This window comes from Streptomyces sp. NBC_01775, assembly GCF_035917675.1.
GTDB lineage: Bacteria > Actinomycetota > Actinomycetes > Streptomycetales > Streptomycetaceae > Streptomyces.
On sequence record NZ_CP109104.1, the window covers coordinates 6,771,900 to 6,829,030 of the forward strand.

Genomic DNA, 57,131 nt, shown 5'->3' on the forward strand with positions numbered 1-57,131 from the left:
GGCGATCAGCCTCATGGAGCGGAGTGAGCTGGTCGCTCAGACATTGGGGGAGCACGTTTTTGACTTCTTCCTCCGGAACAAGAAGCAGGAGTGGGAGGAGTACCGCAGCGAGGTGACGGCTTTCGAGCTGCGCAAGAGCCTTCCCGTGCTGTGATTGCCCCTGCCCTGCCCCGCCCCTTCCCTCTCCCAGCCTCCGGCCGGGAGGTGCCCCCTCAGCTCTTCAACGGTCGCCGGAGGAGGGCTGAATTTCAGCCCTCCTCCGGCGCTTGAGGAGTGGGGGTTCGGGGGCGAAGCCCCCGAAAGAAACGGGAAGGGGAGGGATTGGGGAAAGACAAGGAGTGAGCGTGACACACGGCGGCAGGCGGAACAGCACGTTCGGGCGACTGCTGCGGCACGGGTTCACGGACCCGGACGCCGCCGCACGCCTGCTCGACGCCCCCGAGCTGGACCGCGTCCGCGCGGACACCCTCTTCCTCGACGCCCTCGGCGCCACCGCCGACCCCGACCTCGCACTCCTCGGCCTCCTCCGCCTCGTCGAGTCGCTCGACAAGGACGCCCAGTCCCTCATCGACACCCTCCTGGCGGCCAAGCCCCTGCGCGACCGGCTCCTCGGCGTCCTCGGTGCCTCCACGGCGCTCGCCGACCACCTCGCCCGTCACCCGTACGACTGGCAGGCGCTGGTCACCTACGAGTCCGCCGACCTGCACCCGGGGGTGGAGGAGTTCGAGGCGGCGCTGCGCGGCGTCGACGGGCCGGACGCGCTGCGCGTCGCCTATCGCCGCGCCCTGCTGTCCATCGCGGCCCGCGACGTGTGCGGTACCAGCGACGTCGCCGAGACGGCGGCCGAGCTGGCCGACCTGGCCACCGCCACGCTCCGCGCGGCCCTGGCGCTGGCCGAGGCCGAGGCGCCGGAGGACGCGGCGGTGTGCCGGCTCGCCGTCGTCGGCATGGGCAAGGCCGGCGGCCATGAGCTGAACTACGTCTCCGACGTGGACGTCATCTACGTCGCCGAAGCCACCGACGGCGCGGACGAGGAAACCGCGCTCAAGGCCGCCAACAGGCTGGCCGCGCACCTCATGCGCATCTGCTCCGACACCACCGCCGAGGGCACCATCTGGCCCGTCGACGCCAACCTGCGCCCCGAGGGCCGCAACGGGCCGCTCGTGCGCACCCTCAGCAGCCACCTGGCCTACTACCAGCGCTGGGCCAAGACCTGGGAGTTCCAGGCGCTGCTCAAGGCCCGTCCGATGGCGGGCGACCCGGTGCTGGGCTTCGAGTACGTGGACGCCGTCTCGCCCATGGTGTGGCAGGCCTCCGAGCGGGACAACTTCGTCACCGACGTCCAGCAGATGCGCCGCCGTGTCGTCGCCAGCATCCCCGCGGCGCAGGTCGAGCGGGAGCTGAAGCTGGGGCCCGGCGGACTGCGCGACGTCGAGTTCGCCGTCCAGCTCCTCCAACTGGTGCACGGCCGCAGCGACGTCACGCTGCGCAGCCCCACCACCCTCGAAGCACTCGACGCGCTGGCCGCCGGCGGCTACGTGGGCCGCCAGGACTCGGCGGCGCTGGATGCCGCCTACCGCTTCCTTCGCACCATGGAGCACCGCATCCAGCTCTACAAGATGCGCCGCACCCACCTGATGCCCGATTCCGAGGCCGACCAGCGGCGGCTGGGGCGCTCGCTGGGATACCGCAGCGAGCCCGTCACCGAGCTGCACAAGGCCTGGCGCCGTCACGCAGCCGCCGTACGGCGGCTGCACGAGAAGCTGTTCTACCGACCGCTGCTGGACGCCGTCGCCCAGCTCGACGCGGGTGAGGTCCGGCTCTCCCCCCAGGCCGCCCGCCAGCGGCTGGAGGCCCTCGGCTATGCCGACCCCGCCTCCGCGCTGCGCCACCTGGAGGCCCTGGCCTCCGGGGTCAGCCGCAAGGCCGCCATCCAGCGCACCCTGTTGCCGGTGCTGCTGGGCTGGTTCGCCGACTCAGCTGACCCCGACGCCGGGCTGCTCGCCTTCCGCAAGGTCTCCGACGCGCTCGGCAAGACGCCCTGGTACCTGCGGCTGCTGCGCGACGAGGGCGCGGCGGCCGAGAACCTCGCCCGCGTCCTGTCCGCCGGCCGCTTCGCCCCCGACCTGCTGCTCCGCGCCCCCGAGGCCGTCGCGCTGCTGGGCGACGAGGGCGGGCTGCGGCCCCGCTCGCTCCTGGCCCTCACCCAGGAGACCCTGGCCGCCGTCAGCCGGGCCGTCGACGCCGAAGGGGCCGTCGTCGCCGCTCGCGGGGTGCGCCGCCGGGAGCTGTTCCGTACGGCCGCCGGCGACCTGATCGGCGCGTACGGCACCGAGGGCGTAGCGCCGCAGGACCCGGCCGAATCCCTCGACCGGGTCGGCGACGCGCTCACCGACATCAACGCCGCGGCGCTCGCCGGAGCGCTGCGCGCCGCCGTACGCGCCCAGTGGGGCGACGAGCTGCCCACCCGCTTCGCCGTCATCGGCCTCGGCCGCTTCGGCGGCCACGAGATGAGCTACGGCTCCGACGCCGATGTGCTGTTCGTCCACGAGCCCCGGGACGGCGTGAGCGAGCACGAGGCAGGCAAGGCTGCCTTCGCCGTCGCCACCGAGATGCGCCGGCTCCTCCAGCTGCCCACCGCCGACCCGCCGCTGGTCATAGACGCCGACCTGCGCCCCGAGGGCAAGACGGGGGCGCTGGCCCGCTCGCTGGGCTCCTACGCCGCCTACTACCGCCGCTGGTCGATGGTCTGGGAGAGCCAGGCGCTGCTGCGCGCCGAGTACGTCGCGGGCGACGAGGAACTGGCCGGGCGCTTCATGGAGCTGATCGCGCCGCTGCGCTACCCCGAGGGCGGTCTGGAGGAGGACGCCGTACGCGAGATCCGCCGGCTGAAGGCCCGCATGGAAAGCGAACGCCTGCCGCGCGGCGCCGACTCCACCACCCACACCAAGCTGGGCCGGGGCGGGCTGACGGACGTCGAGTGGACGGTCCAGCTCATGCAGATGCGGCACGCGGCTCAGGTGCCCGGCCTGCGGACGACCCGCACCCGGGTGGCGCTGGCCGCCGCGCTGGAGGCCGGTCTCGTGGACGAGACGGACGCGCACGTCCTGGACGAGGCGTGGGTGCTGGCCTCGCGGGTGCGGAACGCGGCGATGCTGGTGCGGGGGCGGCCCGGCGACACATTTCCCTCGGAATCGAGGGAACTGGGCGCCGTGGGGCGGTACCTGGGCTATGAGCCCGGCCACGTGGGGGAGATGCTCGACGACTACCGCCGGGTGACACGGAGGGCCCGTGGGGTGGTCGACCGCCTCTTCTACGACGCGGAGTGAATCGGCCCCTGCCCGATCAGGCGGGGCTCGTCGCCAGCCTCGGTAGGCGGTAGGAGAGGCGGCCGTACCAGGTGTAGGAGAGGGCGAAGCCGAGGCTCAGGCAGAGCAGGCCGCCGACCGCGTCGAGCCAGAAGTGGTTGGCCGTGCAGACGATGACCGTCAGCGTCGTCACCGGGTACAAGACACCCGCCACCTTCGCCCACACCGGCTTGGCCAGCATCGCGATGGTGATCCCGCACCACACCGACCACCCGATGTGCATCGAGGGCATTGCCGCGTACTGGTTGGACATCTGCGCCAGGTTCCCCGAGGCCATCGAGCCCCAGGTCTGGTGCACCTGCACCGTGTCGATGAAGTACCCGCCGTTCATCAGGCGGGGCGGGGCCAGCGGGAAGAGGTAGTAGCCCAGCAGGGCCGTGCCCGTGGTGGCGAACAGCACCAGACGCGTGGCGGCGTACCGCCCCGGGTGGCTGCGGAAGAGCCACACGAGCACGCCGATGGTCACGATGAAGTGCAGCGTGGCGTAGTAGTAGTTCATCGAGATGATCAGCCACGTCACCCCGCTGACCGCGTGGTTGACCGACTGTTCGACGGCGATGCCCAGGGCCCGCTCCGTGTCCCAGATCCAGTCCGCGTTGCGCAGGGCCTCGGCCCGCTGCTCGGGGACCGCGTTACGGATGAGGGAGTACGTCCAGTAGCTCACCGCGATGAGGGCGATCTCGAACCAGATGCGGGGGCGGCGAGGGGAGCGCAGCCTTTGCAGCGGACTGAGTCTCGTGCGGGTATGAGTGGGTTCCGCCGGGACTTCGGTGACGTCCTGCGTGGTGGCGTCCTGCCGGCTGTCTTCTTCGGTCCTCGTGGTCGGTACCCCCATAAGGCGACAGTCTGCCAGACGGGGGGACCCGACCGATCATCCTGCGGTCGGGTCTTGGGCCGATTGCCTCGTCCCTACGTCTGATCTGCCCCAATACCTAGGTCCCACGCTTGCCGCGGGAGGCGGTGGAGCCCCGTACGACGAGTTCGGGAAGGAAGACGAATTCGCTGTGGGGAGCCGGGGTGCCCCCGATTTCCTCCAGCAGCGCGCGCACGGCCGCCTGGCCCATGGCGGTCACCGGCTGACGGATCGTGGTGAGGGGCGGATCGGTGAAGGCGATGAGCGGGGAGTCGTCGAAGCCGATCACCGACACCTCGCCGGGTACGGTCAGGCCACGTTGCCTGGCTGCGCGGATGGCGCCCAGCGCCATCATGTCGCTGGCGCACACAACGGCCGTGCAGCCCCGCTCCAACAGCGTCAGCGCGGCGGCCTGACCGCCCTCCAAGGTGAAGAGGGAGTGCTCGATCAGCTCGCCGGGGTCGGCGCCCTCGAACTGCTCGCGCATCGTCTGCGTGAAGCCCTCGATCTTGCGCTGTACGGGCACGAACCGTTCGGGGCCCAGCGCCAGGCCGATGCGCTCGTGCCCGAGCGAGACCAGGTGGGTTACCGCCAGTCGCATGGCCGCCCGGTCGTCGGGGGAGACGAAAGGGGCACGCACCCCGGGGGAGAAGCCGTTGATGAGGACGAACGGCACGCCCCGGGCGTGCAGGCGTTCATAGCGTCCGACGTCCGCCGTGGTGTCGGCGTGCAGCCCGGAGACGAAGATGATCCCGGCGACACCCCGGTCCACCAGCATCTCGGTCAGCTCGTCCTCGGTGGAGCCGCCGGGGGTCTGGGTGGCGAGGACCGGGGTGTATCCCTGCCGGGTGAGGCCCTGCGCGATCACCTGCGCGAAGGCGGGGAATATCGGGTTCTCCAACTCCGGGATGATCAGCCCGACCAGGCCCTCACTGCGGCGGCGCAGCTTGACGGGACGCTCGTACCCGAGCACGTCGAGTGCGGCGAGTACGGATTCGCGGGTGGCCGCAGCGACGCCAGGCTTGCCGTTGAGGACCCGGCTGACCGTGGCTTCGCTGACCCCCGCCTGTGCTGCGATGTCAGCTAGCCGTGCGGTCACGGGACTGGACCTTACCGGCAGTGCATCACGCTGCCCACCATGTGCAGGAATTCGCCGGAATCAGCCTGCCGCCGGGCGCCTCCGCCGCATCCGGTGCTGGTGCCGTATTCGGTGCTTCGTCCGGGCTCCCCGGAGCGTCCGGTGCTGCTGCTTCGTCCGTGGCTCCCGGCGTCGAGGACAGCAGCAGCCGGCCGGGCACCGTCATCTCCACCGCGCTGTCACGGGTGTTGACCACGCACATCAGCCCCGGCCTCGACAGCGCCAGCACGCCCTCGGGCGCCGCCAGCCACTCCATCGCACTGTCGCCCAGGCCCGGCAGGCGCCGGCGCAGCCGCAGCGCCGTGCGGTACAGCTCCAGAGTCGAGTCCGGGTCGCCGGTCTGGGCCCGTACGGACAGCCCGCGCCACTCGGCGGGTTGCGGCAGCCAGCTGTCACCCGGTCCGAAGCCCCAGGAGGGGCCCTCGGTGCTCCAGGGGAGCGGCACCCGGCAGCCGTCCCGTAGCCCGTCCTGGCCCGCCTGGTCCCCGGTGGCACGGAAGAACGCGGGGTCCTGGCGCACCTCGTCGGGCAGCGCGGTCACCTCGGGCAGGCCCAGCTCCTCGCCCTGGTAGAGGTAGACGGAGCCGGGCAGGGCGAGCATCAGCAGCGCGGCGGCGCGGGCGCGCGCCAGGCTGCCGAGGCGGGTGCGGTGGCGTACGACGTCGTGGTTGGAGAGCACCCAGGTCGTCGGGGCACCGACGCGGGTGGTCGCGGCCATGGACTCCTCGATCACCTCGCGCAGCTCGCGCGCGTCCCAGCCGGCGCGCAGGAACTGGAAGTTGAACGCCTGGTGCAGCTCGTCGGGGCGTACGTACAGTGCCAGGCGTTCGGAGGTGGGGGCCCACGCCTCGGCGACGCCGATGCGGTCGGGGCCGTAGGACTCCAGCAGCCGGCGCCAGGAGCGGTGGATCTCGTGCACGCCGTCCTGGTCGAAGAACGGCAGCTGCTGTGCGCCGATCATGCGGGCCTGCTCCTTGCGGCCGATGTCGGGCAGCCCGGGTGCCTTGACCATGCCGTGTGCCACGTCGATACGGAAGCCGTCCACGCCCAGGTCGAGCCAGAAGCGGATGACGGCGTCGAACTCCGCGTGGACCTGCGGGTTCTCCCAGTCCAGGTCGGGCTGTTCGGGGGCGAAGAGGTGGAGGTACCACAGCCCTTCGTCTCCAGGCAGGCGGCTCCAGGCGGGTCCGCCGAAGACGGACTCCCAGTCGTTCGGCGGCAGTTGGTGACCCTCGCCCCGGCCGTGCCGGACGTGGTAGCGGGCGCGGGCCTCCTCGTCGCCGGCGAGCGCGGCGCGGAACCAGGCGTGCTGGTCGGAGGTGTGGTTGGGCACGATGTCGACGATGACGCGCAGGCCCAGGTCGTGGGCCTCGGTGATGAAGCCCTCGGCGTCGGACAGGTCGCCGAAGCGGGGGTCGACGGCGCGGTAGTCGGAGACGTCGTAGCCCCCGTCGGCCTGCGGGGAGGCGTAGAACGGCGTGAGCCACACCGCGTCCACGCCGAGCCCCGCCAGGTAGGGCAGCCGCTGCCGGGCGCCGGGCAGGTCGCCGACGCCGTCCCCGTCGCTGTCGGCGAACGAGCGGACGTACACCTGGTAGATGACGGCGTCGCGCCACCAGCCGAGGGACGGCGTGTCCGGGGAGGGCCGGCCGGCGGGTGCGGGTGCGGGCGTGGGCGTGGAGGTCGGCGCGGGCGTGGGGGCGGGCGTGGGAAGAGAGCTGACGGCGTGCTGGGTCATGCGGGTTTCCCTCTCGGGCGGGACCCGGTGCGGGTCGGGGAATCACGGCGGGCACGGTCCAGGGCTCAACGGGGAGCCCGACTCCCGGGTTACTCGGCTTCCGGAAGCCGCCCGCGTATCTTGCAGAAATTTACCGCAAGACCTTTCGGAGATGTGGCAGCGCTGTTACGTTCCTGCGCAGCCGGGCGCCGTTCAGGGCGGTGCGGGCTCTCACCCTGCGGAGGGATCGACATGCGGCGTGGCATAGGCGCCACCGCGCTGGTAGCGGCACTGGCTCTTGCGGCAACGGCTTGCGGTGGCTCGGACGGAGACGACAACGGCTCCAGCGGCAAGATCGAAGGCACCGTCACCTTCTGGGACACCTCGAACGACGGCGAGAAGGCCACGTACCAGAAGATCGCCGAGGACTTCGAGAAGAAGCACCCCAAGGTCGATGTGAAGTACGTGCACGTCAACTTCGGCGACGCCAACCAGAAGTTCAAGAACGCCGCCGGCGGCAACTCCGGTGCCCCCGACGTGATGCGCACCGAGGTCGCCTGGGTCGCGGACTTCGCCCGCCTGGGCTACCTCGCTCCGCTGGATGGCACGCCGGCGCTGGACCAGGAGTCCGACTACCTCAAGACGGCGGCGGGCTCCACCCGCTACAAGGGCAAGACCTACGCGGTGCCGCAGGTCACCGACACCCTCGGCCTCTTCTACAACAAGCGGCTGCTGAAGAAGGCGGGCGTCAAGGTTCCCACGTCCTTCGCGGGGTTGAAGAAGGACGCCAGGAAGATCAAGGACAAGACCGGGGCCACCGCGCTCTACCTGCGCGGTGACGATCCGTACTGGTTCCTTCCTTACCTGTACGGCGAGGGGGGCGACCTGCTCGATGCCAAGGCGAAGAAGGTCACCGTCGACCAGAAGCCGGGCGTCAAGGCGTTCGCCACCATGAAGGACCTTGTCGACTCCAAGGCGGCCGTCACGGATTCCAGTGACGGCCAGGAGAACGGCATCAAGGCATTCCAGGAGGGCAAGGTCGCGATGATCATCGACGGCCCCTGGGACATCGCGCTCGCCCGTGAGGGCGAGGAGTTCAAGGGCGGGAAGAAGGACAATCTCGGCGTCGCGCCTGTGCCTGCCGGCAGTAAGGCGCAGGGGTCTCCGCAGGGTGGCTGGAACCTCTCCGTCTACGCCGGGACCAAGCGGATGCGTGCGGCGCAGGAATTCGCGAAGTACATGAGCAGTGCCTCGGTGCAGGCCCGCACCACGGAGTCGCTTTCGTTGTTGCCCACGCGGAAGTCTGTTTATGAGCGGTCCGCTGTTCGGGACAACGAGATGGTGGAGTTCTTCCGGCCCGCCGTGAAGAAGGCTGTGCAGCGGCCTTGGATTGCCGAGGGCAACTCGTTGTTCGAGCCTATTCGGGTGGGGGTTGACGGGGTGTTGGCCGGGGGTAAGTCGCCTTCTGCGGCGGCGGGCAAGACGGGGGATGAGTTCCGCAAGCTCTTGAAGGGTTACAAGTAAGGGCGGGGCTCCGCCCCTTGGGCCCCGTTCTTGGGGCTTCGCCCCTTGGGTCCTCGCCGTTGTTGGGGGCTTCGCCCAAACCCCCTTGGCCTCGCCGGCCGGGCGGCGGGGCGGCTCCGCCCCCCACCTGCCCCCCGCTACGGGGGCTCCGCCCCTCTAGCGGGGGGCCGTTGGGTGGGGGCCCCGGACGGAGTCTGGGGGAGGAGCCGCCCCAACGCCCGGCCGGCGAGGCCATCGGTCAGAGGGCGAAGCCCTCAAAAGGGGGTCAGGGGGCGAAGCCCTCACGGGAAATGAAAGGCTACATATGAAGCGGATCATCGCCCTGTCGGCGAGACACTGGTACGCGTGGACCATGGTGGCGCCCGTCGCCATAGTCATCGGCCTCATCATCGGATACCCCCTCGGCCGCGGTGTCTATCTGTCGCTGACCGACGCCGACGAGGCCAACGTCGAGCGGACGATCGGCGTCAACCATATTCCGGCGACCTATGAATTCACCGGGATTGACAATTACAAGCGCATCTTGTCCGACAGTGTCTTCTGGGATCGGTTGGGCTGGACCGCGTTGTGGACGGTCGGGTGTGTGAGCCTGACCTTCCTGCTGGGGCTCGCGCTTGCGAACATGCTCAACCGGAAGGTGAAGGGGCGTGCCTTCTATCGGGTTGGGATGATCGTTCCCTGGGGGATTCCCGCCTTTGTGTCGGTCTTCGCCTGGAAGATGCTCTTCAATGAGAAGAACGGGCTGCTCAACAAGGTCCTGGACGGTGGCGGCATCGAAGGGGTGCCGTGGCTGGGGGATCCGGTGTGGGCGAAGGTCGCCGTTGTCGCGGTGAACGTCTGGCTCGGTGTGCCCTTCATGATCGTTGCCATGCTGGGCGCGCTCCAGTCCATACCCGGCGAGCTGTACGAGGCGGCGGAGATGGACGGCGCGGGGCCCTGGCAGCGCTTCCGCAACATCACGCTGCCGGGCGTGCGCACGGTCAGCAGCACCGTGGTGCTGCTCAGCACCATCTGGACGTTCAACATGTTCCCGGTGATCTTCCTGCTCACCAAGGGCGGCCCCGAGGACTCCACGGAGATCCTGGTGACGTACGCGTTCCGGCTCTCCTTCGTCAACAGCCCGCGCGACTTCGCCACTTCGGCGGCCTGGGGCGTGCTGATCTTGCTGCTGCTCTCGCTGTTCACGGTCGTCTACCGGCGGGCGCTGCGCCGTCAGGGAGAGGTGTGGTGACGATGCGCACCCGTAAGCGGACGCCGGCGGCGTCCATCGGACTGCACGCGGGGCTGCTGCTCGGCACGGCCTGCGCGCTGTTTCCGCCGCTGTGGCTGCTGGTGACCTCGTTCAAGCCCACGAGCGAGTCCTTCTCCGCCGCTCTGGTCAAGGACTTCACCCTCGGAAACTATCGGCATGTTGTCGCCGACACGCATTTTCTCAGCTGGTTCGGCAATTCGGTTATTGTTGTGTGCGGCACTACCGTTGTCGGCGTTTTTATTTCCGCGACCACTGGTTATGCGCTCAGCCGGTTTCGCTTTCCCGGGATGCGGTCGCTGATGTGGGTGCTGCTCATCACGCAGATGTTCCCGATGGCCGTGCTGATCGTGCCGCTCTACAACACGATGGCGAAGCTGGGGCTGCTCAATCAGCCCGTGGGTCTGATCGTCACCTATCTGACGGTGGCCGTGCCGTTCTGTGCGTGGATGATGAAGGGCTTCTTCGACACGATTCCCGTCGATATCGACGAGTCCGGGAGGGTGGACGGGCTCAACCCGTTCGGGACGTTCTGGCGGCTCATCCTCCCGCTGGCCAAACCCGGTCTCGCGGTGACCGGCTTCTACACCTTCGTGACCGCGTGGGCGGAGGTCGCCTACGCGACCGCCTTCATGACCGGCGAGGAGAACCTCACCCTGGCGGGCGGCCTCCAGACCTTCGTCAACCGTTACGGGTCCGACTGGGGTTCCATGACTGCCGCTGCCGTCATCATCGCCGTTCCGGCAGCCGTGGTCTTCGGCTTCGCCCAAAGGCATTTGGTGTCGGGGCTGACGGCGGGTGCGACGAAGTCCTGACGTTTTTCCGCTCTTTCTTCTTTCCGTTGCCGGGCCGGGCCAGTGGCGGAACAACGATGAGGATCACATGGACCAGCACAGCAGCGCCCCTGAATCGGCCGAGGCCCGTACCGGGCTGGCTACCACGGTGAATGAGGCCCGCTCAGGCGACTGGTGGCGGGACGCGGTGATCTACCAGATCTATCCGCGCTCGTTCGCCGACGGCAACGGTGATGGCATGGGCGACCTGGAAGGTGCCCGCGCGAGGCTGCCGTATCTCGCGGAGCTGGGTGTGGACGCCGTCTGGCTCAGCCCGTTCTACGCCTCGCCGCAGGCCGACGCGGGGTACGACGTGGCCGACTACCGCGCCATCGACCCGATGTTCGGCACCCTGCACGACGCGGACGCGCTCATCCGTGACGCGCACGCCCTGGGCCTGCGCGTCATCGTGGACGTCGTCCCCAACCACTCCTCCGACCGGCACGAGTGGTTCCGGCGCGCACTGGCGGGGGATCCGGCCGCCCGCGAGCGCTACCACTTCCGGCCGGGGAAGGGGCCCTCGGGCGACGAGCCGCCCAACGACTGGGAGTCGATCTTCGGCGGGCCGGCCTGGACGCGTACCGAGGGCGGGGAGCGGCACTGGTATCTGCACCTGTTCGCGCCCGAGCAGCCCGACTTCAACTGGGAACACCCCGCCGTACAGGACGAGTTCCGCTCCGTGCTGCGCTTCTGGCTGGACATGGGCGTCGACGGCTTCCGGATCGACGTCGCCCACGGGCTGGTCAAGGCCGCCGGGCTGCCCGACATGGGCGACACGGGACAACTGCGGCTGCTGGGCACCGCCACGCTGCCGTTCTTCGACCAGGACGGGGTGCACGAGATCTACCGCTCGTGGCGCCGCGTCCTGGACGAGTACCCCGGACAGCGCATCGGCGTGGCGGAGGCGTGGACGCCCAGCGCGGAGCGCACGGCGCTGTACGTGCGAGACGACGAGCTGCACCAGGCCTTCAACTTCCACTACCTCAACACCGGTTGGGACGCTGCGGCGCTGCGTGCCGCCATCGACGAGTCGCTCGGCTCCCTCGGCGCCGTCGGCGCCCCCGCGACCTGGGTGCTGTCCAACCACGACGTCGTACGCCACCGCACCCGGCTGGGCGGCGGCCACGCCAGGGGCCGCGCCGCCTCGCTGCTGATGCTCGCGCTGCCCGGCTCCGCCTACGTCTACCAGGGCGAGGAGCTGGGCCTGCCCGAGGTGCGGGAGCTGCCCGCCGAGGTGCGTCAGGACCCCGCGTTCTTCCGGACGGCCGATCCGGTGGGCGCGGCGGGACAGGAGGGGTTGCGGGACGGGTGCCGGGTGCCGCTGCCGTGGGAGGAGAGCGGCAGCTCCTACGGCTTCGGCAGCGGCGGGAGCTGGCTGCCGCAGCCGGCGGGGTGGGGCGCGCTGTCCGTCACCGCCCAGACCGGTGACCCGGAATCGACGCTGGAGCTGTACCGCACGGCGCTGCGGCTGCGCCGCGCACGGCCCGAGTTGGGCGACGGCGAGGAGCTGGAGTGGCTTCCGGCGCCCGAGGGCGTGCTGGCCTTCCGGCGCGGCGGCTTCGTGTGCGCGGCCAACACCGGCACCGGGCCCGCCGCCCTCGGCTTCCCCGTCGGCGAACTCCTGCTGGCCAGCGGCCCGTTCGACGGAGGCGCCACGCTGCCGGGGGACACCACCGCCTGGTGGGTGCGCGGATGACGAGCCCCGCTCCGGCGCGGCTGGCCGACCTCGCGGCGCACGCCGAGGTCAGCGAGGCCACCGCCAGCCGCGTCCTCAACGGCAAGCCGGGCGTTGCCCACGCCACCCGACAGCGGGTGCTGGCCGCGCTGGACGTGCTCGGGTACGAGCGCCCCGCGCGCTCCCGGCAGCGCAGCGCGGGCCTGGTGGGGCTGGTCATCCCGGAGCTGACCAACCCCATCTTCCCCGCGTTCGCGCAGGTCATCGAGCAGTCCCTGTCCGGATACGGCTACACGCCCGTGCTCGGGACACAGCTGCCGGGCGGGGCGACCGAGGACGAGCTGGTCGGCCAGTTCGTGGAGCGTGACGTCGCCGGGATCATCTTCTTGTCGGGCCTGCACGCCGACCTGACGGCGGATCCGGGCCGCTACGCGAAACTGGCGGGCCGGGGCGTGCCGTTCGTCCTCGTCAACGGCTACAACGACGACATCAGCGCGCCCTTCGTCTCCCCCGACGACCGGGCGGCGGCCACGATGGCCGTTGCGCACCTGCGTGAACTGGGCCACCGGAGCATCGGGCTGGCCGTGGGGCCCGAGCGCTTCGTGCCCACCCGGCGCAAGGTGGAGGGCTTCACACGGGCGATGGAAGCGGCGGGCGCGACGCCCCGTATCCAGCACACCCTGTTCACCGTCGAGGGCGGGCACGCGGCTGCCGGTGCGCTGCTGGACGCGGGCTGCACCGGACTCGTGTGCGGCAGCGACCTGATGGCGCTGGGCGCCATCCGGGCAGTCCGCCAGCGCGGGCTGGCGGTGCCGCGCGAGGTGTCGGTCGTCGGCTACGACGACTCGGAGCTGAACGCCTTCACCGATCCGCCGCTCACCACCGTCCGCCAGCCGGTGGGCGCCATGGCGAAGGCGGCCGTGCACGCGCTGCTGGAGCCGATGGGCGGCAGCCCGATGGGGGACACGGAGTTCGTCTTCCAGCCGGAACTGGTCGTGCGCGGCTCCACCGCGCACGCCCCCGGCTGACCGGGCCCGGTGGCTGACCGGACGCCGGGGCTCAACCGGTCCTTCCCACCCGGGACTTGGCGGCGAGGGCGCCGCGGGCGAAGCAGAGCCGGTAGGCGTCGCCGGAGTTGAGGGCCGTGCTGTAGTAGACGCACCGCTGGCCCTCGGGGGTGCGCGGCGCCGCGTCCGGGGGGCCGTCGCGGGTGAACATCGGCATCCGGTCCTCCACCTCCGCGCGCGGCGTGCCGGGCCGCAGACCCGCGTAGGCGTCCTCGTCCAGCACCGACAAGGAGGAGCTGACCAGGCTCACCGGCAGCGACAGCAGCAGGATGCCGACGACGACCGCGAGCGGCGCCAGCACCGTCTGGGTGAGGCTGCGCCGCAAGCGCTGCCTGGCCAGCGCCAGTTCGCGGGCCGAGGTGCTCGACCCGGGGCCGGGGCCGAGGCCGGGCGTCGCCTCGTGTACGGCGTGTACGGCGTTCACGGCGCTCACCGGGAAGGCTTCTCCCGGGGGCTCCGGCGCTGCGGACGCCCCCACCGGCGGTTCGGCGACCGGGAGTTCGGCGGTGACCTCGAAGCCGCCCTCGCCGGTCGGGCCCGAGCGCAGCGTGCCGCCCGCCAGCCGTACGCGCTCGTCGAGCCCCACCAGTCCGGCGCCGCCCGAGGCCAGTCCGCGCCCGGTGTCCGGCGCGGCGTCCGACGGCGGGTCGTTGGCGACGGTGACCGTGCACCGGGCGTCCGCGTACGCGAGCGTGACACGTACCTCGGCGCCCGGTGCGTGCTTGGCCGCGTTCGTCAGCGCCTCCTGGACGACCCGGTGCGCGGCGTGCCGGGCCATCGGCGGCAGCCCGTCCGCCGCCTCCCCGCCGGCCAGGGTGACCGTCAGCCCGCTGGCCCGCGCGCCCTGTACGACCTCCCGCACCGTCCCCGCGCGCGGAACGGTCGGCGCCTCCTCGCCGTCCTCGCGCAGCACGCCGATGATGTCGCGCAGCCGCGCCGTCGCCGCCGCTGCCGCCTCCCGCAGCTCGCCCGCCGCCGCCCGTTGGTCCGCGTCGAGGTCCGGGTCGACCTGGAGCGCCCCGGCCCGAACGGCGAGCAGCGTCAGGTCATGGCCCAGCGAGTCGTGCATGTCCCCGGCGATACGGGCCCGTTCGCGCAGCCGCGCCCGGTCGGCAGCCGTGCGCTGCTGCTGCTCCAGCTGTCCGGCCAGCCGCCAGCCGGTGCCCACCAGCTCGGTGTACTGCTTGCGGTGGCGCCCCAGCATCCACGGCAGGCCCGTGGCCAGCAGCAGCGTCAGCAACTGGGTGGGCCACGCCCACAGCTCCCGCTGGACGAACACACACAGCGGCAGCCCCGCCAGGGCGACGGCGGAGAGGAACCACAGCGCCGGGCGGGCCGCCACCCGCTGTCCGGCCAGGTAGCCGAACACCGCCAGCGCGGGCCAGTACTCGGGCGCCAGCAGCTCGGTGCTGGCGGCCAGCCCCATCGCGACCGGCACCGCCACCCCGGCCAGCGGCCACCGCCCGCACACCCGCGCCGCCACCACCAGCAGCGGCACCGCCACCGCCGCCGTCAGGGTGTCCTGGCCGTGCCGTTGGACGGCGGCGGCGAGCGGGGCCGCGCAGACGAGAGCGGCCAGCAGGAGAAAGCGCATGCACCGAGCATCGCCGAACGCGGGGCCCGGTACCTCTGTCGAAAGTGGTGGTCCGGTGCCACGGTCAGCCGTCGTCGGCCCGCTCCGCGCTCCTCACGCCGGTTCGCCCACGTCGTCGGAGTCGCCCGCTTCGTCCGCGTCGGCCGCCCCGTCCACCAGGCCCGCCTCGTAGGCGAGGATCGCCGCCTGGACGCGGTTCTTCATGTCCAGGCGGGCGAGTATCTGACTGACGTACGTCTTCACCGTGCCCTCGACGACGTGCAGGCGTCCCGCGATGTCGGCGTTGGACAGCCCGGCCCCCACCAGCGAGAGGACGTCCCGCTCGCGGGGGGTGAGCCCCGCGATCCGCGAGCGGGCCGTGGCGCGCCGGCCGAGCTGCGCGGTGTCCATGTGGGAGATCACCCTGCGCGCGACGGCGGGGGAGAGGTAGGCGCCGCCCTCGTGCACGGCGCGGATGCCCGCCAGCAGCTCGTGCGGGTCGCCGGACTTGAGGACGAAACCGGCTGCGCCCGAGCCCAGCGCGCTCGCGATGTACTCGTCCTCGGAGAACGTGGTGAGCATCATCACCGCCGTCTCCGGCGAGGCACGGTGCAGTTCGGCGGCGGCGCGCAGTCCGTCCAGCCTCGGCATCCTGATGTCCAGCAGGCACACATCAGGGCGGTGCCGCAGCGTCAGCTCGACCGCCTCGCGCCCGTCGGCCGCCTCGGCGACGACCTCGATGTCCCCCGCCGAGCCGAGGATGGCCCGCACCCCGGCCCTGATCATCGCCTCGTCGTCCGCGAGGAGAACCCGCACGGGTCCGCCCGCCCGGCGCTCCTGCTCTGTCCTGTTCACGGGATCAGCGTAAGAGACGCGGAGAGGCCGGCCCGGGCCGATGACGCGGACCCGGGCCGGTCCCGCAGGGTCACCCGGCGCTGTTGACCCCGACGGTCAGCGAGCCCGCGTAGCCGTCGGACGGGGTGGAGCCCAACGCCTTCAGCGTCAGGAGGCCGGACGTGGCTCCGCCGCCGTCGTAGATGGAGTCCTCGTCCAGGGTGACGCGCTCCGTCTCGTTCGTCGGATACGGGTCGGTCGCGGCCACCTGTTCCGTGGTCTCCTCGGCGAAGAAGAGCTGGCCTGTGTGGATCACTTCGCCGCCGCTGTACGAGCCGTCGTCCGTCAGCTCGACATCCGTGTGCACCTTGAGATGAATGTGCACGCAGCGGCCCCGGTACCACCCGGGGTAGACCGTGGTGAGCTTCGCGACGCCGTTCTCGCCGCTGAGGACGCCGCCGCGCAGGAAGGTGCCGTTGTCCGGCTCCTCGTGGCCGTTCTGGCCGACGAAACCCGAGTATTCGCCGAGCGCGTCGGCGTGCCACAGCTCGACCAGGGCCTTGGGGAGCGGGGCGCAGTCGTTGGCCTCGTCCACGACGGTGAGGGTGAGTTCCAGGGGGATGCCCGTCTTGTCCTCGCGGATGTCCTCGCGTACGAGGGCGCCGTCCAGCCAGTACGGGCCTTCGGTCACCTCTTTGGTGAGGGAGCAGACGGCGGCGCCGGCCGAGCCCGGCGCGGCGGCCGGGGCCGCGCTGGCGGAGGTGGCCGATCTGGCGGTGACGCCCAGTCCGGCGGCCACCGCCGTGGCGCCGCCGGCGATCAGAAGTTTCCGTCGGCCCAGGGGGAAGGACCGTCGCTCTGCGTTCTCTGAGGCTGAAGAGTCTGTCATGTACGCGGAATGTAGGGGGGCTTGCTGTCAGTTTCCTGTGAGAGACGTAAAGCCGAGCTCGCGCAAGCTCTCTTCCGGTCAGGGGGCGCCCGAAGGGGCGCGGGGAACTGCGCGCCCAGACCGAAAGCACCCGCACTCTGCACACCACAGGCAGGGGCAGCCCCTGCTCAGCACCAGGGAAGAGGGCGACAGAAAGGTCAGCCGGAACACGCCGCAGGCACGTCAGCGCAGGGGCGCGACCCGGCTCCCATCCTCCCGCTCGCCCGACAGTTCAGCGCGCGCGCCGGGCCCGGCGGGCACCGCCAGGGTGCCGCTCCCCACGGCGGCGGAGCCACCGGCGCCGGGCCGCAACCCCGTGCCGCGCACCCGCACCCGGGACACCTCGTAGCTGCTCGCGGCGAGCACGTACCAGTGCCCCTCGCTCGACTTCCACAGCACCCCCGTCACCACCGCCCGCCCGCGCGGCCCGCACGCCGGGGTGTTCTCGGCGCGCGATGCCGCGGCCCCCGGCCTGCCGGGGGAGCGCGCGGGGGCCTGGAACTGCGCTATCGCCCTGGCCCCCGTACCCCGCCACGTGCCCGCCCTGGTGCACACCCAGGCAGCCTCGCCGTCGCCCTCCGGCAGCCGCTGGCGCGCGAACTCCCAGGAGTTGACGGACTTCACGCCGCCGGCCAGCACGGCCGGGAAGTGACACGCCGTACGGGCCAGCCGGGTGCGCGCCGCCTCGCTCGTGGCGGGCCCGCGCTTCTTGCCGTCCGTCAGCCGGGCCGGGGGCAGCTCGCCCAGATCCGTGTAGAGCTCGACCTCCGGCGCGATCTCCTCGCTCCCGGTCAGCGCCACCCCCGGCCAGCTCTCGCAGCGGCGCGGGTTGGTCACCGGGGTGCGCATGCGCGCGGTGACCCCGTCCCGGTCCCTGGCCAGTTCGCGGCTCCCCTTGTCCGCCGGGTCCAGCAGATCCACCACGGCCGCCGTCCGCACCCACGGCGCCGTCAGATAGCGCACCTCGCCCTCGGTGCGCGAGATGACCAGCGCCCCGGAGGAGGTCGCTCCGGCACCCGCCGTGCGGGCCAGATCCAGCGCGACGCCCACCTCCTCCGTCTCCCCCCGGTCCAGCGGCTCCGCGTACCGGGCGACCCGCAGCCCGTCGTGCAGCAGCACCACCGCCATGCCCTCCAGCCGCCCCGCGTACAGCAGTTGGGGCGGCCCCGCCGGCGGCCCCGCGGGGGTGCCGCGCACCGCGGAGACCCGTACGTCACCGGCGGGGTGCGCCCAGGTGGCCAGCGCCCGCTCCAGCAGGGCCTCGTCACGGCGCAGCGGACCGCGCGCCGGCCACGCGGAGAAGTCCGCACGCGAGGCACGCCGCCACGCGCCGGGCCGCACCCGCGTCAGCGCGCCCGGATCGAGGGCGCGCTGCGCCTCGGCGTTGCGCGCGTACGGCGGCCTCGCCGCGCTGTCGGGGCCCCACGAGTCACCGGGCGCGCCCAGCAGCCCCAGGCACGCCAGCACCGCGAACCCGGCGGCGAGCGCCGCGCGCTTGTGCTGGCGGCGGCGCAGCAGATCGGTCGGCCGGGCGTGGAGGGCGCACGCGTCGAACTCCCCCGACTCCAGCAGCGAGCCGTCCTTGCTGCCCGCCGGTGTCTCGAGGGCGTTCGCCTCCGCGAGCGCCCCCTCCGGATCCGGCACCCGCAGCTCCCGCAGCAGCCGCCGTATGTCCGGCTCCGCCAGGCCCTCCAGCCCGCGCAGCACGTACGCGGCCCGGCCCGCGGCCGACACCCTGGACAGCGCGTGGTCCAGGGTGAGTTCGTCGGCACCGGCGACGCGGGGGAACAGCCGCAGTCCCAGCACCCACGGCAGCAACCCGGGCAGCAGCGGCAGCGCGCGCAGCCGGCAGGGGCCCAGCCTGCGCGGGCGCTGGGCCGCCAGCGCGGCGCGCAGCACGCACAGCCGCAGCCACACATAGGCCGGATCCGGCCTGACCCAGCCGGGGACTCCCGTACGGGGTCCGGGGATCGGCAGCTGCGAGGTCGAGACGCGCCCGTGGGGCAGCGCCCGCTGGGTCAGCGCGTGCGCCGCCAGCACCCGCCGGTGCCGGCCGAGCCTCGGGGGCAGGACGAGATAGGCGAGGCGCACGAGTCTCGCGTAGTGCTCGACGAGCGCGGCCTCGGCCTGCTCGACGTCCACCGCGCTGGACGGTGTCCACGAAGCCGCCGCTGAAGTCACTTCCCGGGCAGTCACATTGGTCTGAACGACCCATTGTTCCTACGGTCACCACGACCGCTGCCGTGCGCCCCGCCCGCCGGCCTCAGCCCGAGCGCCCGTGGGCCTCAGCCCGAGCGCCCGCCGGCCTCAGCCCGAGCGGTCGGAGGGGACCACCTCGGAGGGACCCAACGGGACAGCCGGGACCTCCAGAGTGACCATGGTGGGGCCGCCCTCCGGGCTGTTGAGCGCGAGGACGCCGTCGAACTGCGCGAGCCGCCGCTGCACCCCCTGCATGCCGGTGCCCTTCTCCAGGGAGGCCCCGCCCTTGCCGTCGTCGGTGACCGTCACCCGGATCATCGGGCCGGACGAGGTCTCCGCGTACAGCACGTCGAGCCACACCCGGGAGGCCGCCGCGTGCTTGGCGGCGTTGGTGAGGATCTCGCTGACGGCGAAGTAGACGGCGGATTCCACCGGTTCCTCGAAGCGCCCCGCCAGCTCGATGTCCTCCGCCACCGGCATCTGCATCCGCAGCGCCAGCGCCCGCAGCGCGTCGGGCAGGCCCCGCTCGGCCAGCACCGGCGGATGGATACCGCGCACCAGGTCGCGCAGCTCGGTCAGTGCCTCCGCCGAGTTCTCCCTGGCCTGCGCGATCATCTGCTTCGCGCGGACCGGATCCCGCTCCACCAGCGCCTCGATGGTGCCCAGGCTCATGCCCATCGCGACCAGCCGCGCCTGGGCGCCGTCGTGCAGATCCCGCTCGATACGGCGCAGTTCGGCGGCCGAGGAGTCCACCGCGTCGTGCCGTGTCTCATACAGCTGCTCGACCCGCCGGGCCAGCAGCATCTCGCGGGTGGGCTCCAGCATCGCCTTGGTGAGCCGGTGGTTGAGCGGGAGCATGGGCGGCAGCAGCGCGGTGGTGAAACCGGCCGTCATATCGGCGGGCAGCCACGCCATGTCCCGCCAGGTCGCCGGGTCCTTCAGCAGCAGCGTGCACCGCTCGACCTGGCCGACGATGCCCTTGCGCAGGTCGAGCGGGAAGGGTCGGTACGGCTCGGGCACCCCCAGCCCGCCCCACCTGTCGACCAGCTTCCGCCTGCGGTTCGCGTAGGCGCGCACCCCGCCCTGGGCGAGCGGGGTGGTGACCACGCCGACCCCCACGGGGATCAGCACGATCGAGACGACCGACAGCACGAACAGCATGATCGACAGGGGGAGGGAGACCAGCGCGAGCGCCGGGCCCCGCACGAGGGCGAGCATCAGCTCGTGTGTCTGCACCGCCGCACGCGGTCTGTCCTCTGCCACGATCCTCTGCCTTCTGCCCTGAACTTCTCGCCGGGAGCCAGGGCCGCCTAGTGCGTCACCCAGCCGTCGAACTCCACCGTCGCACGTGCGCCGCTGCCCCCGTTTGTCGCCGTCATGAACAACCCGGCGTCCAGCTTGGCTGACGCGCCCGGGACGGCGACGGTTGCGACAGTACGCCAGGTCTTGCCGTTGTCGGTCGACAGTTCGCCTTTGAAAGAGCCGCCCGAGCGGGAGAGCCGCAGCAGGACGGGTGCCTTGACGCCGGTCACGCGCCGGTAGGTGTCCAGGGTGCCGTTGCTGTCCGTGTCGTAGGACAGCACCACCCCGTTGCCCGGGGTCACGGCCAGGTTGAGGAAGCCGCCGGACTTGGCGTCCGCCAGGTCGTCGCGGGCGATGATGCCCGCGCGGGCCCAGGGACCCGAGTCCTCCTGCGAGACGACCTTCACCGTCACCGAGGCGCCCTCACCCAGCACACCGGGCCGCCAGACGGCACCGAACTCCGCTGTCGCCTTCCACAGGTCGGCCCCCGCCCCGTTGATCGCGTACCGCCCGTCCACCTGCCCGAACACGGCCGCGTTGGTGGTCACCGTACGCACCCCCGGGGGCAGTGGCCCGGCCAGGAAGAGCCGGCCGCCGCGCCCGGTGGTCACCCGCTCCTGCCCCTCGGGCCCGTACTGCACCTTCACGTCGTACGACAGCGGCTGCAAGGGGTCGGTCAGCGGCCGGTCGGGCGTGGTCACCCGCCAGCGCACCCGCGCCTCGCCACCAGGGCCGACGCCCGGCAGCGAGGTCGGGTCCTGCGGCTGGGCGCCGTCCAGGCCGCTCAGCGAGAGGTCGACGGCGCCGGTCGCGCGCAGCCCGTTCTCGTTGCGGAAGGTGGCGGTCAGCGTGCTGTCGCCGCCCGGCTCGACGGCCTGCGGTTCGGCGGTGACGGTCAGCGAGCCCTGGTACGGCGCCTTCGCGAGCACCTCGTGCACCCGCGAGGCGATGCCGTACGCGTCGCCGACGGGCCGCATCGGATAGTCCTTGGCCTCCCGCGTCCAGGGATCCTCGACCGCGTACCAGTCGAACTTCTTCAGGTCGCGGCCTTGTTCCAGCGCGTCCTGCGCGTCGTCGAGGAACGCCTTCCACTGCGGCAGGTGGAAGTCGCCGAGCAGGCCCTGCCAGTCGCGGTTGGCGTAGTTGGCCAGATGGCCCCCGTCGGCCGTCGGCCGGTCGGCCCAGGTGGTGACCAGTACCCGCGCCGTGCGCTCCAGCTTCGCGCGCTCGTCGGCGGAGGAGGCCGAGCGCCTGGCCGCGTCCAGCCAGGGCCCCAGCAGGAACGCCCGGTGCCCGCCGGACATCTGCTCGCTCAGCTCCATCAGCTTCAGCCACAGCGCGGCCAGCCGCTTGAAGGTCGCCGTCTCGCCCTGCTGATAGGCCGACTGGAGCTGCGGGATGAGCATCCAGGAGCGATTGGCCAGAACCTGCCGCCCGGTGTCGGTGAGGTCGTAGCGGTACGCGTCGTTGCCGCGCAGCTTCTCGGCGACGCCCAGCAGCCCGGCGAAGGCGGCGTCGAAGCCCGGCATGTCGAAGGCCGGGGTGTGGGTGGCGTAGTAGGTGCCCGAGCGGGCGGTCAGCGCGGGACGGGAGACGAAGACGCTGTCGTGCGGGCGCCCGTCCGTGCTGCTGATGCGGTACGCCGTATCGCGCAGTGCCGCCATCGCCTCGCGGGCCCTGGCGTCCTCGCCGCCGTAGCGTGCCCGCGCGTACCCGGCGAACCACTTCTCGCGGTCCACGGCCTCCTCGCACCAGGCCAGCTCGCTGAACAGCTCGGCCGCCGCCGGGTCGCGGTGGGTGGCCTCCGGCATGTAGCAGGTGCCGGCCAGCTTGCTCCCCGGCTTGTCCCGCCAGGTGGTGAAGCGGTCCGCCCACATATGGGTCTTGGCGCCGATCGTGGTGCGCCCGCCGAAGTTGGGGATCGTGCCGAACGCGTACGGCACCCCGCCCCAGTCCTGCTCCCGGTCGGTGACCCGCTCCAGGTCCGAGAGGCCGTCGACGATGAGCATGCGCTGCTTGTCCGCGAGCGCGTCCAGCAGCTCTTTGCGCGGGTTCTCCTGCCAGCCGAGAATCACCCAGGTGGCGCCCGGCCGCGCCGTCTGAAGCGCCTTCTCCACCGCGCGCGCCGCGTCCGGCACCGGCACGTCGCCCGGGTCGCCGCCCTCGTGGAGCAGGTCCATCTTGAAGTGGGCGGCCTCGCCGAACAGTTTCCGCTGGTGCGTGTAGAACGCGGCGGCCACCTTACGGAAGACCGCCGTACGCGGATCCAGCCACGGCGGACGCGCCAGCCCGTTCCAGGTGCCCTGGGGGATGGTGCGCCCGCCCGGGTTGCGCTCGGTGAAGTCGGCGGGGACGGTGCCGAAGTAGCCCGGCAGCACCGGGCGCATTCCCAGCTCCCGCATCCGCGCCACGATCCGCTGCCCCAGCTCGGTGCGCTTCTTCAGCAGCGCCGCGCTGACGGGCCCGCCGTAGCGGTCCATGTTCTGCAACAGCCACCAGGGCTGATGGGTCGGCGCCGGGATCCAGGCGCGGGCCTCGGCCTCGCTGTACCCGAAGCCCTGGAGCAGCCGGTGGTAGACGGCCTCCTGGCCCGCGGTGACCAGCACCTCGTTGCAGCCGTGCAGTGCGAGGACGTCGAGGAAGCGCTCCCAGTGGGCCCAGTCGGCGTAGGGCGCCGTGTAGCCGTCGTGGGTGTCGTTGAGCGCGAAGCGGTGCGCCACGGTGGCGCGCTGCGCGTGCGGTGACCTCGGCGCCGGGAGGGTCTCGGGCAGCTCCAGCTGGGTGCCCGACCAGGAGATATGCGCGTCACAGCTGTACTTCAGGTACCAGTGCACGCCCGTCAGCAGCGCCACCGGACCCGTACCGGCCACATGGACCTGGCCCGCGCCCCCGGTGACCTTGAACCGCTCGGGGCCGCCGATGAGCTGGAGCGTGATCTGGCTGCTGTGCCGGGGCAGCAGCCGCCGCACCGCCTCGGCCGCCGGTCTGGTGGCGTCGGCCCCCGCTCTGCCGGTGCCCTCCGCGCGCGCTTCATCCGCTGCCATGGCTGGGATGTACCCCGTCCCCAGCGCGAGACCCGCGCCGAGCGCCCCCGTTGTGCCCAGTACGGCGCGCCTGTTGAAGGGGTGGGTCGTGTGTTTTCCGTGCGGCTCGTGCTTCTTGTGCGGCTCGTGCATAGGGTGCCTCCACTGCCGTAAGTGACCAAAGACACGTACGGGGAGGCACGCTAACGACTCGGTCAGCCTCGGTCGAGGTACGCGAGTACGGCGAGTACGCGTCGGTTGTCGTCGTCCGAGGGCGGCAGGTCGAGCTTTCCGAAGATGTTGGAGGTGTGCTTGGCGACGGCCCGCTCGGTCACGAACAGCTGCGCCGCGATCGCCGCGTTCGACCGCCCCTGCGCCATCAGCTCCATGACCTCCTTCTCCCTGGAGGTCAGATTCCCCAGCGGCTTGTCCTGCGAGCGGCGCGTCAGCAACTGCTGGATGACCTGCGGATCCATGGCCGTACCGCCGTCGGACACGCGGCGCACCGCGTCGATGAACTGGTCGGCGTCGAAGACCCGGTCCTTGAGGAGATAGCCCACGCCGCCCGTGCCGTCCGCGAGCAGCTCACGCGCGTACAGCTGCTCGACGTGCTGGGAGAGCACCAGCACCGGCAGCCCCGGCCGCTTGCGGCGCGCCTCCAGCGCGCACTGGAGCCCCTCGTCGCTGAACGACGGCGGCAGCCTGACGTCCACCACGGCGACGTCGGGCTGTAGTTCGGCCAGGGCCCGGCTCAGCTCGGGCCCGTTGTCGACCGCGGCGGCGATCTCGAAGTCGAACGCCTCCAGCATCCGCACCAGCCCGTCCCGAAGCAGGAAAAGGTCCTCGGCGATCACGACACGCACGGAAACTCCAAATTCGCAGCGGGCTGGGCCGTATGGCGGCAGGTCGCTAAGAATCTACCGCCCCCGCCCCATCCCCCGAACGAGAACGAGACCCTGCCGACGGCGGCCCCTCTCTTCCCGCCGCAGCGGCGCCGCACCTCGGGGCGGCGGCCCTCTCTTCCCGCCGCAGCGGCGCTGAGCCACGACGCCACCGGTCCGGCGGTGCCAGGCTTCGGGGGTGGGGCCCCATTTCCCCGGGCGCGACGGCGCAAGCCCGCCGCATCGGCCCGGTGGTGCCGAGCAAGCTCCGTCGCATCCGTGGGCCCAGGCCCACAGCCCCCGGCTCACAGCCGGCGGGCGGCGACTGCCTGGCGGGTCTCCTCCTCGATCAGGTCGGCGTTGATCTGCCCCGCCGCCGTGGCGCCGCCCGACGCCGCCGCGCCGACCTGCGCCATCAGGTCGGTGGCGTTGCCGGCGACCCACACCCCGGGTACATCGGTGCGGCCCCCCGCGTCGGAGGGGATGTACTCGCCGGCCCCGGTGGGGTGCTCCACCGCGCGCAGCCCGAGCGCGGCCAGAAAGCCGCCGCGGGCCACCATCCGCGTCGCGACCGCCAGCGCGTCCCGCGGCACGACCGTGCCGTCGGTCAGCCGCACCCCCGCGAGGCGGTCCTCCGCGACCTCCAGGGACGCCACCTCGCCGCGCACCACACGGATGCCACGGGCGGCCAGCCGCTCCGCCTCCTCGCCCGCCGGCGGCGGCGCGGTGTGGACACCGACCATGCGCGCCCCCGCCGCGAACGGCAAACTTACTTGCCGGACTGGCAAACTGGGTCGCATGGACAACGACCACGACCTCGGACAAGCGCTCGACGCGGTCGGCCCCCGGCTGCGCGCGCTGCGCCAGCGGCGCGAGACCACGCTGGCCGAGCTGTCGGCGGCGACCGATATCTCGGTGAGCACCCTGTCCCGGCTGGAGTCCGGCACCCGCCGGCCGAATCTCGAACTTCTGCTCCCCCTGGCCAAGGCCCACGGCGTCACGCTCGACGAACTCGTCGACGCCCCGCCGACCGGAGACCCGCGCATCCACCTGCGCCCGGTCACCTCCCACGGCATGACGATGCTGCCCCTGACCCGTCGCCCCGGCGGCATCCAGGCGTACAAGCTCGTGATCCAGCCCGGCGACCGCCCCAACGACCCCGACCCCCGAAGCCACGAGGGCTACGAATGGCTCTACGTCCTCAACGGGCGCCTGCGCCTCGTCCTGGGCGAGCACGACCTGGTGCTCCCACCCGGTGAAGCGGCCGAGTTCGACACCCGCGTACCGCACTGGTTCGGACCCGCCGAGGGCCAACCGGTCGAGTTCCTCTGCCTGTTCGGCAGCCAGGGCGAACGCGCCCACCTCCGCGCCCGCCCAGAGCCCCGCGCCGACCCCGATCCCCGCGAGCAGGGCGAGCCCCGCGAGTAGGGCGGATGCCTCAGCCCGCCGCGGCCGGCCCCCGGTGCCGCACCAGAGGCAGGTACACCTCGTCCACGATCTCGACGAGCACCTCGTCGGGCGCCGATGGGTACCCGCGCACCACGAATTCGTTGCGCAGCAGGACCATGGCCACGGTCGCGACCCGCGGGTGAAGCGCTTCGGGGGCTGCTTCACCGCGGGCGACCGCGCGCCCCAGGACGGTCAGCCAGGGGGCAGCCGCGGTGTCGCCGGGCTGTTCCCGCAGCTGCGCCAGGAGTTCCGGCGTGCCGCCGGCGGCGGCGAGCAGCTCGCGCAGGACGGCGCCGTAGGGAGAGCTCCAGTTGCGGTTCGCCATGCGCAGCAGTTCGAGTACGTCGCCGCGCAGCTCGCCGGTGTCGGGGGGCTGGACCGTCGTGGTCAGCTGCCGATAGGCCGCGATGCCGAGCGCGAGGCGATTCGGCCAGCGGCGGTAGAGCGCGTTCTTGTTGGTGCCCGCACGGGTGGCGACCTTGTCCATCGTCAGCCCGGCGTATCCCGACTCGGTGAGTTCGTCCACCGCCGCGCCCAAGATCGCCTCCTCCAGGGCGGCCCCGCGTCGCCGCGTCCGCCCGGCGCCTGACGACGTCTTCGGATCCTCTGTCATGGCCTCTTCCTGCAAGCGGTACTGAAAGTACCTTCCCATTTTGGTTGCCACGCCTGAAGTGCGGCAACTACGGTACGGTGCGTACCTTAAATATTCCGTCGTCAGCAGAGGACATGACGCATGCGTGCCAGAGGCATCAGCTACGACACCGGCTTCGTCCGCAACGGAGCGAGCTCCCGCAAGCTCTTCGACCCGGAGACGGTCCGGCGCGAGCTGCGCATCATCCGTGACGACCTGCGCTGCGACGCCGTCCGCGTCATGGGCGGCGACCCGGAACGGGTGGAGCTGGCGGCGGGGTACGCCGCCGACCTGGGCCTGGAGGTCTGGTTCTCCCCCTACCCCCTGGAGCTGACCGCCGAGGAGATGCTGGAGCTTTTCGCCGACTGCGCCGAGCGCGCGGAGCGGCTCAGGCAGCGGGGAGCCGAGGTCGTGTTCGTCGCCGGCGCCGAGCTGAGCTTGATGGACAAGGGGTTCCTGCCCGGCGAGAGCACCGAGGAACGGGTGGCGCTGCTGAGCCGGACGGACAGCGTGCGCGAGCACATCGGCGAGGTAGGCGTACGGGTCAACGAGTTCCTCGGCAAGGCCGTGGCACTCGTCCGCGAGCGCTTCGGCGGCAAGGTGACCTACGCCGCCGTGCCATTTGAGCGCGTCGACTGGGCACCCTTCGACATCGTCTCCCTGGATCTCTACCGCTCGGCCGAGACCGCCGACCGGTTCGCCGAAGGCGTCCATGACCTCACCGCGCGGGGAAAACCGGTCGCGATCACGGAGTTCGGCTCTGCCGGATACCACGGCGCGGGCGAGCGGGGCGCGCACGGTCTGGAGATCGTCGAGTACGACGAGGACGCCGGTCCTCTGCGGCTGAAGGGTGAGTACGCCCGCGACGAGGCCGGTCAGGCCGCCTATCTGCGCGAGCTGCTGGAAGCCTTCGACGCGGGCGGCATCGACAGCACCTTTGTGTTCACCTTCGCGCTGTACGACCACGTGCACCGCCCCGACGGCGACCCCCGTGACGACTTGGACCTGGCCAGCTATGGCATCGTCAAAGTCTTCGAGGACCGCCTCGGCACCACCTACCCCGACATGCCATGGGAGCCCAAGGCCGCGTTCACCGCCCTCGCCGACTTCCACGGCCGACCGCTGGGGGAAGGCTGACGACCACCGGGGGCTGACGACCACGGGGGCTGACGGCCACCGGGGCTGACGGCCACCGGGTGAGCGCTGACGCGTCACGGCCCGGAGGGCGGCGGATAGTGGGCGGTCAGCGCGGCGGCGGCGCCGGAGCCGTGGGCCGTGGTGATCCGCTGGTGGCGGGGGGAGCGCAGATCGCCGGCGGTGTGGAGGCCGGGCGGCTGGGCGTCCGGGGGACAGTACCCGTGCGCGTCCCGGTGCAGGGAACCTTCGGGGGCTGCCGGGCGTGAACCGGCGTTCACGAGGAGCTGGTGCGGCGCGAACGTCCCCGTGGTGCCGTCCGCGAGGTGCGCCCGCACCTCATGTCCCGGCGCCCCGCCCCCGCCGCTGACCGGGACCACGCGCACTTCACGCACTTCGTGCAGCTGGACGCGGGGATCGCCGGCCAGTTCGGCGGTCTTGTACGCGTCCGCCGGGGGATACAGCACCTCCAGCCGCGCGTCCGCCTCCGGGTGGGCACGCAGCCAGGTGCCGAGGGGACGGTCCGCGCCCAGGACCAGCGCGTGGGTGAGCCGGGGACCCGTGCGCCACAGCTGCGGGACCGTCATTCCGTCGGGCACGTCCACCCACGCCACGTCGGTTGCCTCCAGGGACTCGACGCCCGTCGCGACGACGACCGCGTCGCCGGTGTACGCGCGTCCGTCGTCGAGCGTCACCCGGGCCCGCTCGGCGCCGTGCGGCGCGGTGACCCGTACCGCACGGCCCCGTACGGCCATGCAGCGTCCCGTCGCTGTCAGCCGGGCGATGTCCTGGGCCATCGCTCCGGCGAGCGCCGGGCCCGTGCGCCAGCCGCCGGGTACGTTCTCGAGCGCGTCGATGTGCCAGGGCTTGCCGCCCACCCGCTCCGCCGCCTCGATGAGCGTGACCCGCGTGCCCACGCTCGCCGCCATCAGCGCCGCCGCGACGCCCGCCGGTCCGCCGCCGACCACGACGAGCCCGGAGTGGGTCGCGCTGCCCGCGCCGACCCCCGGATCCGCAACGTCCTCCGCCATGCCGTGCACGGTACCCGCGTGGGCGGGAGGCCCCGCGTGAACGGGAGGTCCGCGTGGGCGGGAGGGTTCTCGCGAGTGGGGGAGGGCCCCCGCGCCCGCCCGTCCCCCCGGAGGGGAAGGGGTGAGGGAAGGGCGGGCGGCGGGAGCCCCGTCGAGGTGGGCGGGGAAGGGGCGCACACCCCTCAACACTCGGGTGTGCGCCCGCTCCCACCCGGTACGCGTCAGCCGATGACGCTCTTGATCCAGTCGCGCTGCTCGGCGGCGCTCGTGTAGATGTCGGGCGTCGTCGCGCAGTCGCCGACCGAGCGGCTGGTGATGCCCGCGAGCTGCCAGCGCCCGGCCGCCTTGGTCAGGGCCGCGGCGCCGGAGTCGCCTCCGCACGTTCCGGCGTTGCCGCCCGGGTTGTCGGTGCAGAAGTCGCCCTCCGCGATGCCCCAGGCGTCCCCGTCCTCCGGGTTGGAGACGCACTTGGGGGTGTCGGGCGCGAGGACCGGCAGGTCGATCTCCTGGTGCTTCACCGGGAGTTGGGCCGGGTTGTTGTCGGTGGCCTTGGTGTAGCCCCAGCCGGTGGCCTTGACGGTGTCCCCGGCGGCGGGCGTCGTGGCGGCCAGCGCCGCGGGCTTCTGCTTCACCTTCTCGGACAGCTGGATGAGCGCGATGTCCTGGCCGCTCGCCCTGTCCTCGTGGTACGTCCAGCCCGGGTTCACCTTGAACTGCTTGACGCCGACGACGGTGCCGCCCTGAGTACGGTCCAGGGAGCCGACCCGCACGTGGTAGAGCTTCGGGTCGTACACCTTCTCCGCGGAGACGCAGTGCGCGGCCGTCGCGACCCAGTCGGGGGCGATCAGGGTGCCGCCGCACGCGTGGGAGTTCGGGTTGCCGTCCCGCTCCTTCTGAAGGGAGACCACGAACGGGTACTTCTCGGTGGACTCCTTGCCACCGATGATCTTCGTCTCGTATCCGGAGTCCCCGGAGCCCTTCGCGGCGCCGGTGCTCTCGCCCGCGTAGGCGGCCGTGGCGCCCGTGGCACCTATGACGCCCGCGGCCAGCCCCAGTGAGAGAGCGGTGACGGCGGCTGCGCGCGTGGCCCCGCCTCTTCTGCGGGTCTTGCCGGTGATCTCTTCGGGGGTCTTGCCGTGGGCAGGGCGCGAACCGGGGGTTTCTCGCGAGTGCTTGATGAGCTCTTCCCTTCGCTTTCCGTCCCCTTCACCGGAAGGGGACGCTGGGGGGATGTACGCGGGTCCGATGCGGGTCCGGTACGTGGCCCGGTGCTGGGGCCAGGAAGGTGCGTGGAGCTCATGCGAGAGCGCCTCATCCGTACCCTCCGTTGACCCGCGTATCCCTGGTCACAGGAACTGCGGGGTCATCCCATCCCCTCAACGCCCTTGTGTCCAAGCCTTTTTGGGGAGCGAAGACGGGAACGCGACACGGAGGATGAGATTCCGTGACGGCGCTTCTGCGGGGGAGGGCGCGGGGTGGGAGAGGGAACAGGGGGCGGGGAGCCGGGGGCGGGGCTGAGCCCGGGGAAGCGGGGCTGAGCCCGGGGAAGCGGGGCTGAGCCCGGAGAAGCGGGGCTGAGCCCGGGAAAGGAGTGGCCTCTTCCCCAGGGCGCGCCGATCATGCGGAAGTGACAGAAACCCGATTCAAAGAACTGGGCCGAACGGCCATGGAAGCGCTGGCGGCCGGAGAACTGGACGCGGGCTCCCGCGCGGTGGGGCTGGACCTGCCGGACCTCTTCGTGAGCGAACGCGCCCGCTGGCTGTGGCGCTACCGGCTCACGCAGATGGCCGCGGACCCCGAGGGCGCCGCGTGGTGCGTACGGCAGGTCCTCGTCGGGGTGGACGTCGGGGTGGACGCCGGGGTGGACGTCGGGGTGGAGGACAGCGGCGGTCAGGGCACGCGGGAGGCGGTCGTCGGGCACGCCGGGTTCCACGGGCCGCCCGACAAGGCGGGGATGGTGGAGATCGGCTACGTCACCGTCCCCGCGTACCGCCGTCGCGGCTACGCCCGCGCGGCCCTCACCGAACTGCTGCGCCGCGCCGCCGCCGACCCCTCCGTAAGCGTCGTACGCGCGACCGTCGCCCCCGACAACGTGGCGTCCCTCGCGACACTCGCGCCCTTCGGCTTCACCCACGTCGGGGAGCAGTGGGACGAGGAGGACGGGCGCGAGCTGATCTACGAGCGGTCGGCGCGCGCGGAGTAGCGCCCGCGCGGGCCCGCCCTCCCCGCCGGTGTGCCCCACCCCTTTCGGGTCCGGCTACGCGTAGATGTGCAGCTCTTCCTTCGTGGCTCCGGAGAGGGCGTAGGCGGCGGGATCGGGGAGCGGCCGGTCCGCGTAGAGACGGAAGAGAGTGGGGGTGTCGGTGCACAGGGCCGCGGGCGGGCGCCCCTCGCGCGGGTTCCCCAGGGGGAAGGGCTCCGCGGAGCTGTCGCTCAGCGTGACCCGTACCAGTGGGGTGTCGCGCCGGGTGCGGGCGGCCACGGTGAGGAGCGCCAGCGCGTCTCCGCCCGACGCGTCGGCGTACGCACCCGGCAGGCCCCACGCGTCTCGTACGTCACCCGCGTGCACCCACTCGCCCAGCGCCACGGTGTCCAGAAGGCCGTGTGTGAGCCCCGCGATGACGGGGCCCGCCTCCGTCATCGCGCGCTCCAGCTCGTCCACGACCTGGGCCGGAGACCAGTCGGCGCGCTCGGCGACGTCCGCCGCGTTCGAGGCGTCGGAGAACACGCCGGGCTCCAGCCGGCCCTCGACGATCCGTACGAGCGCGGCGGAGCAGTGCGCCAGGACCTCGCGTACGTCCCAGTCCGGGCAGGCCGTGGGACGGGCGAAGTCCGCCTCCGGCGCGGCCCGCAGCAGGGGCACGAGCGCGTCGCGCTCGGACAGTAACAGGCGTTCCGGCAGCTCAGGATCACGGTCGGCACTCATGCGCCGTGACTTTACGGGGTGCGGCTGTGCGGGGACGAAGGTATTGTTCGCGTCCGGCAACGGATGTTCGATACGCAGCACGACGCGAACGAGGAGAGGGAGGTGGGACCGATTACCGCCGTAGCAGGCGGGGCGCTCTCGCCCTGTGCCCGAAGGTCACCCTTCTCCGTGTGAGCGGGGGCCGTCGGCAAGCCCGGGAGTGTCCCAGGACCCCGGAAGGCTCCAAGGCTTCATGTCGCTCCATCCCGCACGAGTGTCGAAAACCGAACTGATCACCCAACTGCGCGCCGCCGGCTGCGTCTTCGCCGAGGACGAGGCGCGGCTCCTGTTCGAGACGGCGCGCACCCCGGCCGAGCTGGCCGCGATGACCGAACGGCGCGTCGCCGGACACCCCCTCGAACACGTCCTGGGCTGGGCGGAGTTCGCCGGCCTGCGCGTCGAGGTGGGCGCCGGGGTGTTCGTACCCCGGCGCCGTACGGAGTTTCTGGTGGCCCGCGCCGCTGCCGCCGCGCCCGAGGGGAGGCCGGCCGTGGTGGTGGACCTGTGCTGCGGGAGCGGGGCCGTGGGCGCCGCGGTGCTCGCCGCGCTCGGGGGGCGCGGCGAGCTGTACGCCGCCGATCTGGACCCCGCCGCCGTCGGCTGCGCCCGGCGCAACCTCGCCCGCGTGGACGGGCGCGTGTACGAGGGTGACCTGTTCGCGGCGCTGCCCCGCGAACTGCGGGGGCGCGTCGACGTACTGGCGGCGAACGTGCCCTACGTCCCGACGGACGAGCTGGCGCTCCTGCCGTCCGAGGCCCGCGATTTCGAGCCGCGCGCCGCGCTGGACGGCGGACCCGACGGCCTCGCCCTCCTGCGGCGGGTCGCCGCCGAGGCCTCCGCCTGGCTCGCCCCCGGCGGATCACTCCTCACAGAAACGAGCGCCCACCAGTCCGAAGCGGCGGCCCGCCTCCTGGAGGCCGCGCTTTTGACCGTGGAAATATCCCATTCCTCCACTTTCCCCGCCACCACGCTCACGGCCACCCGGCTCGGCTGACACGCGCCAGGAAGGGACCGGACGGCGCGCCCCGCCGCCCCCGCCCGCGCCGGCGCCGGAGGCCTTGGCCTGTGCTGGGAGCCCGACAGGGCTGACGAGGCTGCTGGGGCCGCTGGGTGGGTGCTAGGTCTGTGCAGGGGCCGACGAGGGCGCGCCGCCGGGGCGGAAAAGGCTCAAGCCGGGGGGAAGTTGGGACTCCGCCTCGTGAAGGACCGTGGTGACCGTCTCCGCGAAGTGGACGTCGTACGGGTGCGGGGTCCCGGAACGGGCCGCGCTCAGGAGGGCGTCCACCGCGTGGGCGAAGGCCGTGGCGGGATCCTCCTCGCGGGATGGGAGGGCGGCCACGCCCGCCGGACCGCGGACCTCAGCGGTGACCCCCGCGGCGGACGGCGTCACAGAGTGGCTGAGCGTGCTAGTGCTGGACGCCCCGGACTCGTGCCGCAGCACGAGGTGCACCGTGTCACCCACACCCCCTCTTACCGCCGTGACTCCGGCCACGGCGCCGAGCAGCGGCAACAGCACGGACAGCGCGTGCGGCCCCACGTCCCACAGCGCTCCCTTCTCCCGCCGCCACGGCGACGCCGCGTACGGCGACTCCCCGCCGCCGAACACCGGTGAGAGCCAGTCCGCGCGCCCCACCTGCCAGCCGTCCTCCCCGGCCCGCTCCCGCAGCCACCGCGCGGTGACGTCGCTGAAGTGGAGAGTGAAGAAGACGACGGAGGCCACCCCCGCCCGCTCGACGGCGGCGGTCACCTCCCGCGCGGCCTCGGGCGTCGTGGCGACGGGCTTGTCCAGCAGCAGATGACAACCCGCCTCCGCGGCCCGTACGGCCAGCGGCGCCTGTACATCGGGCGGCAGCGCGACGGCGACCGCGTCGCAGGCGGCGAAGAGCGCGTCCGCGTCCGCATAGGGCGGGGTTCCCAGGCGTGCGGCCTGGGCCTCGGCGGCATCGGGACGGCGCCCCCACACGCCCACCAGTTCTACGTCCTCGTGCGCCGCGAGGGCGGGCCCGTGCGTGCGGTCGGCCCAGGGGCCGGTGCCCAGCAGTCCGAATCTCATGACGGCAGCGTAGGAGATACGGCAGCGTAGGAGACCGCCCGAGTGAGCCGCCCCACGATCCGTCTGCCCGGCCCGTCCACGCGAGGGCGGCGCGGAGGGGTGCGTTAGGGGTGCGCGAGGGGTGCACACCACGCGGGGCACGAAGGGCACGCGGGGCACGAGGGGCCCACAGAGCACGCGGGGCACGAGGGGCCCCACAGACCACGAAGGGCACGAGAAGCCCACAGGGCACAAAAGGGAGAGGTACAGCATGGCCGACGCGCCACCACCGGTCCGAACGGCGCTTCCGCGCGCCGAACTGCTCGTCGACCGCGAGGTGACGGACGAAGCCGCACACGCCCTGAGCGCGCACTTCAGCGACGCGGGCTACGCCGTGACCACCCGCCGGGTCCTCGAAGACCGAGGGCTCGAAGAGCTGACGTGGATCGTGCTGGCGGCGCTCCCCCTCCAGGCGTTCTTGAGCGGACTGGGCAACGAGGCCGTCACGGACGCCTACCGAGGGCTGAAGGCCCTGGTCACCCGCATCCGGCCCGGCGCGAGCGCGGACGCGGACGCGGGCTCGGGCGCGGTCCCGAGCGCGCGGGACGGTGTCGGTGTCGGCGTCGGCACCGACGCCGGTGAGGCCGTCCCCCTCGTGCTCCAGGACCCCGGCACCCGCCTGCGGATCGTCCTGGAGGCGGACCTCCCCGAGGAGGCATACGCGCAGCTCACGCGCCTGGACCTCACCGCCTTCCGGATCGGCCCCCTGCACTACGACAGGGCCCTGGGCCGCTGGCGCTCACCGCTGGACGAGGCGGCCGGGCCCGGGCGGGGGTAGGGGCAGGGCCACGGCCACCGGCTCGACGGGGGTGGTGAACAACACGGCCAGCGCGCGTGGGCGCACACGCCGCGAGTGGCCGAGCGGGCCGAACCCCCGCCCCGCAGGCGGAAGTCCAGCCCGGCCCTCCTCGGGACGCGCCCCCTCTCAGCGCACCTGTATCGGCTCCGCCTCGTACCCCTGGGACGGCGACGGGACATCGGCCCCGGGGCCCACCGGACCGGATATGCCGGCCCCCGCGTCCGCCTCGTCGTGCGCTCCGCCGTGCTCCAGACGGGGCAGCCACCCCAGCCACTTGGGCAGGTACCAGTTCTGTTCGCCCAGCAGCATCATCACGGCGGGCAGCAGCACCATCCGCACCACGGTGGCATCCAGCAGGACGGCGACCGCGAGGCCGACCCCGAGCTGCTTCATGTCCTGCATCGACAGGGTCGCGAACACCGAGAAGACGGCGACCATGATCAGGGCCGCGCCCGTCACAGCGGGTGCTGTCGCCTGGATGCCCTCGCGTATGGCCTCGCGGGTGCCGGCACCCCGGTCGTGTGCCTCGCGGATCCGGGAGACGACGAAGACGTGGTAATCCATCGACAGCCCGAACAGGACGACCAGGACGAACAGCGGCATCCACGACTCGATCGCGCCGACCGCGTCCGTCCCCACCAGCGAGGCACCCCAGCCGTGCTGGAAGACCGCCGTCATCACTCCGTACGCGGCGCCCACCGACAGCAGGTTGAGCACGATCGAGGCCAGCGCGATCGGCACCGAGCGGAAGCAGATCAGCATCAGCATGAAGGTGACGACGGTGATGAAGACGAAGACCGGCAGGATGCCGTCCCTGAGCTGGTCGTTGAAGTCTTTCGAATTGGCCAGCTCGCCCGCCACATACACCTGCCCCGACGCCGCGACCGGGCCCAGCGTGTCCGGCACGACCGTGCCGCGCAGCCGGTCGAGCGCGGCGAGCGAGGTGGCGTCGGTGCCGTTGCCCGCGAGCGGTACGTCGATCACCGCGACGTCGTCCTTGGCGTACACAGCCGTCTCGACGCCCTTGCCGAAGTGGCTGTCGTGCGTGACCTTCTCGCGGAAGCCGGCGAGGGCCTGGCGGGTCTTCGCGGAGCGGATGTCGTCCGACTTGAGCACGACCCGTGCCGGGTCGGGGCCGCCGGGGAAGCTCTTGTTGATCTTCTCGGCGCTGACCCGCAGCGGGGCTTCCTTCGGCATCTGCTTGTCCAGCGACAGTTGCTCCGTCTTCATCCCGAGCGCGGGCGCGGCCAGTACCAGCATCGCTACGGCGGCGGCGACGGCGAACAGGCCGGGCGCGGCCAGAACCGGCCGCAGCAGCGTGCCCGAGATCCGGCCGGAGGGCTTGCGCCGCCCCTGCTCACGGTCCCGCTTGCGGCCACCGAGGAAGGGCATCTTGCCCTTGTCGATCCGGTCCCCGAGCCACGACAGCATCGCGGGCAGGATCGTCACCGAGCCGAGCATCGCGATGAAGACCACCAGAATGGTGGCCACGGCGAAGCCCTCGAACAGCAGCAGCCCGGACAGGAACATCCCGGCCATCGCCACCATCACCGTCACCCCGGACACCAGCACGGCACGCCCGCTGGTGGCGGCGGCTATCCGCAGCGCCGTCTCCGGATCACGTCCCGCGGCGCGTTCGTCCCGCTCGCGGCGCAGGTAGAAGAGGCAGTAGTCGACGCCGACGGCCAGGCCCATCAGCAGCATCACGGAGTTGGTCGTCGGGTCGATATGGAGTTGGCTGCTGATGAGCGCCAGGATGCCGTTGGCCGCGAGGAAGGCGGTGACTGCGAGCGCCACCGGCAGCAGCGCTGCCACAAGCGCGCCGAAGGCGACCAGCAGGATGCCGAGCGCCAGTGGCACGGCCGTCCACTCGGCCTTGGCGAAGTCGTCGCCGAGGATCTTGTCCAGCCACTTCATGGCGCTGGCTTCGCCGTACTGGTGTATCTGGACGCCGTCGCCCTTGTGCGCGTCGCGCACCTTGTCGACCGCCTCCGTCACCTCGGTGATCGGCCCCTTGTCCTGCGACTCGGGATCACCGCGCATCTGGAAGCCGATCAGCGCTGCTCTGCCGTCCTTCGATGGCAGCGGCTCGCGGACGTTCTTGACGCGGCCGGTGTCCTCGACCGCCCTGGTCACCTTCCCGGCGACCGCTCTCCACCCGCCCTTGTCCTTGCTGGAGACCATCACCGACTCGGCGGGGGGCTCTTTGATCCCGGCGTCCTCCAGGATCACGGTGGCCCGCGCCGAATCCCGCACGGTCTGCTCGGAATCGGCGGGCTCGGTCAGCCCCGTCATGCCCCCCAGCGCCGCCGTGAGCACGACGAAGAGCAGCCAGCCGATGACCGCTGTCTTGCGGTGCCGGGTGCTCCAGCCCCCCAGCCGGGCCGCCATCCCCTCCCGGCTCCGCCTGTCCTGCGCTGCCCGCGTGCCCCTCATATGGACGCTCCCCATATCTCGTTGTCCGGGACTTATTTCGTTTCCCGCGATGCGCCTGGTTCGAATACGTTCCTCTTGCACCGAAACGCTGTTCTTGCCGTGGGAACAACGCTAGAAAGCCGGGGGCCGCGGTCCCAGCCGCTGAACCCCCTGATCGCCGGAAGACAGGGCGAGTCCTGAGGGTGGTGCTAGGTCCACCCAGGGTTCTCTAGCTCGGGCCAGTGCGGTGCCGGGGCCGGGCGCCGCAGACTGGCAACGTGCCTGGAGAGCAGACACATGAGTACGGGGGCAGGCCGGGGTGAATGAAATGAGCGGGACGATGACGAGAAGCGAAGGCACAGTGCGGGCGGCGCCCCCGGTGCCGGCTGCCGTGCGCTCGGCCTGGCAGACCGCCGGCCCGCGCGGGGGGCGGCCATGGTCCGCGGGGCTCGCCGCGTCGCGCGGCGTCGCGCTGGCGTTCCTGTCGTTGGGCGGCTCCCTGGCGCTGTTCATCACCACGGTGCTGTCCCTCGCCCTCCTCCTGCTGGGAGTGGGCTTCTTCACCACCCCGTGGGTGCTGCAAGCCGTGCGGATGCACGCCAACCGGCGGCGCCAGCTGGCGGGCGACTGGGCGGGAGTGAAGCTCCTGGCCCCCTACCGCCTGCTGCCCCAGAGCCGCATCGGAGTCACGGGCCACGTCGAGCGCTGCGTCCTCATGCTCAAGGACCCGGCCACCTGGCGGGACCTGGTCTGGCTGATCGTCGACGCCACCGTCGGGTTCGCCATAGCACTCCTCCCGCCCGCCCTGATCCTCTACGGCATAGAGGGCTGGGTGATGCTCTGCGGCCTCTGGCACGCCGTCGCCGGGGACTACTGGTACGGCTTCGTCCACGTGGAGAACTTCGGCGACGCCGTGCAGTGCGCCCTGCTGGGCACCTTCCTTCTGCTCACCGCGCTGAGCGTCAACCAGCACCTGGTGAAGGCGCACTTCCAGGTCGCCCGCGCCTTCCTGTCGCCCACGCGGGAGGCCCTGCTCGCCCAGCGCGTCGAGCGGCTCTACGAGACCCGGCACGACGCGGTCGACACCTCGGCCGCCGAGCTGCGCCGCATCGAACGCGACCTCCACGACGGCGCGCAGGCCCGCATGGTGGCCATGGGCATGAGCCTGGGCGCCATCGAAACCCTCATCGAACACGACCCGGCGAAGGCCAAGCAGCTGATCGGCCAGGCGAGAGAATCTTCGGCCGAGGCGCTGACGGAGCTGCGCGACCTGGTGCGCGGCATCCACCCGCCGGTGCTGGCCGAGCGCGGCCTCGGCGACGCGGCCGAGGCACTCACGCTGCGCATGCAGGTGCCCGTCGAGGTGGACATCGACCTGCCGGGCCGCTTCGACGAACCCGTGGAGACGGCTGCCTACTTCGCCATCAGCGAGGTCCTCACGAACGCGGTCAAGCACGCGGAGGCCGGCCGGATCTGGCTCGACGTCCACCACACCTACGACGCGGGCGGCATGCTCCGCATCGCCGTCACCGACGACGGCAAAGGCGGCGCCGATGTCACCAAGGGCTCCGGCATAGCGGGCGTCCAACGCCGCCTCGGCCAGTTCGACGGCATCCTCGCCGTCACCAGCCCCTCGGGCGGCCCCACCATGGTCACCATGGAAATCCCCAGCGTCCCGGTGCTGTAAGCCCGGCAGGCCCGGGGGAGAGCGGTGTGGGCCTCAAGCCGGGCAGGGGGCCCAGTGCTGACGGGCCAAAGCGGCAAGCTCGCGCACTGCCGGGGCGGGCTGCCGCCCCTCGTGGCGGACGAAGAAGACGTCCAGCACCGGCTCGCACTCCCACGCCAGAGCGGCCAGCTCGCCTCGCGCGATCTCCTCGTCGACCGAAGCGGCGGGCGCGAGCCCCACCCCGAGGCCCGCTGCGGCACACCGCCGCAGCGCTTCCACGCTGAAGAACTCCACCGTCGGCGGGCGCAGCCCCGCCCGGCTCAGTTCCCGGTCCATCACCAGCCGCTGGGCACAGCCGGGCTCCAGCAACAGCACGGTCTCCCGGGCGAGTTCCCCGGTTGCCACCCGGCGGCGGGCCGCGAGCGGGTGGCGCGGGTGTGCGACGAGCCGCAGCGGCTCGCGCCGCATCCGCTCCGCGTGCACCCCCGGCGCGCTGACCGCCTCCTCCTGGAGGAAGCCCGCGTCGATGGTGCCCTCGGCGAGGGCGTCCAGCAGGGGTCCGCGCGCCGCGGGCTGAAAGGCCAGCCGCAGCAGCGGAAAGCGTTCGCGCACGGCGCCGAGTACGGGCGGCAGATGGTGCGCGCACAGGCTCTCCGGTGCGGCGAGCCGCAGCGTGCCCCGTATTCGCGCGGGGTCCTCGCCCGCGCCGCGCACCGCTTCCGCTGCCTGTTCGGCCCGCCCCAGCAGGGTCCGAGCGTGTGTGCACAGCTCGCGGCCCGGACCGGTCAGCACCACCCGCCGCCCGAGCCGCTCGAACAGCGCGACCCCCAGCTCGTTCTCCAGGGCCTTCACATGCGCCGTCACGCTGGACTGCACATAACCCAGCTCCCGTGCCGCACGTGTGAAGTGCAGATGCCGGGCGACGACGAGGAACGTCTCCAGCTGCTTCAGTTCCATACGGCGAGCGTAGCCACGCATCGAAGAATCCGATCGGGAACATCGGAAATCTTCGTTGGACACGATCGGTTCTCCGGCCCTACAACTCGACCATGCGCACGACCCGTTCCGGACCCGCCGCCCCACGCCCCGCCGCCCCACACCCTGCCGCCCTACCCCCTGCGGCCCCACGCCCCGCCGACGCACACGCCGCAGCCACGCCCGCCACCCCCCGTACCGGCCTCGCGAGCCGGGACTTCCTGCTGCTCCTGGCCTCCACCGCCGCGGTCTTCGGCAACTCGTCCCCGCTGCTCTCCGTAGTCCCGCTGTGGGCCGAACACGGTGGCGGTGGACACGGCGGCGCCGGTGCGACGACCGCTCTCACCATGGCCACCACCGTCGCTGCGCAGCTCGCCATGGGCCGGGTGCTGCGCCGCTTCCCCGCGCGCCACGCGCTGACCGCCGGGGCGCTGACGATGGGCCTGCCCGCCTTCGCGTACGCCCTCTCGCCCGCGCTGCCCCTCACGCTCGCGCTTTCCGCCGTGCGCGGCCTCGGCTTCGGCATGGTCACCGTCGCGGGCAGCGCGCTCGTCGCCGAACTGGTGCCGCCCGCACAGCGGGGGAGGGCCGTCGGCTGGTACGGCGTCGCGGTCGGGCTGCCCGCCGTCGCGTTGCTGCCGCCGGCAGTGTGGTGCGCGGCGGAGTTCGGCTTTGGCCCCGTCTTCCTCGCCACGGCCGCGCTCGGCGTACTGGCGGCCCCGCTCAGCGCCCTCATCAGCCACGACGCCGGCCACGACGCCGACCACAATGCGGGCCCCAACGCCGGCCACACCGCTGTCGCCGAACCAGGAGAGGACGCGAGCGCCGCGCCCCGCGAGGACACCACCGGGGGTGCCCGCCCCGGCCTTCGCGCGCTCGCGACCCCGTGGCTGCTGCTGTTCGTCTCCGTGTGCGCGCTCGGCAGCCTCATGTCCTTCCTGCCGCTCGCCCTCACCGCACCGGGTACGGCCCCCACCGCGCTCCTCACGGTCTCCCTCGCGCTGATCGTGGGCCGCTGGGCGGCGGGGGAGTGGAGCGACCGGCGGGGCGCCGCCGGTCGGCTCGCGGCGCCCGCCGCGTTGGCCTGCGCGCTCGGCACGGCCGCCTTCGCGGCGGTAGGCACGCTCCCGGCGGGCCGGGCGCTCCCCGTGGGCATCGCCGCCGGGCTCGTCTTCGGCCTGGGTATGGGCGCCCTCCAGAACGACACCCTCGTGGCGATGTTCCACCGCGCGGGCCCCGCGCACCACGGCACCGTCAGTGCCGTCTGGAACATGGGCTACGACAGCGGCTTCGGCGCCGGAGCCCTGCTCACCGGCGTCCTGGCCCAGGCGCTCGCCCTCAGCCTTCCCACCACGTTCCTCGTCCTGGCCGCCACCGTCGCCACTGTCCTGCTGATGACGACGGTGTCGGCCAGGGGGGGAGCGAGGTCCCGGGAACGTGATCCGGACGACGGGAGGCCACCCAACGCCTGACGCGGGCCTGCCCCGTACAGGCCTGCCTGACGCGGGACTGCCTCACACAGGCCCCCACGAATCCCGCCTCCCACGACCCCCAGGAATCCGTCCCCCCGAATCCGCCCTCCCACGAATCCCCACGAATCCCCCGACTCCGTCTCACACGAGCGCCGACACCTTCTCCCGGTACTGCCGCACCGGCGCCGCGTCGCGGTAGGGCTCCAGCCGTCGCTCGAAGTCCCGTACATACTCGTGCGCCCGCACCGAGCGCATCTCCGCCGCCTGGTGCGCCGCCTCGACGCCCAGCGCGCAGGCCTGCTCGATCTCTCCCAGCCCCAGCCGGGCCGAGGCGAGCACCACCCGGCAAAAGAGCCTGCTGCGCGCGAACCCCGCGCCCCGCAGCTGGAGCGACCGCTCGGCGTGCTGCGCCGCCGCGCGGTACTGCTGGAGGTCGCGGTGGCAGTGGCCGAACTCGTCGGCGAGCTGCGCCTCGTCGAAGAAGCGTGCCCACTGCGGGACGTCCTCCCCGGGCCGTGCGCTCTCCAGCGCCCGCTCGGCCCGTGCGAGCGAGGCGGTGCAGGCCCGTACCTCGCCGAGCACCCCGTGGCCCCGCGCCTCGGCGGCGTGCAGCAGCGCCTGGACGACGGGCGCCGCCGAGGCGCCCACGCCCTGCTGCGCGACCCGCGCGAGCTGTACCGCCTCGCGGCCGTGCCCCAGGTAGACGGCCTGCCTGCTCATCGTCACGAGGACGTAGCTGCCGAAAGCGCGGTCGCCGGCCGCCTGGGTCAGCCGTAGGGCCTGGACGAAGTAGCGCTGGGCGAGCCCGTGCGCGGCGATGTCGTACGACGTCCAGCCCGCCAGCCGTGTCAGGTCGGCGGCGGCGCCGAAGAGCCGGCGCCCGAGCTGCTCGCCGTAGACGCCGCGCAGCATCGGTTCGGCCTCGTGCTCCAGATACCGCACCAGGGCCTGCCTGGCGTGGCCGCCGCCGTAGGCGTGGTCGAGCGCGCGGAACAGCTCGCAGACCGAGCGCAGCGCCGCCACGTCACCGCCGGAGACCCGCTGGCCCGGGCCACGCTCGACCCGGTCGAGCCGCGCGGCCGACAGCGCGGGCCGGGCCACCATGCCGGGGCCCGCCACCCGCGTCTGCGCGGGCACCCGCACCCCGCCGCTGTGCACCAGCGCGGGGCCTTGCCCGTGCGGCTGGCCCGGCCCGTGGCCGTGGCCTGCGGCGTGTCCGTGTCCATGTCCGTGGCCGGGACCTGTGCCGGCGCCCGCGCCCACCGGCGTCTGCCCGGGCCCCGGCGGGTGACCGAGCCCCGGTGGATGACCCGAGGGGCCGTCGGGTTCCGGACCGCGCGCCACCCGCTCATCGGCTCTGCCGATCAGCCAGTCGCGGCTGGGAACCACGAGCCCCGCCGGGGTGAAGGCGATCTTCCGCAGCTCGGCGTGGCTGCCCGAGTCCTTGCGCCACAGGCCGCTGACGATGTCCACCGCCTCGGCGGGGGTCGCGGCGAACTCAAGGCCCGCGTACACCGGGGCGCACGCGTCCAGGCCGAGGTCCTGGGCGGTCAGCCGCCGGCCGAGCCGGCGGGTGAAGACCTCGGCGATCAGCGCGGGGGTCGTGCCCCTCGGCTGCTGTCCGCGCAGCCAGCGGGTCACCGAGGTTTTGTCGTAGCGCAGGTCAAGACCGTGTTCCAGGCCGAGCTGATCCACCCGCCTGGCGAGTCCGGCGTTGGAGAAGCCCGCCTCGGCGATCAGCGCGGCGAGCTGGCGGTTGGGGATGCGCTGCTGGGATGACTGGGTCGCGTCGCTCACGGAACCCCCAGGTCGTTCCATCGTCATCAGGTTTACGGTCTCCTGCCCTCGCGGCTTACGGCAGACGCCGGGGCGCCCTGCTGGAACGGCGCGAATGTAACGGGCCCTCGCACACCGTTCGCCCCCTTCGTCGGGCATTCATCCGTACGTGTGAGGAGGCAGCCACCTGCGGGGGCGGTGCGCCCCGGCCGTACAGTGGCGGTGGGCGCGAGCGCGGATCCGCTCGGGTCCGAGAGGCGGTAGGAGGAGGAACGGCATGGGGCAACCCCTGGCGAGCAGCCAGCCTGAAAGTGAACTTCGGTTCGTCCACCTGGGGTTCGGCGCCGACGCCGTCGAATATCTGGAGGCGTGGGACGAGCAGCGCCGGGTGCACGCGGCGCGCTTCGCCGACGAGATCCCCGACACCTGTCTGCTGCTGGAGCACCCCCCGGTCTATACCGCCGGCCGGCGCACCACCGATGACGAGCGCCCGCTTGACGGCACTCCTGTCGTCGACGTGGACCGCGGCGGCAAGATCACCTGGCACGGCCCCGGTCAGCTCGTCGGCTACCCGATCCTGAAGCTGCCGCGTCCCGTGGACGTCGTGGCGCACGTCCGCCGCCTGGAAGAGGCCATGATCCGCGCGTGCGCCGACCTCGGCCTGGAGACGACCCGGGTGGAGGGCCGCAGCGGAGTGTGGGTGCTGGGCGACCCGGTGGACGAGCGCCCGGCGCTCCCCGGCCTCTCCCTGGACTTCGACCCGCGCCTCAACCAGGAGGACTACGACCCCCGCCTGATGGGTCCCGAGTACGCGCCCTCCAACGCGGGGCAGCGCGGCGAGGACCGCAAGCTCGCCCAGATCGGCATCCGTGTCGCCAAGGGCGTGACCATGCACGGCTTCTCGTTGAACTGCAACCCCGACAACACCGGTTTCGACCGGATTGTCCCCTGCGGTATCCGTGACGCGGGCGTCACCTCGCTCTCCAACGAGCTGGGCAGGAATGTTCCGGTCGCCGAGGTGCTTCCGGTAATGGAGAAACACCTGCGCCAGGTCCTGGAGTCCGCGAACCCCATGCCGCGCACGGAGTCGACGGACACCGCGTCACGCACGGGGTCCGTCGGCTCCGTGTCACCCACGGGGTCGGCCGACCCCGAGCCGCGTGCGGTCTGAGGGCGGCTCATCGCCCTTGAGCCCGTACGAGACCCCTTAAAGCGCAGGCGTAGGCTGATACCCGCCGCTGAATCGAAAGTACGTAGGGAGCCGGACGTGTCCGCTGTCGCACCCGACGGTCGCAAGATGCTCCGCCTGGAGGTCCGCAACAGCCAGACCCCCATCGAGCGCAAGCCCGAGTGGATCAAGACCCGGGCGAAAATGGGCCCCGAGTACAACGCCCTCCAGAGCCTGGTCAAGAGCGAGGGGCTGCACACGGTCTGCCAGGAGGCCGGCTGTCCGAACATCTTCGAGTGCTGGGAAGACCGCGAGGCGACCTTCCTGATCGGCGGCGAGCAGTGCACCAGGCGCTGCGACTTCTGCCAGATCGACACCGGCAAACCCGCCGAGCTGGACCGCGACGAGCCCCGCCGTGTCGCCGAGTCGGTCCGCACGATGGAGCTGCGCTACGCCACCATCACCGGCGTGGCCCGCGACGACCTGGACGACGGCGGCGCCTGGCTCTACGCCGAGACGGTCCGCCAGATCCACGCCTTGATGCCCGACACCGGCGTCGAGCTGCTCATCCCCGATTTCAACGCCGAGCCCGACCAGCTCGCCGAGGTCTTCTCCTCGCGCCCCGAGGTGCTGGCGCACAACGTCGAGACCGTGCCGCGCATCTTCAAGCGCATCCGCCCCGGCTTCCGCTACGAGCGCTCCCTCGACGTCCTCACCAAGGCCCGTGAGGCCGGTCTCGTCGTCAAGTCCAACCTCATCCTCGGCCTGGGGGAGACCCGCGAAGAGATCAGCGAGGCCCTCCAGAACCTGCACGACGCGGGCTGCGAGCTGATCACCATCACCCAGTACCTGCGCCCCACGCCCCGTCACCACCCGGTCGAGCGCTGGGTCAAGCCGCAGGAGTTCGTGGAGCTGAAGGAGGAGGCCGACGAGATCGGCTACGCGGGCGTGATGTCCGGCCCTCTGGTCCGCTCCTCGTACCGCGCGGGCCGCCTCTACCAGCAGGCGATCGACGCCCGCCAGGGCACGACCTCGGCGGAGGACGCGACCTCCGCGGCGTAGGACGCGCTCTCGGAGGCGGAGGACGCCCCCGCCGCGTATATCGACCTCGGCCGGGTGAGTGCCGGGTGAGAGGCGTCCCGGTGGGGCCGGCGGGACGGACACGCGGCGTGATTCTGGCGTGACGGAAGGGAGCCGTGCGGCGGGCCGGGAGTGACCTTCGCCGCACAGGCTTTCGTGGACTTTGACCCTCCGGTCATCCGCTGGTAACACCGAGGCGTGACGCTGAAACCACGCACCGCGACAGCACGCGCGACATCACAGACGGAGGGGATCACTGTGCGGACCACCCTGCGCGCCCTGGAGGGCTTGGAGCACTTCCTGCTCGCCGGCGGCCGGCACACAGCGCGCCGCAACGCGTGGACGGCGGTTCTGGAAGACCGCCGCAGGGCCCGCGCCCGCCACGAGGCGGAGCAGGTCTTCGACGCGGCGGCCCGGCCGAAGGCGAACCCCGCCATCTGAGGGGCCGCCCGGACGGGGCCGCCCGGACGGGGCGGGGCTGCTGGGAGCACGGCTGGGGCGAGGGGACCGCGGGGCATCCCGCACCGTAAACTTCCCCCCATGGCGAGGAAGGACAACAACACCGAGAACCCTGGGCGGCTCAAGCAGATCGCTCAGACGTACAAGATGACCCGGCGCGTGGACCGGAAGATCGGTTGGATCCTGGCCGGCGTGGGGCTCGTCACCTTCGGTGTACTCCTCGCGATCGGCTTCCTGATCGGCCACCCGGTCTACCTGGGCATTCTGGGCGTACTCCTGGCACTGCTCGCGTGCGCGATCGTCTTCGGCCGCCGCGCCGAGCGGGCGGCCTTCGGGCAGATGGAGGGCCAGGTGGGAGCGGCGGCGGCCGTGCTGGAGAACTTCAAGCGGGGCTGGCAAGTCACCCCGGCCGTGGCGATGAACCGCAGCCAGGACGTCGTCCACCGGGCGGTCGGCAAGGCGGGCATCGTGCTGGTCGGCGAGGGCAACCCCAACCGGCTGCGGGGCCTGCTGGCCTCGGAGAAGAAGAAGATGGCGCGCATCGTCGGCGACGTACCTGTCCACGTGCTGGTCGTCGGCGACGAGGAGGGCCAGGTCGAGCTGAAGAAGCTGCGCACCCGCATGATGAAGCTCCCCAGGGTGCTCCAGGGCGCGCAGGTGACCCAGGTCAACGACCGGCTGCGCGCACTCGGCGACCTGATGAGCAACATGCCCATCCCGAAGGGCCCGATGCCCAAGGGGATGAAGCTGCCGAAGGGGCCGAACGGCCGCTGAGGCCCACGGAGCGGCAGAACAGCGGCACGAGGAAGCACGAGCCAGCGGCACGAGGAAGCACGAGGAAGAGGGCGGGACCCGCGAGCGGCGGCCCCCGCCCTCTCTCTTTGTTCGTCTACGGGCTTTGTTCGTCCACGGGGTCAGATCCGCACCTGGACGGCGCCGGAGAGCTGGTCGTGCAGGCCGCGGTTGTCGCGGTCCCAGATGAGCGCGGGGATGGCGAGCCCCAGCAGGACGGTGCGGACCAGCGTGCGCCACACCGGCAGCTTGCCGAGCCCGTTCAGCGAGACGACGCGGAGGCCGAGCAGCCGCTTGCCGGGGGTGGAGCCGACCGTTCCGACGGTCAGCAGGCTCATCACCAAGAAGACGGCCAAGGCCCAGTTGTTGGTGGCCTCGATCCGGCGGTCGGCCAGCGCGAAGCCGATCAGGGCCGAGAGCGCCCAGTCGATGAAGATCGCGCCGAACCTGCGTCCGATCGACGCGACGGATCCGGGCCCCTCTTCGGGAAGTCCGAGCCGCTTTCCGCGGTAGCCGAAGTCGGCTCCCATGTCCTCCGCGGCAGCGCGGGGACCGGACAGCCACGATCCGATTGCTTCCCTGTTGTCCACCCGTCAACGGTATCGCGCCGTATTCCCCCACCGGTGGCCCCCCGGGTCCCTGGTACGGGGCGGTCCCGGTACGGGGCGGCCTGGGCGCAAGGCGGCCGGGGTACGAGGCAGCCTGGGTACGAGGCGGTCCCGGGCCGGGACGGGCACGAAGCGGGCGAGGGCGCGGCGCCGGTGCCGCCGTGGCGCGGGACTCGATCCGCCGCGGCGCGGCGCGCAAGCTGAGCTCTCGGCCGCCGCCAGCTGGTTAACATCGGCGAAACAATCGGGTCATGCTGGAGAAATGGCCCCTGCCTATGGTCGGTCACCAGGCGCGCCCCTCGCACTGTGCCCGCGCCCCGGAGCAAGCCCGTCCCGACGCGGCGGGAGTAGGAGGACTTGGATGTTCCAGAACGCCGACGAGGCCAAGAAATACATCGCGGACAACGACGTCAAGTTCATTGACGTCCGCTTCTGCGACCTGCCGGGCGTCATGCAGCACTTCGCGGTGCCGGCCGAGTCTTTCGACCCGACCGAGAGCCTGATGTTCGACGGCTCGTCGATCCGCGGCTTCCAGGCGATCCACGAGTCGGACATGGCCCTGGTCCCGGACCTGTCCACCGCGCGCGTCGACCCGTTCCGCTCCGAGAAGCACCTCAACATCAACTTCTTCATCCACGACCCGATCACCGGCGAGCAGTACAGCCGTGACCCGCGGAACGTGGCGAAGAAGGCCGAGGCCTACCTCGCCTCCTCCGGCATCGCCGACACCGCCTTCTTCGGCCCCGAGGCGGAGTTCTACGTCTTCGACAGCGCCCGCTTCGAGACGAGGGCGAACGGCGCCTTCTACGAGATCGACTCCGAGGCCGGCGCATGGAACACCGGCGCCCTCGAGGACGGCACCAACCGCGGCTACAAGGTCCGCTACAAGGGCGGCTACTTCCCCGCCCCGCCGGTCGACCACTTCGCCGACCTGCGTGCCGAGATCTCCCTGGAACTGGGCCGCGCGGGCCTGGAGGTCGAGCGCCAGCACCACGAGGTGGGCACGGCCGGACAGGCGGAGATCAACTACAAGTTCAACACGCTGCTGGCCGCGGCCGACGATCTGATGCTGTTCAAGTACATCGTCAAGAACACCGCCTGGCGCAACGGCAAGACCGCCACCTTCATGCCCAAGCCGATCTTCGGCGACAACGGCTCCGGCATGCACGTCCACCAGTCCCTGTGGGCGGGCGGCGATCCCCTCTTCTACGACGAGCAGGGCTACGCGGGCCTCTCGGACACCGCCCGCTACTACATCGGCGGCATCCTGAAGCACGCCCCCTCCCTGCTGGCCTTCACCAACCCGACGGTGAACTCCTACCACCGCCTGGTCCCCGGCTTCGAGGCCCCGGTCAACCTGGTCTACTCCCAGCGCAACCGCTCCGCGGCCATGCGCATCCCGATCACGGGCTCCAACCCGAAGGCCAAGCGCGTCGAGTTCCGCGCCCCGGACCCGTCCTCGAACCCCTACCTGGCGTTCTCGGCCCTCCTCCTGGCCGGCCTCGACGGCGTCAAGAACAAGATCGAGCCCGCCGAGCCCATCGACAAGGACCTCTACGAGCTGGCCCCCGAGGAGCACGCCGACGTCTCCCAGGTCCCCACCTCGCTCCCGGCGGTCCTTGAAGCGCTGGAGTCCGACAACGAGTACCTCCAGGCCGGCGGCGTCTTCACCTCCGACCTGATCGAGACCTGGATCGACTACAAGCGCACCAACGAAATCGCCCCGATGCAGCTGCGTCCCCACCCGCACGAGTTCGAGCTGTACTTCGACATTTAAGGGGCACCGCAGGTCGGAGCGGGTTTCCGCTTGACCTGTGCCGTATCGGCCGTGGGCCGCCACTTCTCGCCAGGGGAGGGGCGGCCCACGTGTGTGTGAGGCGGGTCTGGCGCTCGGGGGAGAGGCCGGGGCGGAGGCGTCGACGTGTTCGGGGGCGCGCACGGTCGGCTGCCGGGCGGTTCAGGGAGGTGGCGGACTTTCTCCGCCGGGCCGCCGGGCCGCCGGGCCGCCGTGTCGCTCGCGGTCGAGGGCGGTCTTCTTGCCGGGCACCTTCTCGTGGTCGGGGCTCAGGCGTCCACACCCTTGCCGGGCGTGGGAGAGCGCTGCGTTACAGCCGGGCGCTGATGATGAGTACCCGCTCCCCACCAGCTTCGACGTCGAGATTCATGCGGTCATGTGAAACCCGAGTGAACCGTTGGCCGCTTGCGCGCGTATCAACAGGCGCTAGCGGGTGGCACACCCGCAATCTTCCTCGGAATGACTAGCGGGAGGTACTTGAATGACCGTTACGGATGACGCTGCGCAGTTATCCCCGGCGCTCGATGACGTGCCGGGTTGGTTTTCCAGGACCGACCAACAGCTCTTCGAATGGTTTCTGACTCACCCTCACGCGAGCGGCGATCTCCTGGAAATGGGGGTTTACGTCGGGAAGAGTGCAATTCTTCTCGGTCAGCACTTGCGACCTGGTGAATCGCTTACGGTGTGCGACCTGTTCGACTCGCCGGCCCCTGATGCGGCGAACGGGGCGGAGGTGTCGGAGTACCACCCCCTGGCCACCCGGGAAGTCTTTGAGAAAAACTACCTCTCATTTCACGACGAGCTTCCCCGAGTTCTGGAAGCGCCCACGTCGGTCCTGGCGGAAGAAGTTGCCGCAGATTCATGCCGCTTCGTGCATATCGACGCCTCGCATTTGTACCACCACGTCACGGAAGACATTGGTACGGCTCGCAATGTCCTGCTCCCGCAGGGAGTGGTTGTGCTGGACGATTTCAGGGCTCCACACACGCCGGGAGTCGCATTGGCCACCTGGGAGGCGGTGGTGCGGCGTGACCTCAATCCGATCTGCGTGAGCGAAGGCAAGCTCTACGGCACCTGGGGAGATCCGCGACCAGCCCAAAAGGACATCTTGGAGTCCTTCCAGTCCGCCGAGAATTTCGATATCAGTGTCGAAATGCTGGCAAGGCACCAGGTTATTAAATTTCAATCGAGAACGGCTTAGAGGCGCGGGGTCGGGCGACGACCTGTGAGGGCGCTTGAACCCTGACGGTGGGTGGTCAGGAAGGCGGTGAGGGCCGCCCCCCTGTATCGGGGGTGGCGGCCCTCGGCCACGGAAGCCCGGAGGCGGTTGGGCCCGGGGCCGGGCAGGCCGGTCCGGGCCCAACCCCGGGCGTCGGGTCAGGTTGTGCTCAGGCGAGGTCGAAGCGGTCGAGGTTCATCACCTTGTGCCACGCCGCGACGAAGTCGTTCACGAACTTCTCCTTCGCGTCGTCGCTCGCGTAGACCTCCGCGAGCGCGCGCAGCTCGGAGTTCGAGCCGAAGAGGAGGTCGACGCGGCTGCCGGTCCACTTGACCTCGCCTGTGGCGGCGTCGCGGCCTTCGAACGCGTTCGCGTCCTCGGACGTGGCCCGCCACGTGGTGCCCAGGTCGAGCAGGTTGACGAAGAAGTCGTTGGTCAGCGAACCAGGTGCCGTGGTGAAGACGCCGAGCGGCGTCTGCTGGTGGTTGGCGCCCAGGACGCGCAGGCCACCCACGAGGACGGTCATCTCGGGGGCGCTCAGGGTCAGCAGGTTCGCCCGGTCGAGCAGCAGATGGTCGGCCGGAAGCCGGTTTCCCTTCCCGAGGTAGTTGCGGAACCCATCGGCGGTCGGCTCCAGCGCGGCGAACGACTCCGCGTCGGTCTGCTCCTGCGAGGCGTCCACCCGGCCCGGCGTGAACGGGACCTCGATGTCGAGCCCGGCGTCCTTGGCCGCCTTCTCGACCGCCGCACCTCCGGCGAGCACGATCAGGTCGGCGAGGGAGATCTGCTTGCCGTCCGTGCGGGCGGAGTTGAAGGACTCCTGGATCCCTTCCAGGGCGCGCAGCACCGTCGCCAGCTGCTCGGGGGCGTTGACCTCCCACTCGCGCTGCGGCTCCAGGCGGATGCGCGCGCCGTTGGCGCCACCGCGCTTGTCACTGCCGCGGAAGGTCGAGGCCGAGGCCCACGCGGTGGACACCAGCTCGGACACCGACGGGCCCGAGGCGAGGATCTGGCCCTTCAGGGTGGCGATGTCGTCCGCGTCGACGAGTTCGTACGTCCGCTCGGGCAGCGGGTCCTGCCACAGCAGCTCTTCGGAGGGGACCTCGGGGCCGAGGTAGCGCACGAGCGGGCCCATGTCGCGGTGGGTCAGCTTGAACCAGGCGCGCGCGAAAGCGTCCGCGAACTCGTCGTGGTTCTCCATGAAGCGCCGCGAGATCTGCTCGTAGGCCGGGTCGAGCCGGAGCGAGAGGTCGGTCGTCAGCATGGTCGGGGCGTGGCTCTTGGCCGCGTCGTGCGCATCGGGGACGCTGCCCGCCCCGGCGCCGTCCTTCGGCCGCCACTGATGGGCGCCGGCCGGGCTCTTGAACAGCTCCCACTCGTAGCCGAACAGGATCTTGAAGAAGCTGTTGTCCCACGTCGTCGGGGTGTCCGTCCAGATGCCCTCAAGGCCGCTGGTGATCGCGTCACCGCCCTTGCCGGTGCCGTGGCTGTTCCGCCAGCCGAGGCCCTGCTCCTCGATCGAGGCGGCCTCGGGGTCGGCGCCGACGGCGTCGGCCGGGCCCGCGCCGTGGGTCTTGCCGAAGGTGTGGCCGCCCGCGATCAGGGCGACCGTCTCCTCGTCGTTCATCGCCATCCGGCGGAACGTCTCACGGATGTCGCGCGCTGCGGCGATCGGGTCCGGGGTGCCGTTCGGGCCCTCCGGGTTGACGTATATGAGGCCCATCTGGACCGCACCGAGGGGGTTTTCCAGCTCCCGGTCCCCGGTGTAGCGCTGGTCGTCGAGCCAGATGGACTCGGGGCCCCAGTAGACGTCCTCCTCGGGCTCCCACACGTCCTCACGGCCGCCGGCGAATCCGAAGGTCTTGAGACCCATCGACTCCAGGGCGACGTTGCCGGTGAGGATCATGAGGTCGGCCCACGAGAGTGCCTGGCCGTACTTCTTCTTGACCGGCCACAGCAGACGGCGGGCCTTGTCGAGGTTCCCGTTGTCCGGCCAGCTGTTGAGCGGGGCGAAGCGCTGCTGGCCGGCTCCGGCGCCGCCGCGGCCGTCGCTGATGCGGTAGGTGCCGGCGCTGTGCCACGCCATCCGGATCATGAACGGGCCGTAGTTGCCGAAGTCGGCGGGCCACCAGTCCTGCGAGGACGTCAGCACCTCCGCGATGTCCCGCTTCACGGCCGGGAGGTCGAGGGCCTTGAATGCCTCGGCGTAGTCGAACTCCTCGCCGAGCGGGTTGGCCACAGCGGGGTTCTTGGCGAGGATCTTCAGGTTCAGCCGCTCGGGCCACCACTGGCGGTTGCCGCCACCCTGAGTCGGATGCGGAGCGCGCCCGTGTGCCACCGGGCAGCCGCCTGTGTCCTCCGTCTTTGCGTCTACGACGATCGCCTCGTGGTTCTCGGACATGGGAATCCTTCCGGACACGGCGGACCACGGATCAGGAACCATCAACGCGGTTTCTCCTGCGGCGCCCTGCCCGTGTCCTGCCCCTTGGCTGTAGCTGGAGCCGATCCTACGATGGACGAAGTCCAAGTCAATACGACTACCACCCCGTCATTTCGTTCTTAGACGATTGTCGGACGGTTGTCGGACGATGGTTAGGCTGGTGGCCATGAGTGACCTGCTGGAGCGGCTTCGCGGGCGTGGCTGGCGGCTGACCGCCCAGCGCCGGGTCGTCGCCGAGGTGCTCGACGGCGAGCACGTCCATCTCACCGCGGACGACGTGCTCGAACGCGCGGCTGCCCGGCTGCCGGAGATCTCCCGCGCGACCGTCTACAACACCCTTGGCGAGCTGGTCCTGCTCGGCGAGGTGATCGAGGTGGCCACCAACGGCCGTGCCAAGCGCTACGACCCGAACGCCCACCGGCCCCACCATCACCTGGTGTGCTCCCGCTGCGGCACCATCCGCGACGTACACCCGGACGGCGACCCCCTGGCCGGTCTGCCCGCCTCCGAGCGGTACGGGTTCGCCGTCTCCGATGTCGAGATGACCTATCGGGGCGTGTGCCCCGACTGCGCCCGCAGCTGAACGCGGCCTGCGCGCCTGGACGCGGCGGCGGGGTGGTGACGCCCTGGCGTGGTGTGGCGTACGTGGCCCGCCCGTCCTTCTCGGTGACGGTGGTTGAAACCGGCACAATCTCCTTGGAGATTGGCTCACCGTGATGTGTGTGTGGGAATCACCCGTTGAACCACCCGCTGCGATCTTACGTAGTCCTTTTCAGGGCGCTCGATGCCTTCAGAGCGCGCGGAGAGGAAACGAAATGCCACCCCCTTCACGCAGCAGTAGCAGCAGTTCCGGCGGCTTCTACCAGGAACCTCCTGGCACGCCTGACTACGTCACTAATCAGAGCGGACCGAGTCAGAACTACGGCCAGTACGATCAGTTTTCCGCGGCGGAGCGGAATCGCGCCATCCAGTACGGTGGGGCCGGGTATGACCCCCCCCGTTACCAGGACCACGCGGCCGGTGAACGCGTTTCCGACCAGCCCGACCCTAACCAGCCCACTAGGCGCCAGTCCTTCGCCCCCAACCCTGCCTACCGGGGGCCGGCCCCTAACCTCAGCAGCTCCGCCCCTGGTAGTAGCCACGGATACACGGGCCGGGCGCCGACCCGAGCGGAAGTTGCCGCTTGGAACCCTGCCCCCGGCGGGCAGCAGCAGCGCTCCAGCGCGACCACCAACCAGTCTCGCCAAGATCCGAACCGGAACAACGCCATGGGCCGTGGAGGCGCAAGCCGCTGAGGTCGCAGCGGCCGGGCCGGATCAGCCCGCCGCAAGCTCCACACCGCCACTGGTCCCACATGGGCCGTGATGTGCGCGGGCCGCCGAACTCCGGGTCGGCCGCCCCGGCCGACATGCCAGCGTCGGCCCGGAGTACGGCACCTGCGGTGAGGCCATGAACCGCGTCCTGGGGGGCCGCGGCGCCCGCCGTCCGGGACCTGATCCCCGCGCCCCCTGTCCCTTCGAACGTCCTTGCCCGCCCAGCCCGTCGAGGCCGATCCGGGTGGTAGGGGCCGGCCCCCGGCACTCTGGTCGTGTTCGACCCCGGGCGGCCCCGCCCCGACTGGTCCTGGACGGGCGCGACAGGACGAGTGCGGGGGCATGCTCGACCTGGTGCGGCCCGTCACAACAGCACCGGGGCGTGCCCCAATCACTCCGCTCGCCGGGAAGACGCGGTTACCCCATGACCGTCGTGCGGCGGCGGCGCGGCCCGCTTCCCCGGGTGGGACGGGCTCACCGCGCCAGCTCGCGAGTTCCACGCCGGGTGCCACCACGCTCCTCCTCGTCCGCCCCTGCGCGGGTACTGCCACTGGGCGCGAAGGGCTGAGGCCGGTCGCACCGGCGAACTCGGCGCCCCCGCGCGGCGTCGGCGCCCGACAGCCCGCCGCGCCGACAGCCCGCCGCGCCGACAGCCCGCCGCGCTGACAACTCCCCCGCTTGACAGCTCACTTCCCGTGGCTCACCCTTTCACTACTTAATTAGTGAAAGGGGGTAACCGGATGGTCGAATACCGCATCGACCGGCGCAGCGGCGTTGCCACGTACCTCCAGATCGTTCAGCAGACCAAACAAGCCTTGCGGCTCGGCATGCTGGAGCCCGGTGACAAGCTCCCCGCGGCTCGCGAGGTGGTGGAGGCTCTCGCCGTCAACCCGAACACCGTGCTCAAGGCCTACCGCGAGCTGGAGCGGGAGGGGCTGGTCGAGGCGCGGCGCGGGCTCGGCACCTTCGTCCGCAGGTCGCTCGGCACCGCGCCGGGCGACTCCCCGCTGCGGGCCGAACTCGACGAGTGGACGAAGCGTGCCCGGGCCGCCGGGCTGGAGCGGGACGACGTGGCCGCGCTCTTCACCGCCGCGCTGGGCGAGCACTTCGAGATCACCAGAGAGGACCGATGATGACCACGATCGCCATCGAGGCGACCGGACTCGGCAAGCGGTTCCAACGGCACGGGGACTGGGCGCTGCGCGAGTGCGCGTTCCGGCTGCCCGCCGGACGGATCTGCGCGCTCGTGGGACCCAACGGCGCGGGCAAGTCGACGCTGATCGCTCTCGCCGCCGGGCTGTTGACCCCCGACGAGGGCACCGTCACCGTGCTCGGCGGGCACCCGGCCGACGCCCGGCCGCACATCGGGTTCGTCGACCAGGACAAGCCGCTGTACCCGCGGCTCACCGTCGCCGAGACGCTCCGCATGGGCGCCGACCTCAACCCGGGCCGCTGGGACGCGGCCACCGCGGAGCGGATCGTGGCCGGCGGTGACCTGAACCCCAAGGCGCAGATCCGCTCGCTCTCCGGTGGCCAGCGGACCCGTGTGGTGCTCGCCGTCGCCCTGGCCAAGGTGCCCGAACTGCTGCTGCTGGACGAGCCGATGGCCGACCTCGACCCGCTCGCCCGGCACGAGTTGATGGGAGTGCTGATGGCCACGGCCGCCCGGCACGGCACCACGATCGTGATGTCCTCGCACGTGCTGGCCGAGTTGGACGACTGCTGCGACTACCTGCTGCTGGTCGACGACGGCCGCGTCCGCCTGGCGGGCGACAAGGACGAGCTGCTGGCCGCTCACCGCCTCGTCGTCCGCCCCGTGAGTGAGACCACCACCGGTGCCGACGGCGACCTGGGCCCGAACACCGTGGTGGAGTCCCGTACCACCGGCCGCCAGCTCACGGCCCTCATCCGGCCCGCGGGACCCCTGCCCGGTGACTGGCAGACCAGCGAGCCCTCCCTTGAGGAGCTGGTTCTCGCACACCTGCGCAGCCCGGGGACGCCCGCGCTGGCTCTGGACCCCACCAGCACCCCCTTGAGCACCTCCATACGCACCCCCGCCACGTCCCAGGAGACGGTCGCATGACTGCCCTTGCCTCCACCGCCCCCAGCCCTGACCCCGCTCCTGACTCCGCGCCCACCCGGGAGCCTGCCGCCGCGCCCCGCCAGACCCGGTGGCTGCTGCGCCTGCACCGGTCGGCGCTGTGCGTCTGGGCAGGGATCGTGGTCGTGGTCTCGACCGCGCTGCTGTGGCTGTGGGGCCCGCTCACCGACGCCGCCGCGGCGGGATGGCGGCAGTACGACGCGTGCGGAACGGCGGCACGGTGCACCTACGACCAGCCCGCGATCCTGCTCTACAAAGCGGTCTACCAGTACGCCACCGTCGCCGTCCTCGCCGTCCCCTTCCTCGTCGCCGCCTGGGCCGGCGCCACGCTCATCGGCCGGGAGCTGGAGACGGGCACCGCCCGACTGGCCTGGACGCAGTCGGTGTCCCCGGCCCGCTGGCTCGCCAACAAACTCGCCGTCCCGGCCGCCCTCATCGCCGTCGGCACCGGTCTGCCGGCCGGGCTGCACCACCTCGCCTGGTCCGCCGGGCGGGGGCGCATCGGCACCGCCAAGAGCTGGTACGACCCGACGACCTTCTACACGGGCGGCCCCACTATCGTCGCCCTCGCCCTGGTCGGCCTGGCCGCCGGCGCCCTGGCCGGGCTCGCCTGGCGCCGCGCCATACCGGCGCTCATCACCTCCGTCGTCGCCACGGCAGGCGTGTTCGGCATCCTTCGCCTGGCGCTGCCCTATCTGTGGCCCGGCGAGACCCGCGTCAGCGGCCTGGAGCCCGGCGTTCCGGCAGGCGTGGGAGTGACGGTCGACGAGGGCGTCCTCACCTCCACCGGTGACCGGCTGCCCGACCCCTGCGGCATCGACCAGCTCTCGTGCGACGCCACGTACGACAAGTTCGACGTCGTCAGCTACTACCGCGACTACCACCCCTTCTCCCACTACTGGGTACTTCAGCTCACCTCGACCGCCCTGGCCCTCGCCATCGGTGGCGTGCTGGTCCTCGTCGCGTTCCGCGTCCTGAAGCGCCGTACCGGCGCGGCCCCCACCCGAGGGGGCGGCGGGACCCCGGCCCCCGGGAAAACCCCCGCGTGACCGCGATGTGACCCGGATGGTTCCGGGATGAGGGGGATGAGGGGGATGAGGGGGAACAGGTCGGCTCCCGGATGGCTCCCCCGACGTCGGCCGACGCCCTGCCGCCGCGCCGCCACCGCTCTCGGCAGGCAGGGCAGCGCACCTTGGGCTTCCGGAGTCCTGGCACCGGCGGTTAGCCGCGCTCAACCTGCCTTTAGACATCCGTGGTTGTTGCCCGGATCGCAAGCTGCCAGCGTGTCGAGGGCAGCGAGCGAGTAGTGCCTACCGCCCCCTACGCGGCGTGCGGAGGCAGCGGCTCCCCAGCTGCTCACCCCACGGCGGTCGACCGTCGACATGCCGTACCCCTGCCTGCTTCGAGGGAGCCCCGACATGCCTCTGCGTGAACATGTGACTTTCGCCGGCGACGCGGCAAAGCTCACCGGTCACCTCTTTCTGCCCGACCTCACGGGTACCGACGACGCCGCTCCGGTGCCGGGCGTCGTGGTCGCCGGCACCTGGACCAGCGTCAAGGAACAGCTGGCCGACCGGTACGCCGAGC

45 protein-coding genes and 1 pseudogene (2 of these 46 cut by a window edge) are annotated in these 57,131 nt (G+C 71.7%); 25 read left to right on the top strand and 21 right to left on the bottom strand.

The genetic code is table 11. The features are described from left to right. Together glnA (OHB04_RS30170) and OHB04_RS30175 are read left to right on the top strand one after the other, a co-directional pair. Nucleotides 1-154: the 3' portion of a type I glutamate--ammonia ligase gene (gene glnA, locus OHB04_RS30170; RefSeq protein ID WP_326690786.1), read on the top strand. It extends 1,208 nt beyond the left edge of the window; 154 of the gene's 1,362 nt are visible here — the last part of the coding sequence; the start codon falls outside the window, past its left edge; it ends in the stop codon at nucleotides 152-154. Between the two features lie 190 nt (nucleotides 155-344). Continuing rightward, on the top strand, nucleotides 345-3,329 hold the full coding sequence (locus OHB04_RS30175) for a bifunctional [glutamine synthetase] adenylyltransferase/[glutamine synthetase]-adenylyl-L-tyrosine phosphorylase (RefSeq protein WP_326808693.1): 2,985 nt from the start codon (nucleotides 345-347) through the stop codon (nucleotides 3,327-3,329). Between the two features lie 16 nt (nucleotides 3,330-3,345). Here the strand turns inward: OHB04_RS30175 and OHB04_RS30180 are convergent, their stop codons facing one another. The 3 genes from OHB04_RS30180 to OHB04_RS30190 all read right to left on the bottom strand — a co-directional run bounded on the left by OHB04_RS30180 (nucleotide 3,346) and on the right by OHB04_RS30190 (nucleotide 7,097). Next, complete coding sequence (locus tag OHB04_RS30180) at nucleotides 3,346-4,203, bottom strand: phosphatase PAP2 family protein (RefSeq protein WP_326690788.1); 858 nt, start codon at nucleotides 4,201-4,203, stop codon at nucleotides 3,346-3,348. A gap of 97 nt (nucleotides 4,204-4,300) precedes the next feature. Beyond that, nucleotides 4,301-5,320 (bottom strand): LacI family DNA-binding transcriptional regulator, encoded by a 1,020-nt coding sequence (locus OHB04_RS30185; RefSeq protein WP_326808694.1) that lies wholly within the window; start codon nucleotides 5,318-5,320, stop codon nucleotides 4,301-4,303. A 25-nt stretch (nucleotides 5,321-5,345) separates the two neighbouring features. Then, nucleotides 5,346-7,097: a glycoside hydrolase family 13 protein gene (locus OHB04_RS30190; RefSeq protein ID WP_326808695.1), complete on the bottom strand. Its 1,752-nt coding sequence runs from the start codon at nucleotides 7,095-7,097 to the stop codon at nucleotides 5,346-5,348. 231 nt (nucleotides 7,098-7,328) lie between these two features. Between OHB04_RS30190 and OHB04_RS30195 the strand changes: the two genes are divergently transcribed. The 5 genes from OHB04_RS30195 to OHB04_RS30215 all read left to right on the top strand — a co-directional run bounded on the left by OHB04_RS30195 (nucleotide 7,329) and on the right by OHB04_RS30215 (nucleotide 13,385). Further along, nucleotides 7,329-8,600 carry an extracellular solute-binding protein gene (locus OHB04_RS30195; RefSeq protein WP_326808696.1) on the top strand — a complete coding sequence of 424 codons (1,272 nt, stop codon included), beginning with the start codon at nucleotides 7,329-7,331 and terminating at the stop codon, nucleotides 8,598-8,600. A gap of 304 nt (nucleotides 8,601-8,904) precedes the next feature. After that, nucleotides 8,905-9,831, top strand: coding sequence for a carbohydrate ABC transporter permease (locus OHB04_RS30200; protein WP_326690792.1), 927 nt, complete (start codon nucleotides 8,905-8,907; stop codon nucleotides 9,829-9,831). Nucleotides 9,832-9,833: 2 nt separating this feature from the next. Then, nucleotides 9,834-10,664: a sugar ABC transporter permease gene (locus OHB04_RS30205; protein ID WP_326692987.1), complete on the top strand. Its 831-nt coding sequence runs from the start codon at nucleotides 9,834-9,836 to the stop codon at nucleotides 10,662-10,664. A gap of 67 nt (nucleotides 10,665-10,731) precedes the next feature. Beyond that, nucleotides 10,732-12,378: a glycoside hydrolase family 13 protein gene (locus OHB04_RS30210; RefSeq protein WP_326690793.1), complete on the top strand. Its 1,647-nt coding sequence runs from the start codon at nucleotides 10,732-10,734 to the stop codon at nucleotides 12,376-12,378. Continuing rightward, nucleotides 12,375-13,385, top strand: a complete 1,011-nt coding sequence (locus tag OHB04_RS30215) for a LacI family DNA-binding transcriptional regulator (RefSeq protein WP_326808697.1) — start codon at nucleotides 12,375-12,377, stop codon at nucleotides 13,383-13,385. The genes OHB04_RS30210 and OHB04_RS30215 overlap by 4 nt, the downstream gene beginning before the upstream one ends. 31 nt (nucleotides 13,386-13,416) lie before the next feature. On the opposite strand, the gene OHB04_RS30220 is transcribed toward OHB04_RS30215, so the two are convergent. From OHB04_RS30220 to OHB04_RS30255, 8 genes and pseudogenes are all read right to left on the bottom strand, one after another. Then, nucleotides 13,417-15,018, bottom strand: coding sequence for a sensor histidine kinase (locus OHB04_RS30220; protein WP_326808698.1), 1,602 nt, complete (start codon nucleotides 15,016-15,018; stop codon nucleotides 13,417-13,419). Nucleotides 15,019-15,111: 93 nt separating this feature from the next. Then, nucleotides 15,112-15,852 (bottom strand): response regulator transcription factor, encoded by a 741-nt coding sequence (locus OHB04_RS30225; protein WP_326690796.1) that lies wholly within the window; start codon nucleotides 15,850-15,852, stop codon nucleotides 15,112-15,114. A 70-nt stretch (nucleotides 15,853-15,922) separates the two neighbouring features. After that, nucleotides 15,923-16,720 (bottom strand): intradiol ring-cleavage dioxygenase, encoded by a 798-nt coding sequence (locus OHB04_RS30230; RefSeq protein ID WP_326690797.1) that lies wholly within the window; start codon nucleotides 16,718-16,720, stop codon nucleotides 15,923-15,925. A gap of 222 nt (nucleotides 16,721-16,942) precedes the next feature. Then, a complete protein-coding gene (locus OHB04_RS30235; RefSeq protein ID WP_326690798.1) occupies nucleotides 16,943-18,901 on the bottom strand; it encodes a hypothetical protein in 1,959 nt (652 codons plus the stop codon). A gap of 165 nt (nucleotides 18,902-19,066) precedes the next feature. Further along, entirely contained in the window at nucleotides 19,067-20,221 is a 1,155-nt protein-coding gene (locus OHB04_RS30240; RefSeq protein ID WP_442814988.1) for a histidine kinase, read from the bottom strand. A gap of 47 nt (nucleotides 20,222-20,268) precedes the next feature. Continuing rightward, complete coding sequence (locus OHB04_RS30245; protein ID WP_326808699.1) at nucleotides 20,269-23,436, bottom strand: alpha-N-acetylglucosaminidase; 3,168 nt, start codon at nucleotides 23,434-23,436, stop codon at nucleotides 20,269-20,271. 62 nt (nucleotides 23,437-23,498) lie between these two features. Further along, on the bottom strand, nucleotides 23,499-24,146 hold the full coding sequence (locus OHB04_RS30250) for a response regulator transcription factor (RefSeq protein ID WP_326690800.1): 648 nt from the start codon (nucleotides 24,144-24,146) through the stop codon (nucleotides 23,499-23,501). A gap of 323 nt (nucleotides 24,147-24,469) precedes the next feature. Further along, nucleotides 24,470-24,895, bottom strand: a pseudogene (locus OHB04_RS30255) (FAD-dependent oxidoreductase); the annotation flags it as partial. A gap of 67 nt (nucleotides 24,896-24,962) precedes the next feature. On the opposite strand from OHB04_RS30255, the gene OHB04_RS30260 reads away from it, so the two are divergent. Beyond that, nucleotides 24,963-25,592 (top strand): helix-turn-helix domain-containing protein, encoded by a 630-nt coding sequence (locus tag OHB04_RS30260; protein ID WP_326808700.1) that lies wholly within the window; start codon nucleotides 24,963-24,965, stop codon nucleotides 25,590-25,592. Between the two features lie 10 nt (nucleotides 25,593-25,602). Here OHB04_RS30260 and OHB04_RS30265 read toward each other — a convergent pair whose 3' ends face one another. Further along, the gene (locus OHB04_RS30265; RefSeq protein WP_326808701.1) at nucleotides 25,603-26,226 is read right to left on the bottom strand and encodes a TetR/AcrR family transcriptional regulator; all 624 of its coding nucleotides are present in this window, start codon (nucleotides 26,224-26,226) and stop codon (nucleotides 25,603-25,605) included. Between the two features lie 120 nt (nucleotides 26,227-26,346). Between OHB04_RS30265 and OHB04_RS30270 the strand changes: the two genes are divergently transcribed. After that, nucleotides 26,347-27,381, top strand: coding sequence for a hypothetical protein (locus tag OHB04_RS30270; RefSeq protein WP_326808702.1), 1,035 nt, complete (start codon nucleotides 26,347-26,349; stop codon nucleotides 27,379-27,381). A gap of 74 nt (nucleotides 27,382-27,455) precedes the next feature. On the opposite strand, the gene OHB04_RS30275 is transcribed toward OHB04_RS30270, so the two are convergent. Both OHB04_RS30275 and OHB04_RS30280 read right to left on the bottom strand, forming a co-directional pair. Beyond that, nucleotides 27,456-28,409 carry an FAD-dependent oxidoreductase gene (locus OHB04_RS30275; protein WP_326808703.1) on the bottom strand — a complete coding sequence of 318 codons (954 nt, stop codon included), beginning with the start codon at nucleotides 28,407-28,409 and terminating at the stop codon, nucleotides 27,456-27,458. A gap of 221 nt (nucleotides 28,410-28,630) precedes the next feature. Continuing rightward, nucleotides 28,631-29,464 (bottom strand): S1 family peptidase, encoded by an 834-nt coding sequence (locus OHB04_RS30280; protein ID WP_326809557.1) that lies wholly within the window; start codon nucleotides 29,462-29,464, stop codon nucleotides 28,631-28,633. Between the two features lie 572 nt (nucleotides 29,465-30,036). Between OHB04_RS30280 and OHB04_RS30285 the strand changes: the two genes are divergently transcribed. Then, nucleotides 30,037-30,612, top strand: coding sequence for a GNAT family N-acetyltransferase (locus OHB04_RS30285; RefSeq protein ID WP_326808704.1), 576 nt, complete (start codon nucleotides 30,037-30,039; stop codon nucleotides 30,610-30,612). Nucleotides 30,613-30,666: 54 nt separating this feature from the next. Here the strand turns inward: OHB04_RS30285 and OHB04_RS30290 are convergent, their stop codons facing one another. Next, on the bottom strand, nucleotides 30,667-31,335 hold the full coding sequence (locus tag OHB04_RS30290; RefSeq protein WP_326808705.1) for a maleylpyruvate isomerase family mycothiol-dependent enzyme: 669 nt from the start codon (nucleotides 31,333-31,335) through the stop codon (nucleotides 30,667-30,669). 232 nt (nucleotides 31,336-31,567) lie between these two features. Between OHB04_RS30290 and OHB04_RS30295 the strand changes: the two genes are divergently transcribed. Next, complete coding sequence (locus OHB04_RS30295; RefSeq protein ID WP_326690809.1) at nucleotides 31,568-32,368, top strand: putative protein N(5)-glutamine methyltransferase; 801 nt, start codon at nucleotides 31,568-31,570, stop codon at nucleotides 32,366-32,368. Between the two features lie 123 nt (nucleotides 32,369-32,491). On the opposite strand, the gene OHB04_RS30300 is transcribed toward OHB04_RS30295, so the two are convergent. Continuing rightward, a complete protein-coding gene (locus OHB04_RS30300; protein ID WP_326690810.1) occupies nucleotides 32,492-33,427 on the bottom strand; it encodes a Gfo/Idh/MocA family protein in 936 nt (311 codons plus the stop codon). A 250-nt stretch (nucleotides 33,428-33,677) separates the two neighbouring features. On the opposite strand from OHB04_RS30300, the gene OHB04_RS30305 reads away from it, so the two are divergent. After that, nucleotides 33,678-34,244, top strand: coding sequence for a hypothetical protein (locus OHB04_RS30305; RefSeq protein ID WP_326690811.1), 567 nt, complete (start codon nucleotides 33,678-33,680; stop codon nucleotides 34,242-34,244). 147 nt (nucleotides 34,245-34,391) lie between these two features. Here OHB04_RS30305 and OHB04_RS30310 read toward each other — a convergent pair whose 3' ends face one another. Beyond that, on the bottom strand, nucleotides 34,392-36,701 hold the full coding sequence (locus OHB04_RS30310) for an MMPL family transporter (protein WP_326690812.1): 2,310 nt from the start codon (nucleotides 36,699-36,701) through the stop codon (nucleotides 34,392-34,394). A 319-nt stretch (nucleotides 36,702-37,020) separates the two neighbouring features. Between OHB04_RS30310 and OHB04_RS30315 the strand changes: the two genes are divergently transcribed. Continuing rightward, complete coding sequence (locus tag OHB04_RS30315; RefSeq protein WP_326808706.1) at nucleotides 37,021-38,367, top strand: sensor histidine kinase; 1,347 nt, start codon at nucleotides 37,021-37,023, stop codon at nucleotides 38,365-38,367. A 33-nt stretch (nucleotides 38,368-38,400) separates the two neighbouring features. On the opposite strand, the gene OHB04_RS30320 is transcribed toward OHB04_RS30315, so the two are convergent. Beyond that, nucleotides 38,401-39,303: a LysR family transcriptional regulator gene (locus tag OHB04_RS30320; protein WP_326690814.1), complete on the bottom strand. Its 903-nt coding sequence runs from the start codon at nucleotides 39,301-39,303 to the stop codon at nucleotides 38,401-38,403. Nucleotides 39,304-39,395: 92 nt separating this feature from the next. Between OHB04_RS30320 and OHB04_RS30325 the strand changes: the two genes are divergently transcribed. Then, nucleotides 39,396-40,793 (top strand): MFS transporter, encoded by a 1,398-nt coding sequence (locus OHB04_RS30325; RefSeq protein WP_326808707.1) that lies wholly within the window; start codon nucleotides 39,396-39,398, stop codon nucleotides 40,791-40,793. Nucleotides 40,794-40,934: 141 nt separating this feature from the next. Here OHB04_RS30325 and OHB04_RS30330 read toward each other — a convergent pair whose 3' ends face one another. Continuing rightward, nucleotides 40,935-42,617, bottom strand: a complete 1,683-nt coding sequence (locus OHB04_RS30330; RefSeq protein WP_326808708.1) for a regulator — start codon at nucleotides 42,615-42,617, stop codon at nucleotides 40,935-40,937. A 229-nt stretch (nucleotides 42,618-42,846) separates the two neighbouring features. Between OHB04_RS30330 and lipB the strand changes: the two genes are divergently transcribed. The 4 genes from lipB (at nucleotide 42,847) to OHB04_RS30350 (ending at nucleotide 46,050) form a co-directional block, all read left to right on the top strand. After that, nucleotides 42,847-43,740: a lipoyl(octanoyl) transferase LipB gene (lipB, locus tag OHB04_RS30335; protein ID WP_326690817.1), complete on the top strand. Its 894-nt coding sequence runs from the start codon at nucleotides 42,847-42,849 to the stop codon at nucleotides 43,738-43,740. Between the two features lie 96 nt (nucleotides 43,741-43,836). Then, a complete protein-coding gene (gene lipA / locus OHB04_RS30340) occupies nucleotides 43,837-44,799 on the top strand; it encodes a lipoyl synthase (protein ID WP_326808709.1) in 963 nt (320 codons plus the stop codon). Between the two features lie 216 nt (nucleotides 44,800-45,015). Further along, nucleotides 45,016-45,258 (top strand): hypothetical protein, encoded by a 243-nt coding sequence (locus OHB04_RS30345; protein WP_405803273.1) that lies wholly within the window; start codon nucleotides 45,016-45,018, stop codon nucleotides 45,256-45,258. 99 nt (nucleotides 45,259-45,357) lie between these two features. Beyond that, nucleotides 45,358-46,050, top strand: a complete 693-nt coding sequence (locus tag OHB04_RS30350; RefSeq protein WP_326690819.1) for a DUF4191 domain-containing protein — start codon at nucleotides 45,358-45,360, stop codon at nucleotides 46,048-46,050. Nucleotides 46,051-46,190: 140 nt separating this feature from the next. On the opposite strand, the gene OHB04_RS30355 is transcribed toward OHB04_RS30350, so the two are convergent. Then, nucleotides 46,191-46,658 carry an RDD family protein gene (locus tag OHB04_RS30355; protein WP_326690820.1) on the bottom strand — a complete coding sequence of 156 codons (468 nt, stop codon included), beginning with the start codon at nucleotides 46,656-46,658 and terminating at the stop codon, nucleotides 46,191-46,193. A gap of 379 nt (nucleotides 46,659-47,037) precedes the next feature. On the opposite strand from OHB04_RS30355, the gene glnA (OHB04_RS30360) reads away from it, so the two are divergent. After that, a complete protein-coding gene (glnA, locus tag OHB04_RS30360) occupies nucleotides 47,038-48,453 on the top strand; it encodes a type I glutamate--ammonia ligase (protein ID WP_326690821.1) in 1,416 nt (471 codons plus the stop codon). A gap of 499 nt (nucleotides 48,454-48,952) precedes the next feature. After that, entirely contained in the window at nucleotides 48,953-49,672 is a 720-nt protein-coding gene (locus tag OHB04_RS30365; RefSeq protein WP_326690822.1) for a class I SAM-dependent methyltransferase, read from the top strand. 187 nt (nucleotides 49,673-49,859) lie between these two features. On the opposite strand, the gene katG is transcribed toward OHB04_RS30365, so the two are convergent. Next, on the bottom strand, nucleotides 49,860-52,091 hold the full coding sequence (gene katG / locus OHB04_RS30370; RefSeq protein ID WP_326690823.1) for a catalase/peroxidase HPI: 2,232 nt from the start codon (nucleotides 52,089-52,091) through the stop codon (nucleotides 49,860-49,862). Between the two features lie 205 nt (nucleotides 52,092-52,296). Between katG and OHB04_RS30375 the strand changes: the two genes are divergently transcribed. The 5 genes from OHB04_RS30375 to OHB04_RS30395 form a co-directional block, all read left to right on the top strand. Beyond that, complete coding sequence (locus tag OHB04_RS30375) at nucleotides 52,297-52,713, top strand: Fur family transcriptional regulator (RefSeq protein WP_326690824.1); 417 nt, start codon at nucleotides 52,297-52,299, stop codon at nucleotides 52,711-52,713. Nucleotides 52,714-54,183: 1,470 nt separating this feature from the next. Then, nucleotides 54,184-54,576 carry a GntR family transcriptional regulator gene (locus OHB04_RS30380; RefSeq protein WP_326808710.1) on the top strand — a complete coding sequence of 131 codons (393 nt, stop codon included), beginning with the start codon at nucleotides 54,184-54,186 and terminating at the stop codon, nucleotides 54,574-54,576. Next, complete coding sequence (locus OHB04_RS30385; protein WP_326692990.1) at nucleotides 54,576-55,526, top strand: ABC transporter ATP-binding protein; 951 nt, start codon at nucleotides 54,576-54,578, stop codon at nucleotides 55,524-55,526. The genes OHB04_RS30380 and OHB04_RS30385 overlap by 1 nt, the downstream gene beginning before the upstream one ends. Further along, nucleotides 55,523-56,593, top strand: a complete 1,071-nt coding sequence (locus OHB04_RS30390; RefSeq protein ID WP_326808711.1) for an ABC transporter permease — start codon at nucleotides 55,523-55,525, stop codon at nucleotides 56,591-56,593. Before OHB04_RS30385 ends, OHB04_RS30390 begins: the two co-directional genes overlap by 4 nt. 369 nt (nucleotides 56,594-56,962) lie before the next feature. Next, nucleotides 56,963-57,131 carry the 5' end (the start) of an alpha/beta hydrolase gene (locus OHB04_RS30395; RefSeq protein ID WP_326808712.1) on the top strand. Its footprint extends 731 nt past the window's final position, so 169 of the gene's 900 nt are visible here — the first part of the coding sequence; its start codon is at nucleotides 56,963-56,965; its stop codon lies off the right edge, out of view.

What these genes read in the sequence shown, in the direction of transcription:
- OHB04_RS30245 (WP_326808699.1), bottom strand. Translation starts at nt 23,436, where the DNA reads ATGCACGAGCCGCACAAGAAGCACGAGCCGCACGGAAAACACACGACC.
- OHB04_RS30365 (WP_326690822.1), top strand. Translation starts at nt 48,953, where the DNA reads ATGACCGTTACGGATGACGCTGCGCAGTTATCCCCGGCGCTCGATGAC.
- OHB04_RS30195 (WP_326808696.1), top strand. Translation starts at nt 7,329, where the DNA reads ATGCGGCGTGGCATAGGCGCCACCGCGCTGGTAGCGGCACTGGCTCTT.
- OHB04_RS30260 (WP_326808700.1), top strand. Translation starts at nt 24,963, where the DNA reads ATGGACAACGACCACGACCTCGGACAAGCGCTCGACGCGGTCGGCCCC.
- glnA (WP_326690821.1), top strand. Translation starts at nt 47,038, where the DNA reads ATGTTCCAGAACGCCGACGAGGCCAAGAAATACATCGCGGACAACGAC.
- OHB04_RS30230 (WP_326690797.1), bottom strand. Translation starts at nt 16,720, where the DNA reads ATGACAGACTCTTCAGCCTCAGAGAACGCAGAGCGACGGTCCTTCCCC.
- OHB04_RS30390 (WP_326808711.1), top strand. Translation starts at nt 55,523, where the DNA reads ATGACTGCCCTTGCCTCCACCGCCCCCAGCCCTGACCCCGCTCCTGAC.
- OHB04_RS30380 (WP_326808710.1), top strand. Translation starts at nt 54,184, where the DNA reads ATGGTCGAATACCGCATCGACCGGCGCAGCGGCGTTGCCACGTACCTC.
- OHB04_RS30315 (WP_326808706.1), top strand. Translation starts at nt 37,021, where the DNA reads ATGACGAGAAGCGAAGGCACAGTGCGGGCGGCGCCCCCGGTGCCGGCT.
- OHB04_RS30215 (WP_326808697.1), top strand. Translation starts at nt 12,375, where the DNA reads ATGACGAGCCCCGCTCCGGCGCGGCTGGCCGACCTCGCGGCGCACGCC.
- OHB04_RS30270 (WP_326808702.1), top strand. Translation starts at nt 26,347, where the DNA reads ATGCGTGCCAGAGGCATCAGCTACGACACCGGCTTCGTCCGCAACGGA.
- OHB04_RS30275 (WP_326808703.1), bottom strand. Translation starts at nt 28,409, where the DNA reads ATGGCGGAGGACGTTGCGGATCCGGGGGTCGGCGCGGGCAGCGCGACC.
- lipB (WP_326690817.1), top strand. Translation starts at nt 42,847, where the DNA reads ATGGGGCAACCCCTGGCGAGCAGCCAGCCTGAAAGTGAACTTCGGTTC.
- OHB04_RS30385 (WP_326692990.1), top strand. Translation starts at nt 54,576, where the DNA reads ATGACCACGATCGCCATCGAGGCGACCGGACTCGGCAAGCGGTTCCAA.
- OHB04_RS30330 (WP_326808708.1), bottom strand. Translation starts at nt 42,617, where the DNA reads ATGACGATGGAACGACCTGGGGGTTCCGTGAGCGACGCGACCCAGTCA.
- OHB04_RS30290 (WP_326808705.1), bottom strand. Translation starts at nt 31,335, where the DNA reads ATGAGTGCCGACCGTGATCCTGAGCTGCCGGAACGCCTGTTACTGTCC.
- OHB04_RS30320 (WP_326690814.1), bottom strand. Translation starts at nt 39,303, where the DNA reads ATGGAACTGAAGCAGCTGGAGACGTTCCTCGTCGTCGCCCGGCATCTG.
- OHB04_RS30375 (WP_326690824.1), top strand. Translation starts at nt 52,297, where the DNA reads ATGAGTGACCTGCTGGAGCGGCTTCGCGGGCGTGGCTGGCGGCTGACC.
- OHB04_RS30205 (WP_326692987.1), top strand. Translation starts at nt 9,834, where the DNA reads ATGCGCACCCGTAAGCGGACGCCGGCGGCGTCCATCGGACTGCACGCG.
- OHB04_RS30300 (WP_326690810.1), bottom strand. Translation starts at nt 33,427, where the DNA reads ATGAGATTCGGACTGCTGGGCACCGGCCCCTGGGCCGACCGCACGCAC.
- katG (WP_326690823.1), bottom strand. Translation starts at nt 52,091, where the DNA reads ATGTCCGAGAACCACGAGGCGATCGTCGTAGACGCAAAGACGGAGGAC.
- OHB04_RS30295 (WP_326690809.1), top strand. Translation starts at nt 31,568, where the DNA reads ATGTCGCTCCATCCCGCACGAGTGTCGAAAACCGAACTGATCACCCAA.
- OHB04_RS30220 (WP_326808698.1), bottom strand. Translation starts at nt 15,018, where the DNA reads ATGCGCTTTCTCCTGCTGGCCGCTCTCGTCTGCGCGGCCCCGCTCGCC.
- OHB04_RS30190 (WP_326808695.1), bottom strand. Translation starts at nt 7,097, where the DNA reads ATGACCCAGCACGCCGTCAGCTCTCTTCCCACGCCCGCCCCCACGCCC.
- OHB04_RS30200 (WP_326690792.1), top strand. Translation starts at nt 8,905, where the DNA reads ATGAAGCGGATCATCGCCCTGTCGGCGAGACACTGGTACGCGTGGACC.
- OHB04_RS30210 (WP_326690793.1), top strand. Translation starts at nt 10,732, where the DNA reads ATGGACCAGCACAGCAGCGCCCCTGAATCGGCCGAGGCCCGTACCGGG.
- OHB04_RS30325 (WP_326808707.1), top strand. Translation starts at nt 39,396, where the DNA reads ATGCGCACGACCCGTTCCGGACCCGCCGCCCCACGCCCCGCCGCCCCA.
- OHB04_RS30350 (WP_326690819.1), top strand. Translation starts at nt 45,358, where the DNA reads ATGGCGAGGAAGGACAACAACACCGAGAACCCTGGGCGGCTCAAGCAG.
- OHB04_RS30310 (WP_326690812.1), bottom strand. Translation starts at nt 36,701, where the DNA reads ATGAGGGGCACGCGGGCAGCGCAGGACAGGCGGAGCCGGGAGGGGATG.
- OHB04_RS30180 (WP_326690788.1), bottom strand. Translation starts at nt 4,203, where the DNA reads ATGGGGGTACCGACCACGAGGACCGAAGAAGACAGCCGGCAGGACGCC.
- OHB04_RS30265 (WP_326808701.1), bottom strand. Translation starts at nt 26,226, where the DNA reads ATGACAGAGGATCCGAAGACGTCGTCAGGCGCCGGGCGGACGCGGCGA.
- OHB04_RS30305 (WP_326690811.1), top strand. Translation starts at nt 33,678, where the DNA reads ATGGCCGACGCGCCACCACCGGTCCGAACGGCGCTTCCGCGCGCCGAA.